The organism is Streptomyces sp. NPDC046866, from assembly GCF_040704625.1.
In the GTDB taxonomy this organism is placed as follows: Bacteria; Actinomycetota; Actinomycetes; order Streptomycetales; family Streptomycetaceae; genus Streptomyces.
In genome coordinates, this window is record NZ_JBEYXN010000002.1 from 450659 (window position 1) to 506055 (window position 55397).

Annotated in this window: 53 protein-coding genes, 1 tRNA gene and 1 riboswitch (1 of these 55 cut by a window edge); of the genes, 22 read left to right on the plus strand and 32 right to left on the minus strand. The window is 74.2% G+C overall.

Annotated elements, in window-relative coordinates:
* The first annotated feature begins 24 nt into the window (after positions 1–24).
* The 3 genes from AB0953_RS05400 to AB0953_RS05410 all read left to right on the plus strand — a co-directional run bounded on the left by AB0953_RS05400 (position 25) and on the right by AB0953_RS05410 (position 2505).
* Positions 25–327, plus strand: a complete 303-nt coding sequence (locus tag AB0953_RS05400; protein ID WP_366858057.1) for an SHOCT domain-containing protein — start codon at positions 25–27, stop codon at positions 325–327.
* A 301-nt stretch (positions 328–628) separates the two neighbouring features.
* Positions 629–1330 carry a tRNA-dependent cyclodipeptide synthase gene (locus tag AB0953_RS05405; RefSeq protein WP_366858058.1) on the plus strand — a complete coding sequence of 234 codons (702 nt, stop codon included), beginning with the start codon at positions 629–631 and terminating at the stop codon, positions 1328–1330.
* Positions 1327–2505, plus strand: a complete 1179-nt coding sequence (locus AB0953_RS05410; RefSeq protein ID WP_366858060.1) for a cytochrome P450 — start codon at positions 1327–1329, stop codon at positions 2503–2505. Before AB0953_RS05405 ends, AB0953_RS05410 begins: the two co-directional genes overlap by 4 nt.
* 64 nt (positions 2506–2569) lie before the next feature.
* On the opposite strand, the gene AB0953_RS05415 is transcribed toward AB0953_RS05410, so the two are convergent.
* The 6 genes from AB0953_RS05415 to AB0953_RS05440 all read right to left on the minus strand — a co-directional run bounded on the left by AB0953_RS05415 (position 2570) and on the right by AB0953_RS05440 (position 6809).
* The gene (locus AB0953_RS05415; RefSeq protein WP_366858061.1) at positions 2570–2830 is read right to left on the minus strand and encodes a carboxypeptidase regulatory-like domain-containing protein; all 261 of its coding nucleotides are present in this window, start codon (positions 2828–2830) and stop codon (positions 2570–2572) included.
* Entirely contained in the window at positions 2827–3759 is a 933-nt protein-coding gene (locus AB0953_RS05420; protein WP_366858062.1) for an endopeptidase, read from the minus strand. The genes AB0953_RS05415 and AB0953_RS05420 overlap by 4 nt, the downstream gene beginning before the upstream one ends.
* 80 nt (positions 3760–3839) lie before the next feature.
* Positions 3840–4439 (minus strand): hypothetical protein, encoded by a 600-nt coding sequence (locus tag AB0953_RS05425; protein WP_366858063.1) that lies wholly within the window; start codon positions 4437–4439, stop codon positions 3840–3842.
* 20 nt (positions 4440–4459) lie between these two features.
* On the minus strand, positions 4460–5011 hold the full coding sequence (locus AB0953_RS05430; protein ID WP_366858064.1) for a hypothetical protein: 552 nt from the start codon (positions 5009–5011) through the stop codon (positions 4460–4462).
* Positions 5012–5107: 96 nt separating this feature from the next.
* Positions 5108–5446, minus strand: coding sequence for an STAS domain-containing protein (locus tag AB0953_RS05435; RefSeq protein ID WP_366858065.1), 339 nt, complete (start codon positions 5444–5446; stop codon positions 5108–5110).
* A 172-nt stretch (positions 5447–5618) separates the two neighbouring features.
* Positions 5619–6809, minus strand: a complete 1191-nt coding sequence (locus AB0953_RS05440; RefSeq protein ID WP_366858066.1) for a zinc-dependent alcohol dehydrogenase — start codon at positions 6807–6809, stop codon at positions 5619–5621.
* Between the two features lie 235 nt (positions 6810–7044).
* Here AB0953_RS05440 and AB0953_RS05445 point away from each other — a divergent pair, with 235 nt between their 5' ends.
* The gene (locus AB0953_RS05445) at positions 7045–7344 is read left to right on the plus strand and encodes a hypothetical protein (protein WP_366858067.1); all 300 of its coding nucleotides are present in this window, start codon (positions 7045–7047) and stop codon (positions 7342–7344) included.
* A 166-nt stretch (positions 7345–7510) separates the two neighbouring features.
* Here AB0953_RS05445 and AB0953_RS05450 read toward each other — a convergent pair whose 3' ends face one another.
* Positions 7511–7876: a hypothetical protein gene (locus tag AB0953_RS05450; RefSeq protein WP_366858068.1), complete on the minus strand. Its 366-nt coding sequence runs from the start codon at positions 7874–7876 to the stop codon at positions 7511–7513.
* A gap of 179 nt (positions 7877–8055) precedes the next feature.
* On the opposite strand from AB0953_RS05450, the gene AB0953_RS05455 reads away from it, so the two are divergent.
* The 5 genes from AB0953_RS05455 (at position 8056) to AB0953_RS05475 (ending at position 11846) form a co-directional block, all read left to right on the plus strand.
* Positions 8056–8835: a VOC family protein gene (locus tag AB0953_RS05455; RefSeq protein WP_366858069.1), complete on the plus strand. Its 780-nt coding sequence runs from the start codon at positions 8056–8058 to the stop codon at positions 8833–8835.
* A 226-nt stretch (positions 8836–9061) separates the two neighbouring features.
* Positions 9062–10039 carry a helix-turn-helix domain-containing protein gene (locus AB0953_RS05460; protein WP_366858070.1) on the plus strand — a complete coding sequence of 326 codons (978 nt, stop codon included), beginning with the start codon at positions 9062–9064 and terminating at the stop codon, positions 10037–10039.
* A 47-nt stretch (positions 10040–10086) separates the two neighbouring features.
* On the plus strand, positions 10087–10326 hold the full coding sequence (locus AB0953_RS05465; protein ID WP_366858071.1) for a DUF6480 family protein: 240 nt from the start codon (positions 10087–10089) through the stop codon (positions 10324–10326).
* A 197-nt stretch (positions 10327–10523) separates the two neighbouring features.
* Positions 10524–11021 (plus strand): hypothetical protein, encoded by a 498-nt coding sequence (locus AB0953_RS05470; RefSeq protein ID WP_366858072.1) that lies wholly within the window; start codon positions 10524–10526, stop codon positions 11019–11021.
* 81 nt (positions 11022–11102) lie between these two features.
* Positions 11103–11846, plus strand: a complete 744-nt coding sequence (locus AB0953_RS05475) for a DUF6766 family protein (protein ID WP_366858073.1) — start codon at positions 11103–11105, stop codon at positions 11844–11846.
* 12 nt (positions 11847–11858) lie between these two features.
* Here AB0953_RS05475 and AB0953_RS05480 read toward each other — a convergent pair whose 3' ends face one another.
* Positions 11859–12809: a Rieske (2Fe-2S) protein gene (locus tag AB0953_RS05480; protein WP_366858074.1), complete on the minus strand. Its 951-nt coding sequence runs from the start codon at positions 12807–12809 to the stop codon at positions 11859–11861.
* Positions 12810–13342: 533 nt separating this feature from the next.
* Here AB0953_RS05480 and AB0953_RS05485 point away from each other — a divergent pair.
* Entirely contained in the window at positions 13343–13807 is a 465-nt protein-coding gene (locus tag AB0953_RS05485; RefSeq protein ID WP_366858075.1) for a hypothetical protein, read from the plus strand.
* A 7-nt stretch (positions 13808–13814) separates the two neighbouring features.
* Here AB0953_RS05485 and AB0953_RS05490 read toward each other — a convergent pair whose 3' ends face one another.
* The 7 genes from AB0953_RS05490 to AB0953_RS05520 all read right to left on the minus strand — a co-directional run bounded on the left by AB0953_RS05490 (position 13815) and on the right by AB0953_RS05520 (position 22548).
* Positions 13815–15098, minus strand: coding sequence for a phosphatase PAP2 family protein (locus AB0953_RS05490; RefSeq protein WP_366858076.1), 1284 nt, complete (start codon positions 15096–15098; stop codon positions 13815–13817).
* Positions 15099–15270: 172 nt separating this feature from the next.
* The gene (locus AB0953_RS05495) at positions 15271–16227 is read right to left on the minus strand and encodes a hypothetical protein (RefSeq protein ID WP_366858077.1); all 957 of its coding nucleotides are present in this window, start codon (positions 16225–16227) and stop codon (positions 15271–15273) included.
* Positions 16228–16241: 14 nt separating this feature from the next.
* Positions 16242–16649, minus strand: coding sequence for a PLD nuclease N-terminal domain-containing protein (locus AB0953_RS05500; protein WP_366858078.1), 408 nt, complete (start codon positions 16647–16649; stop codon positions 16242–16244).
* Positions 16650–16735: 86 nt separating this feature from the next.
* On the minus strand, positions 16736–18094 hold the full coding sequence (locus tag AB0953_RS05505) for a hypothetical protein (RefSeq protein WP_366858079.1): 1359 nt from the start codon (positions 18092–18094) through the stop codon (positions 16736–16738).
* A 50-nt stretch (positions 18095–18144) separates the two neighbouring features.
* Positions 18145–19554 carry a DUF2252 domain-containing protein gene (locus tag AB0953_RS05510; protein ID WP_366858080.1) on the minus strand — a complete coding sequence of 470 codons (1410 nt, stop codon included), beginning with the start codon at positions 19552–19554 and terminating at the stop codon, positions 18145–18147.
* 53 nt (positions 19555–19607) lie between these two features.
* Positions 19608–19805, minus strand: a complete 198-nt coding sequence (locus AB0953_RS05515) for a hypothetical protein (RefSeq protein ID WP_366858081.1) — start codon at positions 19803–19805, stop codon at positions 19608–19610.
* A gap of 127 nt (positions 19806–19932) precedes the next feature.
* Positions 19933–22548 (minus strand): LuxR C-terminal-related transcriptional regulator, encoded by a 2616-nt coding sequence (locus AB0953_RS05520; protein WP_366858082.1) that lies wholly within the window; start codon positions 22546–22548, stop codon positions 19933–19935.
* Positions 22549–22802: 254 nt separating this feature from the next.
* On the opposite strand from AB0953_RS05520, the gene AB0953_RS05525 reads away from it, so the two are divergent.
* The 3 genes from AB0953_RS05525 (at position 22803) to AB0953_RS05535 (ending at position 26005) form a co-directional block, all read left to right on the plus strand.
* On the plus strand, positions 22803–24674 hold the full coding sequence (locus AB0953_RS05525; RefSeq protein ID WP_366858184.1) for a diacylglycerol kinase family protein: 1872 nt from the start codon (positions 22803–22805) through the stop codon (positions 24672–24674).
* 170 nt (positions 24675–24844) lie between these two features.
* Positions 24845–25429 carry an ion channel gene (locus AB0953_RS05530; RefSeq protein ID WP_366858083.1) on the plus strand — a complete coding sequence of 195 codons (585 nt, stop codon included), beginning with the start codon at positions 24845–24847 and terminating at the stop codon, positions 25427–25429.
* Positions 25430–25600: 171 nt separating this feature from the next.
* The gene (locus AB0953_RS05535) at positions 25601–26005 is read left to right on the plus strand and encodes an SHOCT domain-containing protein (RefSeq protein ID WP_366858085.1); all 405 of its coding nucleotides are present in this window, start codon (positions 25601–25603) and stop codon (positions 26003–26005) included.
* A 79-nt stretch (positions 26006–26084) separates the two neighbouring features.
* Here AB0953_RS05535 and AB0953_RS05540 read toward each other — a convergent pair whose 3' ends face one another.
* On the minus strand, positions 26085–27716 hold the full coding sequence (locus tag AB0953_RS05540) for an MFS transporter (protein WP_366858086.1): 1632 nt from the start codon (positions 27714–27716) through the stop codon (positions 26085–26087).
* A gap of 147 nt (positions 27717–27863) precedes the next feature.
* A complete protein-coding gene (locus AB0953_RS05545; protein ID WP_366858087.1) occupies positions 27864–28271 on the minus strand; it encodes a RidA family protein in 408 nt (135 codons plus the stop codon).
* A gap of 98 nt (positions 28272–28369) precedes the next feature.
* On the opposite strand from AB0953_RS05545, the gene AB0953_RS05550 reads away from it, so the two are divergent.
* Positions 28370–28756: a helix-turn-helix domain-containing protein gene (locus AB0953_RS05550; protein ID WP_366858088.1), complete on the plus strand. Its 387-nt coding sequence runs from the start codon at positions 28370–28372 to the stop codon at positions 28754–28756.
* 75 nt (positions 28757–28831) lie between these two features.
* Here AB0953_RS05550 and AB0953_RS05555 read toward each other — a convergent pair whose 3' ends face one another.
* Positions 28832–29830 carry a carbohydrate kinase gene (locus tag AB0953_RS05555; RefSeq protein WP_366858089.1) on the minus strand — a complete coding sequence of 333 codons (999 nt, stop codon included), beginning with the start codon at positions 29828–29830 and terminating at the stop codon, positions 28832–28834.
* Between the two features lie 281 nt (positions 29831–30111).
* On the opposite strand from AB0953_RS05555, the gene AB0953_RS05560 reads away from it, so the two are divergent.
* The 5 genes from AB0953_RS05560 (at position 30112) to AB0953_RS05580 (ending at position 36653) form a co-directional block, all read left to right on the plus strand.
* Positions 30112–31137 carry a sugar ABC transporter substrate-binding protein gene (locus AB0953_RS05560; protein ID WP_366858090.1) on the plus strand — a complete coding sequence of 342 codons (1026 nt, stop codon included), beginning with the start codon at positions 30112–30114 and terminating at the stop codon, positions 31135–31137.
* 130 nt (positions 31138–31267) lie between these two features.
* On the plus strand, positions 31268–32263 hold the full coding sequence (locus AB0953_RS05565) for an ABC transporter permease (RefSeq protein WP_366858091.1): 996 nt from the start codon (positions 31268–31270) through the stop codon (positions 32261–32263).
* On the plus strand, positions 32263–33099 hold the full coding sequence (locus AB0953_RS05570; protein ID WP_366858092.1) for an ATP-binding cassette domain-containing protein: 837 nt from the start codon (positions 32263–32265) through the stop codon (positions 33097–33099). Before AB0953_RS05565 ends, AB0953_RS05570 begins: the two co-directional genes overlap by 1 nt.
* A 65-nt stretch (positions 33100–33164) precedes the next feature.
* On the plus strand, positions 33165–34223 hold the full coding sequence (locus tag AB0953_RS05575) for a LacI family DNA-binding transcriptional regulator (protein WP_366858093.1): 1059 nt from the start codon (positions 33165–33167) through the stop codon (positions 34221–34223).
* 189 nt (positions 34224–34412) lie between these two features.
* The gene (locus AB0953_RS05580) at positions 34413–36653 is read left to right on the plus strand and encodes a sulfatase-like hydrolase/transferase (protein WP_366858094.1); all 2241 of its coding nucleotides are present in this window, start codon (positions 34413–34415) and stop codon (positions 36651–36653) included.
* A gap of 89 nt (positions 36654–36742) precedes the next feature.
* Here the strand turns inward: AB0953_RS05580 and AB0953_RS05585 are convergent, their stop codons facing one another.
* Positions 36743–37642 (minus strand): formylglycine-generating enzyme family protein, encoded by a 900-nt coding sequence (locus tag AB0953_RS05585; protein ID WP_366858095.1) that lies wholly within the window; start codon positions 37640–37642, stop codon positions 36743–36745.
* Positions 37643–38183: 541 nt separating this feature from the next.
* Positions 38184–38257: transfer RNA gene (locus tag AB0953_RS05590), tRNA-Pro, on the minus strand.
* Positions 38258–38402: 145 nt separating this feature from the next.
* Here AB0953_RS05590 and AB0953_RS05595 point away from each other — a divergent pair.
* A complete protein-coding gene (locus tag AB0953_RS05595; RefSeq protein WP_366858096.1) occupies positions 38403–39104 on the plus strand; it encodes a transketolase in 702 nt (233 codons plus the stop codon).
* Positions 39105–39116: 12 nt separating this feature from the next.
* Positions 39117–40013, plus strand: a complete 897-nt coding sequence (locus tag AB0953_RS05600; RefSeq protein WP_366858097.1) for a transketolase — start codon at positions 39117–39119, stop codon at positions 40011–40013.
* 122 nt (positions 40014–40135) lie between these two features.
* Here the strand turns inward: AB0953_RS05600 and AB0953_RS05605 are convergent, their stop codons facing one another.
* From AB0953_RS05605 to AB0953_RS05640, 8 genes are all read right to left on the minus strand, one after another.
* The gene (locus AB0953_RS05605; protein WP_366858098.1) at positions 40136–40687 is read right to left on the minus strand and encodes a GAF domain-containing protein; all 552 of its coding nucleotides are present in this window, start codon (positions 40685–40687) and stop codon (positions 40136–40138) included.
* On the minus strand, positions 40684–41319 hold the full coding sequence (locus AB0953_RS05610) for an ATP/GTP-binding protein (RefSeq protein ID WP_366858099.1): 636 nt from the start codon (positions 41317–41319) through the stop codon (positions 40684–40686). Before AB0953_RS05610 ends, AB0953_RS05605 begins: the two co-directional genes overlap by 4 nt.
* Positions 41297–41713: a DUF742 domain-containing protein gene (locus AB0953_RS05615; protein WP_366858100.1), complete on the minus strand. Its 417-nt coding sequence runs from the start codon at positions 41711–41713 to the stop codon at positions 41297–41299. Before AB0953_RS05615 ends, AB0953_RS05610 begins: the two co-directional genes overlap by 23 nt.
* Positions 41713–42168 carry a roadblock/LC7 domain-containing protein gene (locus AB0953_RS05620; protein WP_366858185.1) on the minus strand — a complete coding sequence of 152 codons (456 nt, stop codon included), beginning with the start codon at positions 42166–42168 and terminating at the stop codon, positions 41713–41715. Before AB0953_RS05620 ends, AB0953_RS05615 begins: the two co-directional genes overlap by 1 nt.
* A 41-nt stretch (positions 42169–42209) precedes the next feature.
* Positions 42210–44357, minus strand: a complete 2148-nt coding sequence (locus tag AB0953_RS05625; protein WP_366858101.1) for an ATP-binding protein — start codon at positions 44355–44357, stop codon at positions 42210–42212.
* Between the two features lie 1297 nt (positions 44358–45654).
* Positions 45655–46857 (minus strand): MBL fold metallo-hydrolase, encoded by a 1203-nt coding sequence (locus AB0953_RS05630; protein WP_366858102.1) that lies wholly within the window; start codon positions 46855–46857, stop codon positions 45655–45657.
* Between the two features lie 187 nt (positions 46858–47044).
* Complete coding sequence (locus tag AB0953_RS05635; RefSeq protein WP_366858186.1) at positions 47045–47833, minus strand: SGNH/GDSL hydrolase family protein; 789 nt, start codon at positions 47831–47833, stop codon at positions 47045–47047.
* Between the two features lie 176 nt (positions 47834–48009).
* Positions 48010–49011, minus strand: coding sequence for a LysM peptidoglycan-binding domain-containing M23 family metallopeptidase (locus tag AB0953_RS05640; RefSeq protein ID WP_366858103.1), 1002 nt, complete (start codon positions 49009–49011; stop codon positions 48010–48012).
* Between the two features lie 4 nt (positions 49012–49015).
* Positions 49016–49201, minus strand: a riboswitch (cyclic di-AMP (ydaO/yuaA leader).
* Positions 49202–49512: 311 nt separating this feature from the next.
* Here AB0953_RS05640 and AB0953_RS05645 point away from each other — a divergent pair.
* Positions 49513–50331 (plus strand): tyrosine-protein phosphatase, encoded by an 819-nt coding sequence (locus AB0953_RS05645; protein ID WP_366858104.1) that lies wholly within the window; start codon positions 49513–49515, stop codon positions 50329–50331.
* An 86-nt stretch (positions 50332–50417) separates the two neighbouring features.
* On the opposite strand, the gene AB0953_RS05650 is transcribed toward AB0953_RS05645, so the two are convergent.
* The 4 genes in view from AB0953_RS05650 to shc are tightly spaced (at most 5 nt apart) and all read right to left on the minus strand, a layout consistent with a single transcriptional unit that may run on beyond the window.
* A complete protein-coding gene (locus tag AB0953_RS05650) occupies positions 50418–51830 on the minus strand; it encodes an aspartate aminotransferase family protein (RefSeq protein ID WP_366858105.1) in 1413 nt (470 codons plus the stop codon).
* Complete coding sequence (gene hpnH / locus AB0953_RS05655; protein WP_366858106.1) at positions 51827–52858, minus strand: adenosyl-hopene transferase HpnH; 1032 nt, start codon at positions 52856–52858, stop codon at positions 51827–51829. Before hpnH ends, AB0953_RS05650 begins: the two co-directional genes overlap by 4 nt.
* Before the next feature lie 5 nt (positions 52859–52863).
* Positions 52864–53550: a 1-hydroxy-2-methyl-2-butenyl 4-diphosphate reductase gene (locus tag AB0953_RS05660; protein WP_366858107.1), complete on the minus strand. Its 687-nt coding sequence runs from the start codon at positions 53548–53550 to the stop codon at positions 52864–52866.
* A protein-coding gene (gene shc / locus AB0953_RS05665) for a squalene--hopene cyclase (RefSeq protein WP_366858108.1) crosses the window boundary here: on the minus strand, positions 53550–55397 show its 3' portion. The gene runs 366 nt beyond the window's last position; only the last 1848 of its 2214 coding nucleotides appear in the window; the start codon falls outside the window, past its right edge — the gene reads right to left on this strand; the stop codon is at positions 53550–53552. Before shc ends, AB0953_RS05660 begins: the two co-directional genes overlap by 1 nt.

The window sequence follows — 55397 nt, forward strand, 5'->3', positions numbered from 1 at the left end:
CCGCTCCCACCAAGGCAGGCAACCATGCCCGGACTCCTTCGCGGCGTCGCACGCACCGCCGTCGTCGCCGGGACGGCCACCGCCGTCTCCAACCGTGTCTCCCGCCGCCAGGCGGGCCGCTGGGCCCGACAGGCCGAGGAGCAGCAGCCCTACTACGCCGAGGCCCCCGCGGCGCCGCAGGCCCCGCCGCCGGCCCCCGCCGCACCGGCCGCGGTCGGCATGGACGACAAGATCGGCCAGCTCAAGGAGCTCTCCGAGCTGAAGGAGCAGGGCATCCTCACCGAGGAGGAATTCGCCGCGCAGAAGGCCCGCATCCTCAACAGCTGAGACCGCACCAGCGGGGCCACCCGGCGGAAGCGGAACGTGTGTACACCAACGACCCGTGGTACGAACGGGCTTGCCCGGAGGGCGCGGTGACCGGTCGGGCGGCCGGTATGCGGAACGAACGGCCGGAACGAAACCCTCCGGCCGTGTGAACGCCATCCTGTCGGCACGTGAACAGCTTTCGACATGTGGACGACGTGTGGCGACAAGACGATCACACTGTGTAGGTTGTCGCCGACGCCGCCGCACCCTGGGCAGGGAGCCCACTCGGGGAATTGCGACGTCAAGGATGCGACCAACATCCATGACCACAACCACTTCTGCGTTCACGGTCGAGCCCTACACTCCGCACTGCCAGGTCATCGCCGACGAAGGCGCGCACGCCGTCATCGGCATCAGCCCCGGCAACTCCTATTTCTCCGCCCAGCGCGTGCAGGACCTGGCGCTGTGGGGACTCGACAACTTCGAGCAAGTCGACCTCATCTATACGGACTTGTACGTGGCCGAGATGTACGAGGCCCTCGGCTACTCGGAGGACGACGCCCGCCGCAAGGCCGTCAAGAACCTCCGCGGAGTCCGCGCCAAGGTGACCGCCGCCGTCGCCGAGACCGACCCGACCGGCGAACGGCTGCGCGGGCGGCCGATGTCGGCGCTGCGCGACATCCCCGCGTACCGCCGCATCCACACCGACCTCACCGCACGGCTCGACACCGATCCCGCCTTCCGCGAGACCTGCAACGCGCTGGTCGACATCTTCCTGTCGTCCAAGGTGCTGGACGGGGGAACGCCGACGGCGCGCCAGCGCCAGGTGTGCATCGACTACGTGTCCGCCGAGGCCCCGCTGTTCCTCGACACCCCCGCGATCATGGGCGTGCCGTCCTCGCTGAACTGCTACCACGCGGCCCTGCCCATGGCCGACCTGCTCTACGCGCGCGGCGCCGGCCTGCGGGCTTCGCGCAACCAAGGCCACGCCATCGTGACCCCCGCCGAAGGAGACCTCCGATGACCACCGCCGAGACGATCCTCGACTTCCCCTTCACCTGGGACGGCACCCGACTGCCCACCGAGGTCCAGGAGCTGCCGCCGATCACCAAGGTCCGCACCATCGCAGGCGCCGAGGCCTGGCTGGTCTCCTCGTACGAGCTGGTCAAGCAGGTGCTGGAGGACGACCGGTTCAGCCTCAAGAACACCTCCGACCCCGGTGTGCCGCGCCAGTACGCGCTGACGATCCCGCCCGAGGTCGTCAACAACATGGGCAACATCACCGGCGCGGGCCTGCGCAAGGCCGTCATGAAGGCCATCAACCCCAAGGCCCCCGGCCTGCAGGAGTTCATGCGCTCCCACGCCGCCGAGCTCGTCGAGAAGATGCTCAGGCACGGGGCGCCCGTGGACATCCGCTCCATGTTCACCGACCCGTTCAGCGAGGCGCTGCACTGCCACATGCTGGGCATCCCGCTGGAGGACGCCGCGCTGTTGTCGGAGTCCCTGCCGATCGCGTTCATGAACTCGGCCACCGAGATACCCGCCGCCCGCCTCAACTGGGACCGGGACATCGCGTACATGAAGGACCGGCTGGACGACACCTCCGGCGGTCTGATCGGCGACCTCGCGGCGCTGCGCGGCACCCCCGGGTACGAGCACGTCTCGGACGAGATGTTCGCCACCGTCGGCGTGACCCTCTTCGGGGCCGGCGTCATCTCCACGGCGGGCTTCCTCGCCATGGCCGTGGTCACACTGCTGACGCACCCCGCCGAGCTCGACCAGCTCGCCGCGCAGCCGGAGATCATGCCGAGGGCCGTGGACGAGCTGCTGCGCATCAACCTGTCCATCGGCGACGGGCTGCCCCGGCTGGCCATGGAGGACACCGTCCTCGGCGGCCAGGAGGTCCGGGCGGGCGAGCTGATCCTCGTCCTGCCGGAGGGCGCCAACTTCGACCCGTCGGTCTTCCCGAACCCGCACGTCCTGGACTTCCACCGGGAGAACTCCTCCGCGCACTTCTCCTTCGGCGGGGGTTCGCACTACTGCCCGGCCACGGCGCTGGGCAAGAAGCACGCCGAGATCGGCCTGACCGCCGTGCTGGAGGCGATGCCGAAGCTGCGCCTCGCCGTTCCCCTGGAGCAGCTGGTGTGGCGCACCGGGTTCATGAAGCGGCTGCCGGAGCGCCTGCCCGTCATGTGGTAGCCCGCCCGGCCGCCCTGGCGCCCTCCCCCGTGGGCACCAGGGCGGGCCCCCTCGGGGGCCCGCCTCAGCCGAGCCGGAGCACCACCGGTGCTCCGGCCCCGGCCCCGGCTTCCGCCGGGCCCCGGGCGGTCCTGCCGTCCGGGGCCCGGCACTGCACCGTGTAGACGCCCGCGGTGGACACCGCGAACGAGAACCGCCCGTCGGCGCCGGTCAGGGCGGCGACGTCCGGGTAGGGCCCGGGCCCGCCGGCCAGGGCGACGGCCGCGCCCGCCACCGGATCGCCGTGCGCGTCGAGCACCACGCCGCCGAGCGTCCAGGAGGTCATGCCTTCCAGCGCAGCAGGTTGTCGTGGACGGCCTTGGTGATGCGCGTCCCCGAGTTGGTCACCGCGCCGCCGTAGGCGTGGACGGCGATGCCGTACCGGCCGCCGTTGTGGATGCGGTAGACCGCGCTGCCGCTCTGTCCGCCGAAGGTGTCGATGTCGTAGAAGACCTTCAGCGGGTTCACCGAGCTGATGCCCCGGCCGTCGTACCACTGGGTTCCCGGCGGCTGGTCGCCCGGGTAGCCGGAGATGTTGGCGGAGGTCTTGAGCAGATCGGCGTCGGGCCAGACGCCGAACCCGAACCAGCCGGTGGTGGCGCCCAGTTCGGTGGGGATGATGATGGCGCCGTAGTCGAAGTTCTCGTCGCCGGTGTCGGTCCAGCCGGTGACGGAGCGGAAGTTGGTGCTGGTGACCGAGCCGAAGGGCAGGGCCGTGCCGTTGCGGCCGGGCATCACCTGGATGCTCTTGACCCAGCCGTCCCGCCCGGGCACCCCGCTGTTCTTGATGTGCACCACGTGTCCCGCGGTGGCCAGGGTGTGCGGGCCGATGAACCAGCCGGTGCCGATCCACTGCGAGTTGTCGGCCGCGGTGATCAGGAGCGAGGCGTGCGCCCGCCACGGGTAGACGGTGGTGTCGGTGATCTGGACGCGGTCGTCGGGGCCGTGCACCGTCTCCAGTGCGTCCGGCGGTCCGAAGGACGCCTGCCCGATGTCCGGCAGTACGGCGGTCGGCGCCACCCACGTCTCCGGCGGCGCGGCGTCGAATGCGGTCCGGGTGTGGCCCGGTACCTGCTCCAGGCCGTCGGAGGTGAACGGCGTCGGTTTGCCCTGTACGCCCTCGGAAGGGCCTTCCAGGATCGGCTGCTCAGGGACGACGGTCGTGTGCTCCCCGGGCTGGTTGGAGACAGGCGTGTGCGGATTTCCGTTCGGCATGGGAACTCCCTGGGTGCGGATACGCCCCCAGGGACCATGAAAGGCTCAAGTCCCGTTGATCGCCATGCGGGGCCCGGTGTTCAGGTGCTCAGCAGGCGGTTGAAGAAGGAACGGTAGCGCTGGAGCGCCAGGCGGAGGTCCTCGGTGGCCGCCTCGCCGCCGCTGTGCCACTGCTGCTCCAGGGACTCCTTGTGGGAGGAGAAGGTGCCGGCCAGGTGCTGCATGACGGCGGCGACCAGGGCGTCGGCCGCACGGACGGCCTCCTGGGGGTCGTCGACGAAGCCGCCCTGGATCCGGGTCCACTGATCGCGGAAGTCAGCCGCCTCGGACTCCGGCATCAGCGGTTCCTCCTCGGCGGGGGTGCTGGTCTCGGCCACGGACGCGTTGCCGCCCTGCGTACCCTCGTCGGCGGCTGCGCCCTCGTCCGCGGGCGCCTCCCCGCCGACGGTGGAGCCGGCGCCCGGCAGGCCGCTGTCCTCGGGAGTGGCCTCGCCCGGGTAGGCGGGGTGGTCCGCCGAGTCCCCGATGCCGGTACCGGTGCCGGTGCCGATACCGGTGTCGGTGTCAGTGCCAGTGTCCGTGCCGGTGCCGGTGCCGGCCGTCGCGTCGTCCGAGGTCCCCGGCTCCGCCAGGTCCTTGGTCGTCAGTTCACCGGGGTCGCTGTGGATTTCGTCTCGCATGGTCCTCACTCATTCGCCACTCACTCGTCGGTTCCCGATCGGGGAGGCGTCAACAGCTCGTCGAAGAGCGCCCGGTAGTGGACCATGGCGCCGCGCAGCTCCTCGGTCGTGGCCTCTCCGCCACCGGTACGGGCCTTCACCTCGTGCGCACTGCGGAAGTGGTCGAGCGTGCGGCTGTGCTCGACCGACAGGTCGTTCACCATCTGCTCGTACCCGTCCGTCGGATAGCCGCGGTCCCGCATCAGCCGGGTCACCAGGTCGTCGGCCTGGGCGACCGCGTTCTCGGGCTCGTCCACGAAGCGTTCCTGGACCCGGCTCCACTGGTCGGCGTACTCACGCCTGAGGTCGGCCGACAGCTGCTTGATGTCCAGCTCGTCGTGCCGCTGCTGGCGGCTTCGCAGCTCGCGGTCCGCCGCGAGCGACCCTCCCGTCTCCTGCACGGTGCGCCCGTACTCGGGTCCGAACTCCCGCTGGAGGCGGCGACGGCGTGCCATCATCCACAGGCCCACGCCGAGTGCGATCAGCACGACGACGCAGGGAATGATGATGGCCAGCAGGGTTCCCGTTGACATCGCGTCCTCCAGGGCTCGCGTCCGTACTCGTGCGGCGCCTGCCCCGGCGGGCCCCCGGCAAACCCGCGCGCCGGGAGCGCCCGGAGGGGGCGGGCCTCAGGTCCGGGTCCGGTCGGAGCCCTGCAGCGCGGCCTCCAGGTCGGGGTGTACGCGGAAGACCTGGTCGGCACCGGTGAGGCGGAACATCCGGGCCACCGGGCGGGGCAGCGCGGCCAGCTCCAGCCCCCCTCCCGCCGCGCGGGCCGCCATCCGGGCCCGCAGGAGCACGTTCAGGCCCGTCGAATCGCAGAACCGGAGCCGGCCGCAGTCGATGACCAGCCGGGCCGGTCCGGCGCCCGCCAGGGCGGCGGCCAGGGCCTGCCGCAGCGGATCGGCCGTGTCGTGGTCGAGTTCCCCCGAGAGCAGGAGGACGACGGCCCCGTCCGAAGGCCGCACTTCGACGGAGAACCGTTCGGTGCCGGACGGCCCTCGAGGCCGTCCGTGCCCCGCCGGATCCGCCGGTCCCGGTCCAGAAGCCGTTGCCATGGGCACCTCCCAAGCCTGTCGTGCACCTACCCCGGCGGCTGCGGACCATTCGCTCCGCCCGCTCAGCCGGGCTGGGCACGGTTCAGGGGACGAGCAGCGTCTTGATCATCCCGTCTTCCTTGGCCTGGAAGCGGGCGTACGCCTCGGGGGCCTCCTCCAGCGGCACGGTGTGGGTGGCGAAGCCCTCGACGCCGAGCGGGTCGGCGTCGGTGAGCAGGGGCAGGATGGCGTCCGTCCAGGCGCGGACGTTGGCCTGGCCCATGCGGACCTGGATCTGCTTGTCGAACATGGTCAGCAGCGGCATCGGGTCGACGGCACCGCCGTAGACGCCGGAGACGGACAGGGTGCCGCCGCGCCGGACCAGGTCGATGGCCGCGTGCAGGGCCCCCATGCGGTCGATGCCGAGGTGCTCCATGAGCGGGCGCGCGAGGGAGTCGGGCAGCATCGCGGTGGCCTTCTGGGCCAGGGAGGCGGCGGTCGATCCGTGGGCCTCCATGCCGACGGCGTCGATGACGCCGTCGCTGCCGCGCCCGTCGGTGAGGTCGGCCACGGCCGCGGTCAGGCCGCCGTCGCCGGAGACCTCGCGCAGGTCGAGCGTGTGCACCCCGAGCGAGCGGGCCCGCTCGAGGCGGGCGTCGACCAGGTCGACGCCGATGACGAGGCCGGCGCCGCGGTGCAGGGCGATGCGGGCGGCCATCTGGCCGATGGGGCCGAGGCCGAGGACCGTCAGCGAGCCGCCGGGCGGCAGGCCGGCGTACTCCACGGCCTGCCAGGCCGTCGGCAGGACGTCGGAGAGGTACACGAAGCGTTCGTCGGGCGGGCCGCTCGGCACCTTCACGGGCAGGGTGTCGCCGAACGGCACGCGCAGGTACTCGGCCTGCCCGCCGGGGACCTGTCCATAGAGCTTGGTGTAGCCGAACAGGGCGGCGCCCTTGCCGTGCTCCCGGACCTGTGTGGTCTCGCACTGGGAGTGCAGGCCGCGGCTGCACATGAAGCAGGTGCCGCAGGAGATGTTGAAGGGGACGACGACGCGGTCGCCCGGGGAGAGGGTGCGGACCTCGGGTCCGGTCTCCTCGACGATGCCCATGGCCTCGTGGCCGAGGACGTCCCCCGGGTCGATGTAGGCGCCGAGCACGGAGTACAGGTGCAGGTCCGATCCGCAGATGCCGGTGGTCGTCACCTTGACGACGATGTCGGTGGGGTCCTGGACGGCGGGATCGGGAACGTTCTCGACCCGGACGTCTTCGCGGCCCTGCCAGGTCAGTGCGCGCATGGTGGTCGTCCTCCTCGCGGCGCGGTGCGGCGCCTGCCGGCGCACCCGCGCCGACGGCGGGGCAAGGGTGGTCGTTGCCCCTTGCGCGTGCCCGCCCTCCGCGCCGCCATGCGCCAGGGGGGCGACAACCGGCCACGGCCGGCCCATGAGGGCGGCGCGGCCGGGTACACGCCCCGCGGAACCCGGGTAGGCGCCCGGGGTCGGCACGCAACGACGGACAGGAAGGAGCGAAGCCATGGACGAGATGGAGCAGGGCGGAGCCGGAGGGGTCCCGCTGGACGACGACAGCCCGCAGAGCCGGCGCAGGCAGCCGTCGGCCGGCCGCGGCCGCACGAAGCCGGACGCCGAAGGCGACAGGGCCGTACGGGGCGAGGAGGGCGAGGCAGCGGACGCCCTGTCACCGAGCCCGCGGGCCCAGCGGGACTCCCGGCAGAAGAGCGCGCCCACCGTCGCGCCGACGGAGGGCACCGCCGGGGAGAGCGGTCACGGGGCGCGCGGGGCGGACGGGCCGAAGCGGCGCGGCGACCGGGCCTAGGCAGGCCGTACGGGCCTGAGACCCCCTTCCGGGAACGGGGCGCCCCGTCCGGGCGGGGGGCCTCAGGCCTCCTCGCGGCCGCGGAGCGGCCGCGGAGCTCAAGTCTGCGGCCGCGCGGCCGCAGGTCCTGCGGCCGCGGAGCTCAAGGTCCTGCGGCCGGGCAGCTTCAGGCCTCGCGGCCGTGGAGCCGTACGTGGACGTCCTTCTCCTGGTCGCCCGCCGCGGTTCCCACGGCGTCGATCACGAAGGCCGAGTCCAGCTCGGCCAGCACGCGGTCCACCGCCCGGTAGCCGCCCTGGGCCTCGAGGGTCACGGGGTGCGCGAGCCGGGCGGGGGTCTGCCCGGCCCGCCCGCGCGGGTCGGCGACGTCGTAGACGGACGTCCAGACCGTGGCCGCGCCCGCTGCCGCACCGCCCGATCGCGGCAGGGCCGACTTCTCCGCCGTGAAGGCCTCCCCCAGGGCCGCGAACACCGTACGGGCGTCCTCTTCGGCACAGTCGCTGACCACCACCGTCACCTCTGTGTTGCTCATCGCGGGCTCCTCTCCCAGCCTGGCGGGCTCTCTGCCCCTCCTCCAGCATCCGCCTGCCCCCGCCGCGGCGCTCCGTACCGGCCGTCCTGCGTGGGATCGCGGCGGCGGGGTAGGCGCCCGCGGCACAGGGGGAAGCCGGAGGGCGGGAGCCCGCAGCTGGAGGAGGAAGGTGAGCGCGCGTGCTGGTGTCCGCGGATGTGGTGGGTGCGCCCTGCTGGCTGAGCCTGGCGGCCCGCGACCGCAAGGCGGCCGAACGCTTCTACGGGGCCGTGCTCGGCTGGTCGTACCGGCCGTCCGGGCTGGGCCGGGCGATCACCGTGGCCGAGCACGACGGCGTGCCCGTCGCCGGCATCGCCGAGGTCGCCGCCCAGTTGGCCGTCCCGGTGGCCTGGACGGCGTACTTCGCCGTGGCCGACGCCGACGCGGCGGTCGCCCGGGTGCGCGAGCGCGGCGGCACCGTCGGGGTCGGGCCGGTCCCGTACCCGCCCCAGGGCCGGGCCGCGCTCGCCTCCGACCGGGAGGGCGCGGTGTTCGGGCTCTGGGAGGGCCAGGTGACCGCGGGCTGGAAGGTGGGCGGGGCCGGCGCCCCCGTCTGGCTGGAACTGCACACGCGGGACGCATTCGACGCCGCGCTCTTCTACGGCGAGGTGCTGGAGTGGATCGACAACGAGGCCGGCTGCTGCGAGGTGTCGTACGAGGAGGACCGGGTGGTGCTGCGCCAGGACGGCGAGGCCGTCGCCCGGCTGGACAGCGGCCCCGTCGAGGCGGGTTCGCCCCAGCCCCAGCGCCGGCCCCGCTGGCTGGTCCACTTCCGCTGCGCGGCGCTGGACCGGGCGGTCGCCGCGGCGCTGGACCACGGCGGCACCGTGGTGGAGGACACCGGCTCCCTGGAGCGGCGCGAGGTGACCCTGCAGGATCCGGACGGCGCACTGTTCACGCTCGACCAGGCACCCTCCTGAGCGCGGCTGCCCGGCGCCTTCCCGCGGGCGTACGGGCCACACCTCGGCCGGGCGGCGAACGCGGGGGCGGGGCCGCCGCGGAGCGCACGGGCGGCCGGCCGGGGGTGGTTCCGACGGTGTTCCCCCGCCGGGCCGTGCGGGCGGCGTACAGTCGCACCAGGCCGGAGTGCCCACGGCGGCGACCGGAGCCGCCCTCCGGCGGGCGGGGGACAGAAACGGGGCACCGATGGGTTCCGCCCGGACCGAAGCGCCTCCCGCCACGGTGGCCCGGCGCTTCCACGCCGACCGTGACGCCGCTTCGGCCTGCGCGTACCTCTCCACCGCCTACGGGGCCCGCATCGAACCCGCCCCCGGCGCCGAATCCGTGACGGTACGGCACATCCGGCTCGACTGCGGCACCTACCAGCTGGACGAGCTCCGGCTGGAGGGCGAGCTCACCGTCGAACCCGGCCCGGACGTCCGCGTCCTGGTCGTCCAGGTGCACCGCGGAAGCCTCGCCCTCTCCCCCGGCTGCGTCCTCGCCCCCGGCCGGCCCCTCGTCACCGTGCCCGCCGAGCGGCACCGGCTGACCGCGCGCTCGGCGGTGCTCGAGGTGACGGTGCTGGCCGTCCCGCTGCTGCGCGAGGCGGCGCCGGTCCCCGCCGGGCTCCAGCCGGTGCGCGTCCGCTTCACCGGGCCCGGGCCGCTCGACCCGCAGGCCGCCCGGCTCTGGCGGGGGAGCCGCGAGTACGTGCGGGGCGTCCTCGCCTCCGCCGGGGCGGCCCGGATCCCCCCGCTGCTCGTGGGCGAGGCCGGCCGCCTGCTGGCGGCGACCGCCCTCGCGGTCTTCCCGAACAACCTCACCGGCGCGACGCTGCCGGCCGACGGGCTCGACGCCACGCCCGACACGCTGCGCCGTGCCGTCGTCTTCATGGAGGAGAACGCCCATGCGGACATCGGGCTCGGCCACATCGCCGCGGCCGCCCACGTCACCCCGCGCGCCCTCCAGTACGCCTTCCGCCGGCACGCCGGCACCACGCCGCTGGCCTATCTGCGCCGGGTCCGCCTGGAGCGGGCCCACACGGAGCTCCTCGCCGCCGATCCGGGCGGGGGCACCACGGTGACCGCCGTCGCCGCCCGCTGGGGTTTCGGGCACACGGGCCGGTTCGCCGCCGCCTACCGGCAGGTGTACGGGGTTCCACCGAGCGTCACCCTGCACGGCTGACCCGCCCGCGCAGGCATATCCTCCGCCGTCGAGGGGAGCCGCGGGATATGAACGGATACGTACCCAGCAACCCCGACCCCGACCCGAGCCGCACGACCGGCCTCACCCCCGGCGGCAGCGTGCCCCCGGGCGAGACGCCCCCGGGCGAGGCGAGCACCGGCACCGGTGCGGGCCCCTACCGCCCGCTGAAGCGGGGCTGGGCCGGCGGCCCCCTCGTGGCCATCGTGGGTCTCGCCATCATCGTCGCCCTGTTCTTCCTCGCCTACGCCATCATCGTGGCCATGTGAACCACACGGGACGACCGCGGCGACCGCGACGACCGCGGCGCCCGGAAGGACGCGCGCACTGGACCGAGCGGGGGTGTTCCGGTGCGCGTTCCGGTGTGTTGTGCGGCACGCGCGGCCGCCGCGGCGGCTCCCTGCGGCATACGTAGGGAGTGGCGCCCGCCTGCGCCGCCCTGCCGCCGCACCCCAGGAGGGGGCCGATGGACCCAGCCGACGTCCCGGGCACCGCGCGTCCCGCCCGCCGGGACGGCCCCGGCCGCTGCTGCCGCCCCCGCGCCCCGCGGCCGGGGCGGGGCCTGCCGTACGCCCTCCTCGCGCTCGCGGCCACCGTGCTGGCTTCCGGCTGCGGGGCCCCGGCCGCGCGGACGGCCGGAGCACAGGACTCCGCCCGCGCCTTCGCCGGGGCGGTGGCCGGGGGCGACTTCCGGGCGGCCTGCGCGCTGCTGGCGCCCCGCACCCGGCAGGAGCTGGAGCAGGACGAGCAGAAGCCCTGCGCGCTCGCCCTCGCCGGCCAGGACCTCCCCCGCGCCGCGGCCCGCACCGTGCACGCGACGGAGGTGTACGGGCGGCAGGCCATGGTCCGGCTGGGGGAGGACACCCTGTTCCTGTCCGAGTTCGGCGGCGGCTGGCGGGTCGTGGCGGCGGGGTGCCGGCCCGAGGCGGACGAGCCCTACCGATGCGCCGTGAAAGGCAACTGACATGCGCTTCCTCTTCGTGGCGTGCCTGGTCGTGATCGTGGGCGGGCTCGGGTACTTCATCGCGATCGGAGCAATGCACCGGTGAACGAAGGACAGGACCGCAACCGGGGCCGTGACGGGCAGGACGGGCAGGACGGGAAGCCGGGCCGCCGCGGGGGCTTCTGGCACGACAACAGCCTCACGCTGGCCTTCGGCGCCGCCTTCCTGGTCGTCCTGGCCGGCCAGGCGCTCTCCGGGCGGGCGGAGTTCAACGAACAGCTGGCCGTGGAGGGGCTCCAGCAGATCAGCCTGCTCCAGTACCTCACGTCCTCCGACTTCGCCGTCGACGTCACCGAGAACTGGCAGTCGGAGTTCCTCCAGTTCTTCCTCTACATCTTCGGCACCGTGTGGCTGGTCCAGCGCGGATCACCGGAGTCCAAGGAGGTCCACAAGACGGGAACGGAGAGCGAACGCGAGCAGCGGATGGGCGAGCACGCCGACCCCGACTCGCCGCGCTGGGCGCGGGCGACCGACTGGCGCCTGCACCTGTACTCGCGCTCCCTGGGCCTGGTGATGGGCGCCCTGTTCGTGCTGTCCTGGCTCGCCCAGTCCATCGCGGGCCGGTCCGCCTACGACGAGCTGCAGCTGCGGCAGCTGCAGGATCCGGTGTCCTGGGGGGCGTACCTCTGGACGGCCGACTTCTGGAACCGCTCGCTGCAGAACTGGCAGTCGGAGCTGCTGGCGGTGGCCGCCATGGTCATCCTGTCGGTGTACCTGCGCCAGCGCGGCTCCCCGGAGTCCAAGCCGGTCGGCGCCCCCCACACGGCGACCGGTGTGGAGGGCTGAACGGGGCCGCCGTCAGGCGGTGGTCGGGCGGTGCCCGTCGCGGCGCTCGTGGCCGTGGCGCAGCCGGGCCTCGAGGCGTCCGTCGACGACGCGGGTGTCGAAGGCGGGCTGGGGCGCCGTGGCGGGGCCTTCGACGTTCCAGCCGTCGGAGAGGCGGAAGAGGCTGCCGTGCCAGGGGCAGCGGACGCAGCCGTCGGTGATCTCGCCCTCGGAAAGCGGGCCGGCCATGTGGGCGCAGCGGTCGGCGAGCACGTGGGCGCTCTCCTCCCCGTGCCGTACGACGAGGACATCGACCCCGCCGTCGCCGCCGAGGCGGGCGCGGGCCGCGCGTCCGAGGGGGTAGTCGGCGACGGCGCCGAGGGGCTGCCAGCCGTCGGGGACGAGGTGGGCGACGTGCTCGGCGTGGTTCGAGCCGGCGGCCTGGCGGTAGGCGAGGTGGCCGCCGAGGGCGCCCGCCGCGCCGGCGGTGGCGAGTCCGGCCATGGCCAGTGCCTTGCCCCGCAGGGTGCGGCCGCGCATCCGGGCGACGAAGGAGGCGGCGTAGAGGGCGACGGCGGTGGTGTTGCCGAGGGCGTGGACCAGGCCGGTGCGGGCCTGTTCGGGCGGGAGCTCGGCCCAGTCCGCCCAGCCGGCCGCGGCGGCGGGCCCGGCGGCGGCGAGTCCGGTCCCGATGAGCACGTGGGCGGCGCGGCACCGGCCGGGGCCGAGGTCCAGCACGGCGGCCGAGAGCCAGGTCCCGAGGGGGATCTGGACGAGCAGGGGGTGGGCGGGGTGGCCCAGGGGGCGGCCGTGGAGCAGATCACGGGCGGAGCCGAGCGGGACGGCCCGTACGGCCCGGCGGAGCAGCCCGATCAGGGCGTCGGCCCGGGGGGAGCTCTCGAGGCGTTCCACGGCCGCGAGCAGCGGCCCCGGCCCGGCCGCGCTGACCGCGGAAGTCGTGCGGTGGGTGTCCATGGTGTCCATGGCCCGCGCCTACCCGGCGCCCCCGGCCGCATGCGATGCGGGCACCGCTCCGGCCTGCATCCGCCCCGTGCGCCCCGTGCGCCCCGGCCGCGCCGACACCCCCACGGCCCGGCGATCAGCAGGAACCCGAAGCGGAAACGGGGCCGGGCCGGTCGGACGGCATCCTCCCCGACCGCAGCCGCCACGCCCCCCACTTGAGCCCCCGCCGCACGGAACACCGGCCCGGTCCGGCGCCCGCCGGGCGACGGCCTCAGGCGCGCCGGGCCCCGGCCGCCGCGCCGGCGCGTTCTGCCCTGCCCCGCGCACGGGGCCCAGCCGTCCGGGCCCGCTCGCAGGCGCCGGCCCCGCCAGGCGGGGCGGAGCGCAGGGCTGCACGGTCTCCTGGGCGGCCGGCCTGGGGGCGGTGCGGTCGGCGGCGGGGGCGTGCTGCCGAACCGTGGGCCGCTCGCCCAGCCGTGTCGCGGCTGGGCCACACCCCGGGCCGAGGGCGGTCGGCCGGGTTTCCGGCGGTCGGTCAGGGGCAGGCGGGTGCCATGGACGGCACGACACCGGGCACCGCGTTCCGGCTGGTGGGCGTCGCGCTCCTGTCCGAGGAGTTCGGACGGCTGGACGTCCCGCTCGAGGCGCCCGCCGACGGGACGGTCCCCGACCCGTTCGACCTGCCGCACGGCGCCGTCGTCACGCTGGCCCTCACGTTCCGGTCGGCCGTGGACGTCGACGGCCTGGTGTACACCGAGACCCGGGTCCACCGGGGCCAGGTGCTCTCCACCACCCGGACCGCCCTGGGCGGCTTCCGGGCCGGCGGCCCGTACGAGATCCGGATGCCCCCCGAGCGGCTGCCGAACGGCCGCGCGGTGGGGAACACGTACGAGGTCACGGGGACGTTCAGCGATGCGGCGGGCCACGAGCTGGCCCGCGAGCGGCACCGCTTCCGCCTCTGTGCATCCGGCCGCGTACCGGCCCGCCCGGTGCAGGGCGCGGCGCCCGCCGCACCCTGACCCCGGCTCAGACCGGTTCGGGCTGCCGCTCGCGGCGCGGCTGCGGCAGCCGCACGGAGGCGTCCTGCCGCTCCCACGCCCTCGTGGTCCGGACGTAGCCGTAGATCACCGAGCCCATCGCCAGGACGACCAGCGGTCCGAAGACCCACGGGTGTCCGGCCATCTGCGTCGACAGGTAGCGGTACGAGGCCAGCAGCCCGGCGAAGACCGCCGTGCCGTGGGCGGCCAGCAGGATGCCCCTGCGGTCCCAGCCCTGGTCGTGGGCGCGCAGTGCCGCGTCGATCGTCAGCGTGAAGACCACACCGGCGACGATGTCCGCGCCGTAGTGGTAGCCGAAGCCCAGCGTGGCGCCCAGGGTGGCGATCAGCCAGAACGTGCCGAGCCAGCGCAGGGCCCGCGGGGCCTTGCGGGAATGCAGGAAGATCGCGGTGGCCCACGCCGTGTGCAGGCTGGGCATGCAGTTGCGCGGTGTGACCCCGTCGAAGGGCATCGGCTGCGGGATGCCGACCGGCGACGGGGTGTTCGGCCACAGGTCGGCCACCGCCCAGTGGCCCCCGTCGGCGCCGTAGGCGAAGACGGGCCCGACCACCGGGAAGATCATGTAGATGCCGGGGCCGAGCAGCCCGATGACGAGGAACGTGCGCACCAGGTGGTGGCGCGGGAACCGGCGCTCGGCCGCGACGTTGCGCAGCTGGTACAGCGCGACGACGACCGCGCCCACCGCGAGCTGGATGTAGACCCAGTCGAGGACGTGGGCGCCGACCGGGCCGGTGGCCTCGACGATCCGGCCCGCCACCCAGGACGGGTTGCCGAGGGCGTGGTCGGCGGTCGCCACGTACTGGTCGAGGACGGTCGGCCGGGTCTTCGAGGTGATCAGCAGCCAGGTGTAGCCGGTCTTGCGGCCGGCCACCAGCAGCAGGGCCAGTCCCACGCCCTTGAGCAGCAGGGCCCGCTCGCGCCCGGTGCGGCGGGTGACGGCGATGACGGCGCAGGCCAGGGTCACCCACAGCGCGCCGTTGCCGAACATCATCTGGGCGCCGACCGCCCACCGCACGAGCCAGAAGACCAGGTCGATGGCGACCGCGGCTCCGACCGCGAGGAGCCGCTGCCGCCGGCTGAGCACGACCAGCATCAGCGCCATGCTGGCGTACAGCACGGTCCCCGACTGGGGGGCGAAGACCACCTCGCGCGACTGGACGGTGATCGGCCCGGGTACGCCGTAGTGGCGCGCGGCGATCTCCAGGGCGACGAGGAACCCGAGGCCCACCACGCTCACGGCGGCCCACAGCACGACCCGCGGTCGGCGCCGTGCAGCGGACCCGTCTCCCCCGTTTGTTCGCGAAACCGCTCGCGCTATCGCAGATATCAATTTTCAGCCGATGTTCATATGTTCAACTTGGTCATGGTCGGTCCGAACATGCTAGACCGCTCCCCCGCGGCGCGGAGACCGGCCTGCGCCCCGGTCAGTCCGAGCGGCGGCGCCGGCGCCGGTAGTGCCACAGCCCGCCCGCCACGAGGGATCCCGCGATCACCACGAGAGCCGCCACCGGCCAGGTGCTCCCGGCCAGCCGCAGGTTCCACACGTAGACCAGGAGCACCAGCAGCGCCGGCAGCACCAGGAACCCCACGGCCCGCGCTGCGGCCGCCAGCATGCCCGGGTCCAGGCGCGAGGTGGTGCTGCGCTGCGCCGGCAGCGGGGTGTCGGTGAGGTAGTACGCCGCGGCGCGGCCGAGGACCTGGCGGGTCCCCCTGCGGTACGACACCGCCATGTAGGGCAGCCACACCAGGGGGGCCACCGTGCCCACCAGGAACGTCACCCCCAGGAGCGCCCAGCGGCCCACGAAGGCGAGCCGGTCGCGCACGGTCGGCGGGGCGTCCGTACGGCGGGGCGGCATCAGCCCGAGGAGCTTGGCCATCCGGAGCGTCAGCGCGGTCACCGCGGAGAACCGGCGGCGTCCCGGGCCGGCGCCGCCCGGCCCGGGCGGGCGCTCGCCGCGGTTGTCCGCCGCCAGGGCCTTCTCCGCCGTGTCCTCGTCCTCGTAGACCCCTTGCAGCACCAGGAGCTCGGCCGCCCGCCGCGGCACCGTCGGGTCGTGTCCGGCCAGCGCGGCCAGCTCCAGCATCGTGCGGGCCTGGCTCAGCAGTGCCGCGCAGAACGCGACCGGGACGAAGACGAGGAACGGGCCGCCGACGAACGCGCCCTCGCTGACCGTCCTGCGGATCCCGCGGGCTACCGCCTCGGCCCCGAGCGAGGCGGCGTCCGCGTCGGGCTGCTCCGCCCGCAGCCGGGCCACGCTGCGTGCGGCACGCGGTCCGGCGTGCCGCAGCGCGAAGCCGGCGAGCAGTTCGGGCAGCCGCTCCGGCCTGCGCAGAGCCGCGCGCAGGAGGGCCTCAGGCGCCCCGTCGGCACTGGCCACCATGCCCTCCGTCGGGGTCAGTGGGACGCGAGGACCTTCGTCTTGGCCTGCTCGTACTCGGCGGGGGTGAGGTCGCCGTGGTCGCGCAGTGCGGCGAGCTTGGACAGCTCCTCGCCCGCCGTCGTCGGCGCGGACGGGGCGCCCTCGGCCGCCTGCTGCACGTACGCCCGGAAGGCCTGCTCCTGCTCACGCACCTGCTGGGCTTCGCGCTCGCCCATGCTGCGACCGCGGGCGAGGAGGTAGACGAAGACGCCCAGGAAGGGCAGGAGGCAGACGAAGGCGGTCCAGCCGGCCTTTCCCCAGCCGCCCAGGCTGTCGTCCCGGAAGATGTCTCCGATGATCTTGAAGAGCAGCATGAACCACATGATCCACAGGAAGAAGTAGAGCATGGTCAGGAACGCGTTGAGCAGCGGGTAGTCGTCCATTTTCGCCTCCGTCGGACCGCCGCCCCGAGGTCGGGGCGGCGTCTGCTTGACCTACTCCACGCTCCCCCGCCCGTCCGCCGTCCGCATCACCCGCTCCGGGTGGGGTGGCCGGCCTCCCGGCCGGGGCCCGGGGCGTCGCCCGGGGCGGCCGCGAGGACGCCGAGCAGGGCGAGGACGAGGACGACGATCCCGAAGACGACGGCCACGACCCCGGGCGTCGGATGGTTCCACAGCAGCAGGGCCAGCGCCCCGGCCCCGATCACCAGGCCGGTCGTCCAGGGCCGGTGGCTGTCCAGCCAGCGCCCGGTGGAGCCGGTGCGCAGGCCGAGCCGCGCGAGGGAACGCCCTCCGGCGCCGGTGGTCCGGCCGGCCGCGGTGCGCACGACGCGGGCGCCGCGCCCCGGCCCGTACAGGTACGCGGCCAGCAGGACGACCACGGCGAGGACGATGAGCGTGCGGGCGCTCTCCCGCAGGAACCGCACGAGCGTGTCGTAGATGACGGCGGCGGCGTCCGGCGGCAGGGTCGCCGGCGGCACCGAGTCCAGGTAGATCCTCCGGGCGACGGCCAGGGCGACGAGCAGCAGGGCCATCATCACGCCCACTCCGATGGCGGTGGCCATCAGCCACACCCGGTGGGCGGGGGCGCACCAGATGGCGAGGGCCGCCAGGGCGAGGGCCACCACGGGCAGCCACACGCCGACGACGTCCAGCAGCCGCATGGCGTCCTGGGCCTTGTTGAGCTTGTCGACCTTGAGCAGCGGTATCTGCTTGTCCACGTCGGGGATGGCGGACGCCTTCTCGAACCCGGCGTCGACGAGGCGCTGCTTGAGCTGGGCGGTGAGGGTGCTGAGGTCGAGGACGATCGTGTCCCCGCTGGCCTGTACGGCGCTGGAGCCCTCCCCGGTCAGCACCTTGACCACGGCGGCCTGGGCCCGCCGGTTGGCCTCGATCCACACGGTGTCGAACTGGTCGCTCGTCACCACTTTGGCCACCACGGCGCGGACCGCCGAGGTGAGGGCGCTCTTCAGGGGGCCTTCCAGCGCCTGGGACTTCTCCACGATCAGCGGCGGGGCGTCCGCCTGCTGCAGGGCCCGGCCCAACGCCTCGGTGATCGCCTTGACGTCGACGTTCGAGACGATCCCGTTGGTCAGCCGGTCGGTGACCGCGTTCTGCACGGCGGGCTCTTCGGCGAGGGGGGCCACCGTCTGCACGTACCGGTCCGAGTCGCTGACGGTCTCGTCCAGCCAGGCCGCCACGACGGCGACCGGGGAGAGCAGGAGCGCGAGCAGGAGCAGGAGCGAGGCCCCCGAGTAGCGCAGGCGCCGGTGGCGCACCGCGGCGGCCTTGCTCAGCCGTCTGTACTCCGCGTACTCCTGCGGGCTCAGCTGGGGGTGGGCCCCTTCGGCGTTGTGGCCTTCAGGGGGGACCGGGGCGGTCGGATCCATGTTCTCGTCCCTTTTCTCGGTGCCCGCCGACGTGGCCCGCGGGCGGTCGGTCAGCCCTCGGCCGTCGGTACGCGGCCGGTCCGTGCGGCGTCGACGAGCGCGTCGTAGTCACGCAGGTTCTGTTCGGCGTACGCCTCGGCGAATGCGGTGAGCGCCCGGTCGAAGGTGTCGGCCATGCCGAGGTAGGAGGCGATGGCGATGGGGTCGCCGGAGCGGGCGTGGCCCCGGGCGAGGGAGAAGCCGCAGGCCCGGGCGAGCAGGCGCAGGCCCTCCGGGCGCATCGTCTCCACGGGGACGCCGCCCTTCCAGTCGAGCAGCTGGCGGACGTAGAAGTCCCGGCCCAGGCCGTCGAGGCCGGTGACCCGCATCCAGCCGAGGAAGATGTCGCTGGTGGCCTGCATCAGCCGCTGCCCCGACACGACGCGCTGGCCCTGGCTCTCATAGGCCGCCGGGGCGGTGTAGGGGGCGAGGACGGAGTCCTGGGCCTCCTTCGCCTGGAGCAGGAGCGGGTCGTCGTCGTCCCGGCCGGCCAGCAGGAAGATCCAGCAGCGGGTGCCGACGCTGCCGACGCCGACCACCTTGCGGGCGACGTCGACCAGGTGGAAGCGGGAGAGCAGTTGGCGGCGCTCGGGGGACAGGCTCTGCGCATAGGCCTCGACCAGGCCGCCCACGGCGGTGTCCAGGTCCGTGCGGGCGGAGCCGCCCAGCAGGTCGGACAGGGGCACGATCAGGGGCGGGGCCGGCGCGATGCGCAGCTTCCCGTCGACGCGGTGGGTGAGCTTGGCGAGGGCCTGGACGTGGTCCCTGGTACGGGCCTTGGCCAAGGTCCGGTCCATGCGGCGCAGGATGCGGTCGCCGCCCTGTGCGGCGATCAGGCGGAGGTCCTCGGAGTCGTCCTTCGCGTACCAGACGTCCAGGACGCGCATCTCGGCCAGGCGCCGCATCCGCCGCCGGTACGCCGAGGCTGCTTCGCCCACGACGGCGGCCCGCTCCTGCGGTGTGAGGCCGTTGTCGCGGCCGGCGACGGCCAGGCTGGCCGCGAGGCGTTTGACGTCCCATTCGAAGGGGCCGGGATACGTCTCGTCGAAGTCGTTGACGTCGAAGACCAGCGAGCGCTCGGGCGAGGCGAAGAGGCCGAAGTTCATGACGTGGGCGTCGCCGCACAGTTGCACGGTCAGCCCCGTGTGGGGGGCGCGTCCGAGGTCTGCGGCCATCACGGCGGCCGCACCGCGGAAGAAGCGGAAGGGCGACTTCAGCATGCGCCCGTGCCGGAGGGGGACAAGTTCCGGCACCCGGGTCGCGGCCTGCGCCAGCAGGACCTCGACGGGGTCGGGCCGGTCCTCGCCCGGGTCGAACCGCGCCTGGTCGGAGCGCCGTAGGACCGCGCGCGCCCGCTTGCCGCGCGCGGCGCGTTCGGCCGGGGTGAGGGCGTCGCCCGTGGGGACTTCGGACGTGGTCACGGCGCTGCGCCTCCTGCCTGCGTGGGTCGTGGGTCCTGGACGGCCCTGCCCGGTCAGTCGGGCAGGCGTCGCATCTCCTCGACGTGCAGCCCCAGGTCCCGGAACCGCCCGAGCAGGCCGTAGAGGTGTGCCTCGTCCGTCACGGTTCCGAAGAAGAGGGTCTGGCGGGCCGCCGGGAGCTCGTTGAGTTCCGGGAAAGCATGGGACACCGGCTCGGACACGTGGCCCGTGATCCGAAATTCGTAGCGCATGGGCAGCCGTCCTTCCCTCCCAGTCGCCGCAGCCCCGTCGGGTCCGCCTCGTCCATGGTGGTCCGCGGCCCACCGGCGCACCTCACCCGTCGCAGGTGAGGATGGGCCGGAGCGGGTGCCGGCGCTGCTACAGCATGTGCAGTGCGCGGGCGCGCTCCACCGCGTCGCGCCGGCGGGAGACGCACAGCTTGCGGTAGATGCCGCGCAGGTGCGTCTTGACGGTGTTCACGGACAGGTGCAGCTCGGCGGCGACCTCCTCGGTGGACATCATGCGCGCCACCTGCTGGAGGACCTCCCGCTCACGGGGGCTCAGCTCCTCGGCCACCGCCCGGCCGGCCGGGCCGTGCGGGGCGGCGAGCCATGCGTAGGAGGCGCTGCGCCCGTTGAGGCCGGCGGCCAGGTGCCGTACCCAGGGGCCCGCCTCCGTGAACGGCCGCCTGAGCCCCTCGGGGCGCGCGGTGTCGAGCGCCTGTACGAGCAGGGTGCGCGCCGTGTCCTCCCGGCCGTCGAGGAGCGCCCGGTGCGCGCGCAGCAGGCCCAGGCGGACCCGATCGGGCGCGGTCGCCTCGTCGGCCCCCTCTGCGGTCTCGATCAGTTCCAGGGCCCGTACGGGGTCCTCGGCGGCGGCACGGACCTGCGCGAGGGCCACGGTGTGCGAGGGGGGGCCGTCGTCCGCCGGGACGTGGTCCAGGGCGGCGGCTGCGGTGTCCACGTCGCCCCGGGCCAGAGCCGCGGCGGCGCAGGCGACGGCGAGGCGCGCGGACGGCCCGGGCGGGGACGCGGCCGCCTCCTCGATGTGGCCGTCGAGGTGGCTGCGGGCGGCGTCCCAGCGGCCCCGGGCGGTCTCCAGCTGCGCGCGGAGCACCGACCGCTCGATCAGGAGGTCGGGGTCGCGGTGGGTGTCGGCGAGCAGCTCGGCGCGGTCCAGTTGCACGCCGGCCGCGGCGAGCTCCTCCCGTTCGACGGCCACGGCGGCGAGCGCCAGGCCGGCGGCGCCGGAGCGGTGGGAGTCGGGGATGCCGTGCTGGTCGGCGAGGGCCAGGGAGGCTGCGCCGTGCTCCTCGGCGAGGGTCAGTTCTCCGGCCACGGCGTCGGCCAGGGCCAGCCGTCCCAGACAGCGGTGGCGCAGCAGGACCGTGGCGTCGCCGGAGCAGGCCCGCACCGCCTGTTCGAGACCGTCGCGGGCGGAGCGGAGGCGGCCGCCGCGCAGGCGGGCGCAGGCCTGCCCGTACAGGCGCAGCGGTTCCAGCTCGGGGTGGCGCATGCACTCCTCGGGCGGTATCCGCGCCATGAGTGCGGTGACCCTGTGCGCGGCCTCGTCGTCGGGGCCGGGGGCGGACAGCAGCCGCAGGAGGGCGGCGGTGAGCCGGTCGGCCGGTTCGGCGTCCGGGCCGGCGCCGTCCGGCCCCTGCTGCGGCCCCTGCTCGGCGCGGGCGAGCCGGGAGCGGCAGCCCGCGACGTCATGGCGGGCCAGGCAGCAGGCGGCGGCGACCAGCGCGGGCCGGGCGCCGGGGGTGTCGTCGGGCATGCGGGAGAAGGTGTCGGCGGAGGGGGCGCCACCGGAGCCGGCGAGGATGGGGGCGACCAGCAGGTGCCGCACGGTCTCGGCGGCGGCGAAGTCCCAGTCGCCGCCCGAGGCGGCCTCGTCCACCGCCTCGGCGCTGCGGCCCTGTTCGGCGTACCAGCGGGCGGCGCGGCGGTGGAGCCGGGGTTCCAGCTCGGGCCGGCGGCTGCGCAGGTGGGCGCGCAGCACCTCGGCGAACAGGGGGTGGAAGCGGTACCACCGGGTGCCGGGGAGCGGTTCCACGAACGCGTGGCAGCGGGTCAGGTCCTGCAGGATGCGGCCGGAGTCGGTCCGCCCGGTCAGGACCGCGGCGAGGTCGGGGTGGATGTGGTTCAGGATGCCGGTGCGCAGCAGCAGCTCGCGGGCCGGCTCCGGTTGGACGGCGAGGACCTCGCTCAGGAGGTAGTCGGACACCGCCTGCTCGGACGCGGTGAAGGAACGGGCGAAGGCGGCGGGGTCCTCGCAGCGCGCCATCGCGAGGGCGCACAGGCGCAGGCCGGCGGCCCAGCCCTCGGTGAGTTCCAGGAGGAGGTCCACCAGGTGGTCGTCGGAGGACGGCACCTCGCCGCGCAGCAGTTGGACCGCCTCGGGCCGGGTGAACGCGAGGTCGTGCTCCCGTATCTCGTGGATGCGGCCCTCGGCCCGGTAGCGGTGCAGCGGCAGCGGCGGGTCCTCCCGGCTGGTGAGGACGAGCCGGAGGGCCGGACCGGCGTGGTCCAGGACGAACCGCAGGCCGCCGTGCACGGCTGTGCCCCGGGCCTTTTCGAGGCCGTCGACGACCACCACGAGCGGGCCGGGCGCGCCTTCGAGTGCGGAGGCGACGCGGACCAGCAGGGAGTGGTCGACGTCGTCCGCGCAGACGGGCGTGGCGAGGGCGTCCTCGGCCAGCTCCCCGGAACGCCGGAGCCCTTCGATGACGTAGGCCCAGAACACGCCGGGGGTGTCGTCCTCGTCCACCGTCACCCAGACCACGGGTCCGGGCGCGGAGGCGGACCCGGCCCACGAGGCGGCCAGGGCGGTCTTCCCGACGCCGGGCGCCCCGGTGATCAGCGTCAGCGGTCCCGCGGTCCCCCGGGTGAGCCGGTTCAGCAGCCGCTGTCGGCGCACCAGGCCGGGGGCCTGGACGGGCACGGCGAGTTTGGCGGCGAGCAGGGGGTCGCCGTTCAGAGGCACGGTCATGAGGTCATACCCCCGGTGGGGGCGGCTCGACGCGGTCGGGGCCCTTCTCCGCCCTCGTGTTCGTGTCCGCTCCCGCCGCCGGAGCCGCTGCCGAGCGGCGACGGGGCCCCGAGCACTGCCTGTCCATGGTCACTCCCCGCCGTCTTGATCGCACACCGCGCACATCGCCCGGCCCGGGCGATGCGGGCCGGGCGGGTCCGGGCCGCGAATGGACGTCGTACGGGTGGGGCGGAGTGGAGGTGAGCCGCGTGAGCATGCACGCCAAGGCCCGTGTGGCGCTGCTGGCGGGCGTGGCGGCGCTCGTGGTCATGCTGGTCTTCGCCGGACTGCGCAGCATCGTCCTGGTGGCGGTGGCACTGGCCGGGGTGGCCGTCACCGCGGCGACGGCGTGGCTGTTCCTCGCGCACCGCGGGCCGGTCCGCTGGATCGCCCTGGCCCTCGCCCTGGGGGCGCCCGTCGCCGTGGTCGTCTCGTACGTGCGCGCAGAGCTGCTGTGGGTGGTGATGTGCGCGGTGGGCCTGTGGGCACTGGCCGTGGAGTCCGGCAGGTCCGCCCTGGCCGACGAGGGGCGGTCCCGCATGCCGGGACGGCCGGCGCCGGCTCCGCAGCACCCCTTCCTGATCATGAACCCGCGGTCCGGGGGAGGAAAGGTCGGGGCCTTCCGCCTGCGCGAGAAGGCCGAGGCGCTCGGCGCCGAGGTGGTGCTGCTCGACCCCGACCACCACGAGGACGTCGCGGAGCTCGCGCGCCGCGCCGTGGACCGCGGGGCCGATCTCCTCGGGGTCGCCGGGGGCGACGGCACGCAGGCCCTGGTCGCCGACGTCGCCGCCGAGCGCGGCGTCCCGTTCCTGGTCATCAGCGCCGGCACCCGCAACCACTTCGCGATGGACCTGGGGCTGGACCGGCGCGACCCGTCGACCTGTCTGGACGCCCTCACCGACGGCATCGAACTGCGGGTGGACCTCGGCCGCGTCGGGGGGCGCGCCTTCGTCAACAACGCCTCCTTCGGCACCTACGCCGAGGTGGTGCAGAGCCCGGCGTACCGCGACGACAAGATCCGTACGACCCTGGGCCTGCTGCCGGACCTGCTGGCGCGCCAGACCGGCCCCCGGCTCACGCTGCGTGCGGAAGGCACCACGGTCGAGGACCCGCAGGCGGTGCTGGTCAGCAACAACCCCTACGGAACCGGTGACGCGGCAGGCCTGGGCCGGCGCAGCCGGCTCGACCGGGGCGTCCTCGGCGTGCTCGGCGTGAAGGTGGACAACGCCGCCCAGGCCGCGGGCATCCTGCGCGGCCGCCACTCCTCGGGACTGACCGCGCTCACCGCCCGCGAGGTGCTGGTGGAATCGGACGCGCCGCTCGTGCGCGTCGGGATCGACGGCGAGTCGGTCATGGTGCCCGCGCCGGTCCGCTGCCGCGTGGAGCCAGGCGCGCTGCGCGTCGTCGTACCGAGGCACCGGCCGGGGAACCGGGCGGGCGTCCCGATGGACTGGGCCGGTGTGCGCAGGCTCGCCCTGACGATGGGCCGGGCGGCGGGCGGGCGACGGCCGGAGCAGCCCTCCGGGCCCGCGGGCGGTGCCCGGGCGGCGGCGCTCGAGGAGCCCCGTGCCGTCGGAGCCCGCCGGGGGCACTGGCACTGGCGGCGCTCACCGGACCGGGCGCCCGTCGACTACACGGGCGCCGTCTACGGTTCGATGCTGGCCGCCTCCGTCCTCATCGGGGCGGACACGTTCGGGCACTACCCGCGGGCGCAGCTGGCCGCGCTGCTGCTGTGCACGGGGCTGGTCTTCTGGGCCGCCCACGTCTACGCGCACCTGTTCGGCATCACCCTGGCCAACGGGCATCTGACGAGGCGGGAGTTGCGGGCGGTGTGCAAGGGCGAGCGGTCCATCGTCGAGGCCGCGGTGCCCCCGGCCGCCGCCATGGCGATCAGCCCCCTGCTCGGGCTGGACCTCAGGGGGGCGGTGTGGCTGTCGTTCGCCGTCGCCCTGTGCGGCCAGATCGGCTGGGCCGTCGCCGGAGCCGTGCGCGCGGGGGCGCCCCGGCGCCTGGTCGCCGTCTCCGCCGCGGTCAACCTGGTGCTCGGCGCGGTGATCCTGGCCGCCAAGTCGTCCCTGTCCCACTGAGGGACGGCGGGGCGGCGGGACAGCCGGGCGGACGGGCGGACGGGCGGCAACGGCGGACGGGCGCGCCCGTCCGTGTGCACACCGGCGCCCGCAGCACCGCATTCCGGTGATCCGGGGCCGTGTGGTCCATGCTGTCCTCCAGGACGGGTGAGGCTGGACAGGAGGCAGGGATGGACGCGACGGGCTCCTCCCCCGGCAGCACTCCGCCCGCCGGAACCGCGACGCCCGCGCGCGGCCGGCGCCGCCCGGGCCGGGCCGCGCTGGTCGTCACGGTGCGGTCCCTGGGCACGGTGACGGTCCTGGTCTGCGCGTACTTCCTGCTGCCCTTCACCCGCAAGAGCATCGACGTCACCACGTTGGCCCTCGGCCTGACCGCCGTCGCGGCCATCTTCGCCCTGCAGATCCGGTCGATCACCCGCTCCGCCCACCCGCGGCTGCGGGCGGCCGAGGCGCTCGCGACCACGATGCCGCTGTTCCTGCTGCTCTACTCGACGACGTATTTCCTCCTGGAGGAATCGGCGCCGGGGAGCTTCACCGAGCCCCTCACCCGCACCGACGCCCTGTACTTCACGCTCACCGTGTTCAGCACGGTCGGCTTCGGGGACATCGTGCCCCGCACCGAGCCCGCGCGGATCGTGACGATGACGCAGATGACGGGCAACATCCTGGCCGTCGGCGTGGCCACGCGGATCGTGTTCGGTGCGGTGGAGGCAGCCGTCCGGCGCCAGACCGCCGGCACCCGGGAACCGCAGTAGCGCTCCCGGCGCAGCGGCGCAGGCGCCTCCCGGCAGACCGGCGCCGGTCCTCCGAACCACCCGTCACGGGTGAGGGCGCCGGCGGCCCGCGCACCGATCCTGGAGGCGAACAGCCGGGGCCCACCCGGCCCGCACGTCGCCCGGCGCCGTGCTCGAAGAAGGAGGCGCACGATGGTGAGCCAGTTCCTCGCCTACGACTACCCCGTGTTGGGCGCGTTCTGGACGATCATGTGGATCTTCTTGTGGGTGATGTGGTTCATCCTGCTGTTCCGCATCGTCGTCGACATCTTCCGGGACGACGGGCTGGGCGGATGGGCGAAGGCCGGCTGGCTGATCTTCGTTCTGATCCTGCCCTTCCTCGGCGTGCTGGTCTACGTCATCGCGCGCGGCAAGGGCATGGGCACCCGCGAGATCAAGCACGTCCGCGAGCAGCGGGCGGACCTGGACGCCTACATCCGCGAGACGGCCGGCACACGCAGCCCCGCCGATGAGCTGGACAGGCTCTCCCGGCTCCGGGCCAGCGGGGACATCTCGCCCGAGGAGTACGAAAGGGCCAAGGCGAAGGTCTTGGGCTAGGCAGCCCCGCCGGGATCGGCCGCCGGTGGGGAGCCGGTGCGCGGCGTGCCGCGCACCGGCTCCGTGCGTACCGCCGGAATCACCGTTCGGGGGCGGGTGCCGCGCCCGGTGAACGGGGCTGGACCGTCGGGATCCGGTGGGTGAAGAACAGCGCGAGCAGGGCGGTGAGGGCGAGGATCCCGAGTGCGGCGCGCAGGCCCTTCAGCCGGGCCTGCGCATTGGCTTCGAGGGCGGCCTGGGACACCTGCGGGCTCGCCCCCGCCTTGTCGAGGGCCGTGGTGAGGTCGGCGTTGGAGAGGAAGGGGACCCCGCTGTCGAGTTCGGCGGAGGCCTGGGACTTGACGGAAGCCGGAACGGCCGGGTTCTGCTCGATGCTGGAGAGGAACGAGGACGTCAGCACCGCGAGCATGACCGATCCGGCCAGCGCCGTCCCGATCGAGGCACCGAGGTTGGTCACGGAGTTCTGTACGCCGCCCACCTCGGCGCTGCGTTCGTCCGGCACGGCGGACACGGTCACCGAACCGAGCTGGGACGCCAGCGCGCCCATGCCGAGCCCGATCAGCAGCAGCGGGACCGTCACGGCCCCGGCGCCCGAGTCGGCGTCGAGCGCGCCCAGCAGGACGAGCGCACCGGCCAGCAGCCCGAGGACCCCCAGGCGCACCACCCGGCGCGGCGACACGTCCGGCAGCAGCCGGGGGATCAGGAGCGCCGCGGCCATCAGCGTGACCGACAGGGGCAGGATGTGCACCCCGGTGTCGAGGGCCGACAGGCCGAGCGCGACCGACAGGTACAGCGGGACGAGGAAGAACACCCCCATCTGCACCAGGTACTGGAAGAAGAAGATCGTCAGACCGCCGGTCAGCTGCCGGTTGTCCAGCAGTCCCGGATCCACGAGGGGTTCCCGGCCGCGCCCGGCGACGCGGGCCTCCCAGGTGAGGAAGAGCCACATCAGGAGCAGGCCGGCCCCCATCAGCCAGACGACCGGCGACAGCCCGAACCATGCCGGACCGCCGGACTTCGGCAGGAACCAGCCCCACACCGAGGACCGCAGCACCCCGAAGACGAAGAGGCCGAGTCCGAAGACGGACAGCAGGGCGCCGACGACGTCGATGCCGGCCCGGGCGCCGACCGGGGCGTCGGCGACACGGCGGGCGAGCAGCAGGATGACGATGACGAGGACCACCTCGCCGGCGAAGACCCAGCGCCAGGAGAAGTAGGTCGTCGCCAGCCCCCCGATCAGCGGCCCCAGGGCGATCGCGACGGCGCCGGCCGCGGTGACGAGCCCGTACGCGGCCGGCCGCCGTTCGGGGACGAAGTTCTCGGCGACCAGCGCCACGATGGCGGGCAGGATGAGGGCCGCACCGATGCCCTCCAGGAACGACCAGCCGAGCAGCAGCACGGGCAGGTTCGGGGCGATCGAGGTGGTGAACGACCCGCAGCCGTACACCGCGCCACCGATCACGAAGGCCCGCTTGCGGCCGATCAGGGCCCCGACCTTCCCGCCGGGGATCATGAACATCGCCATGACGAGGGTGTATGCGGTGATGGCGCCCTGGATGCCCGCCACGGTCGAGTGCACGTCCGCCGCGACCGTCGCGATCGAGACGTTCATGACCGAGCTGTCCAGCGCCATCAGGAACTGCGCGGACGCGAGTGCCAGCAGGGTGGTGGAAGCGGACGTGGGACGCGGCGCAGAGCCTCCGGGTGCCATGCGCCCCAGCATCCCAGCCACCGCGCGGCTCCGGGCGCGACGCGCCCGGACCGCCTGACGGGCCGTCCGGCGCAGCCCGGCCGAACGGGCGTAAGCGGCCGGCGGCGGTCGGCGTCGGCACTTCCGCGGGCCGGGCGTGCGGACCGGTCAGTCGAGGACCGCGGCGGCCTCGATCTCGACCAGGTGCTCGGGGACGTGCAATGCCGCCACACCCACCAGTGTGGCCGGCGGCAGCGGCGCGGTGCCGAGCTTCGCCGCTGCCCGGGAGATGCCGTCCAGGAGCAGCGGCATCTTGTCGGGCGTCCAGTCGACGACGTACACGGTCACCTTCGCCACGTCGTCGAAGGTCCCGCCGGCGGCGGCCAGGGCGGTGCCGACGTTGAGACAGCACTGCTCGACCTGCGCTGCCAGGTCGCCCGCGCCGACCGTGCGCCCTTCGGCGTCCCAGGCGACCTGCCCGGCGACGAACACCATCCGGGAACCGGATGCGATCGCCATCTGCCGGTAGACGTCGATCGTGGGCAATCCGTCGGGGTCCACCAGGGTGACGGCCATGCCGACTACCTCCTCGTACTCTCTTGCGGTTACTCGGGAACCGTAAGAGAGTGAGCCCTGACCTGGAAGAACGCACTTTTCGGTGACTGAGGAACCTCATGGTGACCAAGCAGCTCAACGGCTCGGCCAAGGACGAGGCAGATGTGACGCGGGCGGACTCCCTGGCACGGGAGATCTTCTCGGACATCGCCAACAAGTGGGCGCTCCTGATCATCGAAGCGGTGGGCGACCGCACCCTGCGCTTCACCGAACTGCGCAACGAGGTCGAGGGGATCAGCCACAAGATGCTCACCCACAACCTGCGCCTGCTGGAGCGCAACGGTCTGGTGGAACGAACCGTGCACCCCGTCGTGCCGCCACGCGTCGAGTACACCCTCACGGAGCCGGGCCGGGCCCTGCGCGCGACGGTCGACGGCATGTGCGACTGGACCCACCGCTATCTCGCCGCCATCGAGACGGCCCGGCACCGCTTCGACTGCGCGTGACAGCCGCGTACCCCGGCACGCGCTCCGCGCCGGCGGGTACCGGCACGGCGCCGTCCCCTCCGCCCCCGGCCGCCCTCACCGGCCACCGCCGGCCGGTGAGAGCGGACCCCCGTCCAGCTCGTGTGCCCATGGCGGGTTGGGGCCCGCGGTGGAGCAGGTGAGAGCAGCGACGCGGGCGGCGTAGGCGCAGGCGCGGGTGACCTCGCCGATGGTCAGACCGTCCAGTCTTCCGCCCAACCGGCCGGCCAGGGACAGGTGGTGCAGCAGCCCCGCAGTGAACGAGTCGCCCGCGCCGATGGTGTCCACGACCTCGGCCGGCGGCGCGGGTACGCGCACCCGGACGCCGTCCAGGGAGGCCAGCGCGCCGTGGGCGCCCAGGGTGATCACGACCAGCCGCACTCCGGCCAGGTGCCAGATGTCGCAGGCCCGCTCGGGTGCCTCTCCCGGCATGAGCAGGTCCAGGTCGTCCGAACTGACGCGCAGGATGTCGGTCATCGTGCACCAGTGGGCGAGGCGGGACCGGTAGACGCGCGGGTCGACGAGCAGCGGGCGGACGTTGGGGTCGATGGAGATGGTCGCGCCGGCGCGCGCCCGTGCGAGCAGGTGCTCGATCCGCTCGCCGCCGGGCTCACGGACCAGGGCGAGGGAGCCGGTGTGCAGACAGGACGCGTCCGAGCTGTGGACGGCGTCGAGTTCGGCGTCGGTCCACTGCCAGTCGGCAGTGGCCTCGGCGTGGAAGGAGTAACGGGCCTGCCCCTGCTCGTCGAAGGTCGCGAGGGCCATCGTGCTGGGCTCGGGCGCGGCGACGACGCCGGTGAGGTCGACGCGGGAGGAGGTCAGGTGGGCGCGGAAGAGGTCGCCGAAGGGGTCGGTGGAGATCCGGCCGAGGAAGCGTGTGGTGGTACCGAGCCGGGCGAGCGCCACGGCTGTGTTGGCCGGTCCGCCGCCCGGCATGACGCGCAGGGCGAGCTCGCCGGGACGTGGTCGGCCGGTCTCGCCAAAGGTGTCGGCGGAGGTGTCGGCGAAGGCGTCGGCGACGCACTCGCCGAGGACGGCGATCGGGCGCTGGGCCATCGGTCCCCCTTTCGGGATCGGGTGGGCTGGATTGCGAGGACCGCGAGGCCGCAAGGGCCTCGGGTCGGGTCCACGGGGGTCGCGGGTCCATTCCGCAGATGAGTACGGGTTGTTGAGGGCGCGTTACCCAGTCGTTACGGCTCCGGGGGTTGTGACCCCGGACGCGCAGACTTCATCATCCTCGTCAAGCGAATGTCAACGCTGACATAAGTCAACGATGACACTGCCGGTCGCCGCCGCCCCAGCCAAGCCCCACCGGGCCGCACTTCTAGGAGCCCACGATGTCCCGCACGCCCCGTCCCGCCCTGTCCAAAGCCGCCGCCACCGTCCTCGTCGGTGCCCTGGCGCTCTCGCTGACCGCCTGCGGCGCGGGCTCGAAGGGATCCGCCGCTGCCGGTTCCTCCGCAGGCGCGGTCAAGGTCGGCCTGATCACCAAGACGGACACCAATCCGTTCTTCGTGAAGATGAAGGAAGGCGCGCAGAAGGCCGCGCAAGAGGGCGGCGTCGAACTGACCACGGCGGCAGGCAAATTCGACGGCGACAACGCCGGCCAGATCGCCGCGATCGAGAACATGGTCGCCTCGGGCGTCAAGGGCATCCTGATCACTCCCAGCGACTCCAAGGCGATCCTGCCGGCGATCAAGAAGGCCCGCGCCAAGGGTGTGCTGGTGATCGCACTGGACAGTCCGACCGACCCGCAGGACGGCACCGACGCCCTGTTCGCCACCGACAACAAGAAGGCCGGCGAGCTGATCGGGAGGTACGCCAAGGCCGCCATGGCCGGAAAGCCCGCGAAGATCGCCACCCTGGACCTCGCCCCCGGCGTGGCCGTCGGCCGGCTGCGCCACGACGGCTTCCTGCAGGGCTTCGGCGTCGCGGCCGGAGATCCGTCGGTCGCCTGCTCGCAGGACACCGGCGGCGACCAGGCCAAGGGCCAGACCGCGATGGAGAACTGCCTGCAGAAGGCGCCCGACATCAACCTCGTCTACACGATCAACGAGCCCGCCGCGCTCGGCGCGTACACGGCGCTGAAGGCCAAGGGCCGGGAGAAGGACGTGCTGATCGTCTCGGTGGACGGCGGCTGCACCGGCACCCAGGCGGTCAAGGACGGGAAGATCGCGGCGACCTCGCAGCAGTACCCGCTGCTGATGGCCGAGAAGGGCGTCAAGGCGGTCGTCGAATTCGCCAGGACCGGCACCAGGACCGCGGGTTACACCGACACCGGCGTCACCCTGATCACGGACAAGCCGCAGACGGGCGTGGACGCCGAGGACACCGGCTTCGGCCTGGCCCGCTGCTGGGGCTGATCCGCCCCGCTCCGAACCAGCGGCCCGGGCCGGCCTCCGCCCCGACCCGGACGCCCGGGCCGCCTCCCCAGCGCCGTCGCGACGCCGCCCGCTCGGCTCGTCGACCCGCTCCACCGGCAAGGACCTCCACATGACCACATCCACCGCCCCGTACGCGGACCTCACCGGGCCGACGCTCGCCCGCCGGCTCGTGGCCGCGCCGACCGCAGGCCCGCTGGCCGCTCTCGTCCTGGCGTGCGCCTTCTTCTCCCTGACGACGGACCAGTTCCTCTCCGGCGGGAACTTCTCACTGATCATCCAACAGGTGATGGTGGTCGGCACGCTGGCCGTCGGCCAGACGCTGATCATCCTGACCGCCGGCATCGACCTGTCCTGCGGGGCGGTGATGGCCTTCGGATCGATCCTGATCGCCAAGACGGCCGCGGAGGGCACGGTGCCGCCGCCGGTCGCGATCGCCCTCGGGCTGGCGGTGTGCGCCGGCTTCGGACTGGTCAACGGTCTGCTGGTGAAGCTGGTCCCGCTGCCCCCGTTCATCGTGACGCTCGGCATGCTGAACGTGGCGTTCGCGCTGACCCACATCTACTCCGACGAGCAGACCGTCTCCGACCTGCCGAGCTCGCTGACGTTCCTCGGCGGCACCTTCCCGCTCGGCGGGACCGACGTCACCTACGGCTCGCTCGTCGCCCTGGCGCTGTTCGCCGTCTTCGCCTACCTGCTGAGCTGCACCTCGTGGGGCCGGCACGTGTACGCACTGGGCAACAGCTCCGAGGCCGCCCGCCTCAACGGCGTCCGCGTCGGCCGGCTCACCATCGGCCTGTACGCGCTGGCCGGACTGGTCTACGGCATCGCCGCCCTGCTGCTGGTCTCCCGCACCGGCGTGGGCGACCCGCAGGCCGGGCAGACGGACAACCTCGACAGCATCACCGCCGTGGTGCTCGGCGGCACCAGCCTGTTCGGCGGCCGCGGCAGCGTACTCGGCTCCCTGATCGGCGCCCTCATCGTCGGCGTGTTCCGCAACGGCCTCCAGCTGATGGGCGTCGCCTCCATCTACCAGACGCTGATCACCGGCGTCCTGGTCGTCCTCGCCGTCACCATCGACCAGATCTCCCGGAAGAGGAGCCGCTGATGAGCATCCGCACTCCCACGCCCGTCCTGCAGGCCCGCGGTCTGGTCAAGCGCTACGGCCACGTCACCGCCATCGACGGCGCCGACTTCGACCTCCTGCCCGGAGAGGTCCTCGCCGTCATCGGCGACAACGGCGCCGGCAAGTCCAGCCTCGTCAAGGCCCTCACCGGCGCCGTCACCCCGGACGAGGGGGAGATCCGCCTGAACGGCGAGGTCATCCGCTTCAACGGCCCGCAGGACGCCCGGGGCCACGGCATCGAGACCGTCTACCAGGACCTCGCCGTCGCCGCCTCGATGGACATCGCCTCCAACATGTTCCTCGGCCGTGAGCTGCGCCGGCCCGGCCCGCTCGGCAGCGTGCTGCGCATGCTCGACAAGAAGCGGATGCGCCAGGAGGCCGCCGCGCACATGGCCGACCTCAAGATCGGCCTGCGCTCGCTCACCCAGCCGGTCGAGACGCTCTCCGGCGGCCAGCGCCAGGCCGTGGCCGTGGCCCGCGCCGTCGCCTGGGCCCGCAGCGTGGTGGTGATGGACGAGCCCACGGCCGCGCTGGGCGTGAAGGAGTCCGGACAGGTGCTCGACCTGATCCGTCGTGTCCGCGACAAGGGCCTTCCGGTGGTGTTGATCAGCCACAACATGCCCCACGTCTTCGAGATCGCCGACCGGATCCACGTGCACCGCATGGGCCGCCGCGCGGCCCTGATCAACCCCGGCGACTACTCGATGTCGGAGGTCGTCGCCATCATGACCGGCGCACTGACCGTCGACCAGGACGGCGGGGGTACCGTGGTCGCAGATGCCGACGCGGCCAAGGCCGCCGGGATCGGCACCAACTGACAGGACAGTCCTCCGCAGTGGCCCGGCACGCGAGGCCGGAGCCCCTGCCTGGCGAAGGTGGGTACATGGCCGCGCCCCGTCGTACGACGCTGCACGATGTGGCCCAGGAGGTCGGCGTCAGCGCCAAGACCGTCTCCCGGGTCCTCAACGGCGACGGCCCGACCTCGGCCCAGACGCGGGAGAAGGTCCTGGCGGCCGTCGAGAAGCTCGGCTTCCAGCCGAACCTGATGGCCCGCAACATCCGCACCGGCGGCCCGGACACCACGGTCGGGCTGATCATCCCCGACATGGGCAACCCGTTCTTCGGCACCGTCGCCGGAGGGATCGAGGACGCGATCCGCACCCGCGGCCTCACCCTCCTGATGGGCTCCAGCGCGGACGACCCCGACCGGGAAAGGGCGCTGACCACCACTTTCCTGGCCCGCCGGGTCAGCGCCCTGATGGTGGCGCCCACGGTCCGGGCCGACCACGCCCACCTGCGCACGGCCCGCAGCAGCGGGGTGCCGGTGGTCTTCCTCGACCGGCCCGGCGCCGGCCTGACCGCCGACTGCGTGGTCAGTTCCAACCGGGACGGGTGCCGGGAGGGCACGGCCCACCTGATCGCCGGCGGCCATCGGCGGATCGCGTTCGTCGGCGACCGCCCCGTGAGCCTGTTCACCCGCCGCGAGCGCCTCGCCGGCTACCGGGAGGCACTCGCGGCCGCCGGCCTGCCCTACGACCGCTCGCTGGTGGTCGACGGCCACACCCAGACCGAGGCCGCGGAAGCCACCGTCCGACTGCTGCGGCAGGCAGAACCGCCGACCGCGATCCTCGCCGCCAACAACCTCTCCGCCATGGGCACCGTGCTCGGCCTCTCCCGCGCCGGCCGACGCGACATCGCCCTCGTCTCCTTCGACGACCTGCCGTTCGCGGAGGTGCTGGAGCCCGGCATCACGGCCGTTGCCCAGGACCCTGCCGCCATCGGCGCCGCCGCGGCCGAACTCGCCCTCGCCCGCCTCGACGGCGACCGCACCCGGGCCCGGACCGTCACCGTCCCGACCCGCCTCGTCGTCCGCGGCTCCGGCGAACTCCCGCCCGCCGCGCCACGGACCGGGCGGGCGTTCGATGCGCACGACCCGTCCTGACGCCCTTCCGGCCGCACCGCCAGGCGTCGTGCAACGGCACGTCCGTGTCGTCGACGCCACCGCCGACTCGGATGCTGTCACACGTTCTTCATGCTCTGTGCATGGCCCTGGTGCGGCTCCTCCGCGCACCATCAACAGACGCCGGGCCCGACCCGGCCCGGTCGTACCCGCATCCGAGGAGCAGGACCCATGCCCAGCCGCCGTACCTTCCTGGCCGCTTCGACCGCGACGCTCGGTCTGACCGCCGCCACCGCCACCGCCACCGGGTCGGCCCAGGCGGTGCCCGCGGTGACGGCCCCGGACACGGCGGACGGCTCCGGCCCCCGGCTGCCGAACATCATCGTCGTCCTCGCCGACGACCTCGGCTACGGCGAACTCGGCGCCTACGGCCAGAAGCTGATCACCACCCCCCGCCTGGACCGGCTCGCCGCCGAGGGGCTCCGCTTCACCGATGCCTACTCCACCGCTGCGGTCTGCGCACCCTCCCGCTGCTCCCTGCTGACCGGGCTCCACACCGGCCACTCCACGGTCCGCGCCAACCCCTCCTCCGGGGGCCAGGGCTCGCTCACCGCCACCGACACCACCTTCGCCCAGGTGCTCCGAGCGCGCGGCTACCGGACCGCCGTGATCGGCAAGTGGGGCTTCGGACCGGAGGCCGCAGGCCAGGACAGCCATCCGGCCGCCCGCGGCTTCGAGGAGTTCTACGGCTACATCGACCACAGCCACGCCCACCAGTACTACCCCGAGTACCTCTGGCACAACGCGGTCAAGGAGCCCATCCCCGCCAACGCCGGCGGAGCCAAGGCCGTGTACGCCCCCGACCTCCTCGCACAGCACGCCCTGGAGTTCATCGACGCCCACGCCTCCGAGCCGTTCCTCCTCCTGCTCACCCCGAACGTCCCGCACGCGCCCAGCGACATCCCCGACACCGGCGCCTATGCGGGTCAGAGCTGGCCGGCTGCGGACAAGGGCCACGCGGCCCAGGTCGGTTACTTCGACTCGCTGGTGGGCAAGGTGATCGACCGGCTCCGCGACCTCGGCCTGGAGCAGGACACCGTCGTCCTCGTCACCAGCGACAACGGCCCGCACGAGGAGGGCGGGGTCAACCCCGACCTGTTCGACGCCAACGGCCCGCTGCGCGGCTACAAGCGCAACCTCTACGAAGGCGGCGTACGCGTCCCCTTCATCGCCTGGGGCCCCGGCCGGGTCCAGCGGGGCACCAGCAACCGCCCCACCCCGCTGACCGACGTCCTGCCCACCCTCGCCGAGCTCGGCGGAGCCCCCGCCCCCACCGACGTGGACGGGCTCTCCGCCGCTCCCCTGCTCTCCGGCAGCGCCGACTCGGCGCGCCACGGGCACCTGTACTGGTTCCGCGACGAATGGGGGGTCACCAGCCGGGCCAACGCCCAGGACAAGAAGCGCGCCACCTGGCTCGCCGAGGCCGTCCGCCGGGAGAACTGGAAGGCCGTGCGCTTCGCCCCCGAACGCGACCACGCCCTGCCCGACGACAAGTGGCAGGTAGAGCTGTACGACCTGGCATCCGATCTCGGCGAGGCCCACAACGTCATCGACAAGTACCCGGCCACGGCCCAGGAACTGGTGGCGCTGATGCGCTCCTCCTGGAAGGACACCTATCCGCGCACGCCGTTCGGCACCCGCCTGACGCTGCCCCCCCTTGCCGTCCCCGGCCAGGCGTTCACCGTGACCGCCACCCTGGACAACGGGTCCGCACGGCCCTGGACCACCGCGGGGCTCGCCCTGCGCACCCCCGCCGGATGGACCGTGGCCCCCGCCTCCGCGACCACGGCCGAGGAGCTCGCCGTCGGCGCCCGGCTGACCGCCTCCTGGCAGGTCACCCCTCCCGTGGACGCCGCACCGGCGACCGCGTGGGAGCTCACCGCGGAGGGCACCGCCCTCATCCCGGCCGGCCCGGTCCGCTACCCGGCGACGGGCACCGTCCCGACCCCTCCCCCCGCCCCCACGCGCGACTCCTACCTCTCCGACCTCACCTGGATCAGCGCCGCCAACGGCTGGGGACCGGTGGAACTCGACACCTCCAACGGCAAGAGCGCCGCCGGCGACGGCCCGCTGATCTCCTTCGGCGGTACGACGTACCCCAAGGGTCTGGGCGTCCACGCGCCCAGCGACATCGCCTACCACCTCGGCGGCGCCGCCGTACGGTTCACCTCCCTGGTCGGCATCGACGACTTCTCCGCCAAGCAGAGCACCCTCGGCGCCACCCGCGCCAAGGTCTACGGCGACGACCGCCTGCTCCTCACCACCCCCACCCTCACGGCGGCCACCGGCCCGGTCGCGGTCGACGTCGACGTACGGGGCGTCCGCGTCCTGCGTCTGGTGGTCGAGGACGCCAACAACCGCACGTCGTTCGACCACACCTCCTGGGCCCTGGCCCGGGTCACCGTGTCCTGACCTCCGGCGCCCGCCATGCCAGAGGCCGTTTCGGATCACTCCGAAACGGCCTCTTCGTCGGTGGCCGGCGGGTGTGCGGGCGGACCGTATCAGGCGAGGTCGGCGGCCACGCGGAAGCCGATGTTGCCGGTCGAGCTGTCGGGCGTGTTCGAGCTCCGCGCGGCGACGCGGTAGCGGTTGCAGTAGGAGTCGTGGCAGAGGTACGAGCCTCCGCGCATGGCGCGGGACGTCTCCTCGCCGGGGGTGAACCAGTCCGCGCACCACTCCCAGACGTTGCCGACCGTGTTGTAGAGGCCGAAGCCGTTGGGCCGAAAGGATTTCACGGGGGCCGTGGAGACGTAGCCGTCGGCACCGGTGTTGAGCACGGGGAACTCGCCCTGCCAAATGTTGCACATGTGGCGGCCGTCGGGCGTGAGCTCGTCGCCCCATGGGTAGCGGCGCTGCTCCAGGCCGCCGCGGGCCGCGTACTCCCACTCGGCCTCGGTGGGCAGGCGGGTGCCGGACCAGGCGCAGTACGCCTGGGCGTCGTGCCAGGACACGTGGACGACGGGGTGGTTCTGCCGGTCGGTGACATGCGAACCGGGCCCTTCGGGGTGGCGCCAGCTGGCCCCCTCCACCGCCCGCCACCAGGGGACGGCCGCCACGGGCGGGGAGACCGCGGCGACCTCGTCGGCGAGGAAGGCCCCGAAGGTGAAGGAGAAGCCGAAGCGTTCGGCCTCCGTCGTGTAGCCGGTGGACTTGGCGAAGGTGGCGAACTGGGCATTGGTCACGGCCGTGGCCGCGATCCGGAAGGGCTCCACGGCCACCTCGCGGATCGGCCCCTCGGCGTCCGCCGGGAAGCCCTCCGGGTCGTCGGTGCCCATGAGGAAGCTGCCGCCGGGCAGGGTGATCAGTTGCCGGGCCACCCGGGAGGCCGGGGGCGCCGGGGGCGGCGGCGCGAGGGTGAGCGTCGGGGCATGGGCGTGGCCGGGGGTGCAGCAATCGGACATGGCGGCTCCGTCGGGACGGTGGGCGGCCGGGCGTACCCCCCGCGGTAGGGGCGCCCGGCCGGCGACTCTGTGGTGTGGGTCGAGCCGCGCGGTCGGCGGCGAGCCGGGCGGCCAGGGCGGGGATCGCGTACGGAGACTGGTTGTTGCGCACGCCGTGGTTGTGGGCGGGGCGGCCGGAGAACACCCCGCGCCGGGGCGGCCGTACCCAGGGCGCTCGCCGTGCGCCCTTGGTCGACGGGGCGGCGCGCAGGAGGGATTCCTGCTGCCATGGCGACGAGAGTAGATGAAGCGGAACCGCCGTTCCATGTACGGCAGATGAAATGGCGGACGCCGTGGTGTCCCTGCTGCGACGGCGGGGCTGCAGGGACAACGGGCATCACCCGCCCGGCGCACGGTGCCCTCACCTGATCACCCACGGTGAGCACCTGGAGCTTCGGTCGCCTTGCGCCGATCCCCCAACCGGTCCCAACCGGTGCCCAAAAACGATCAAGAGGCCGTTCGGATTGCTCCCAAACGGCCTCTGACCTGCGACTCTTTCGAGTCGGGACGACAGGATTTGAACCTGCGACCCCTTGACCCCCAGTCAAGTGCGCTACCAAGCTGCGCCACGTCCCGATGCCCGCTGACCTGGGGTTTCCCCCTCGCCGAACGCGCACGAGAACAATACCGCACTTCCCGGGGTGGTCGCGCGCAGGTTTCCCCGGGGGTCGCCGCCGGCGGCTGTTGACCTCAAGCGCGCTTGAGGTTGCATGATCCTTTCATGACGCACGCAACCGCGGAATCCGAGTTCCGCTACGAGGACCTGAACCGCCTCATGGCGCTGATGACCGGCGACGAGAAGCACGGGCCCGCGGCGACCTCCACCCTGGACGCCCTGTGGGTGCTCTACGACCGGGTGCTGCGGGTCGGGCCGGGGACGGCCGGGGATCCCGGGCGGGACCGGTTCCTGCTCTCCAAGGGGCACGGCCCGATGGCGTACTACGCCGTGCTCGCCGCCAAGGGGTTCTTCCCCGTCGACTGGCTCGGCGGCTTCGGCTCGTACCACTCGCCGCTCGGACACCACCCGGACCGCCTCCTGATCCCGGGCGTGGAGATAGCCAGCGGTTCGCTCGGGCACGGCCTGCCGCTGGCCGTCGGCAGTGCGCTGGGCCTGCGGGCCCAGGGGCTGACGGACCCGGCGGTGTGGGTGCTGATCGGCGACGCCGAGCTCGACGAGGGCAGCAACCACGAGGCCATCGCGTACGCGGGCGCCGCCGGCCTGGACCGGCTGCACACCCTGGTGATCGACAACGCCTCGGCGACCCACGGCTGGCAGGGCGGGATCGCCTCCCGCTTCGAGGCCGCCGGCTGGTCCGCGACCACCGTGGACGGGCGCGACCACGCGGCCCTGCACGCCGCGTACACCGCACCGCATCCGGGCCGGCCGCACGCCGTGGTCGCCCGCGTCGAGAAGAAGGCATGAGGGGGTAGCGTCATGGACACCATGCGCGACAGGTTCATCTCGGTCACGTCCCGGGAGCTCGACCGGGACCCGCGGCTGGCCCTGGTCCTGGCCGAGATCTCCATGGACGGGTTCCGGCCCGCCCAGCGGCGCCACCCGGACCGCGTGGTCAACGTCGGCATCCGCGAGCAGTTGCTCGTCGGCGTCGGCGGCGGGCTCGCCCTCACCGGGATGCGGCCGGTCATGCACACCTTCGCCAGCTTCCTCGTGGAGCGGCCCTTCGAGCAGGTCAAACTGGACTTCGGGCACCAGGGCACGGGCGGGGTCCTGGTCAGCGCGGCCGCGAGCTACGACTGGCCGGCCGGCGGGTTCACCCACATGGCCCCGGGCGACGTGGCCCTGCTGGACACCCTCGACGGCTGGACCGTCCACGTGCCGGGGCACCCGGACGAGGCCGAGGCCCTCCTGCGCCATGCGTACGCCGCCGGGGACGAGAAGGTGTACGTCCGGCTGTCTCTCCAGTCGAACGCGACGCCGCAGCCGGTGGCCGGGCTGGGGATGCGGACCGTGCGGGAGGGGAGCCGGGGCGTGGTCGTCGCCGTCGGCCCGCTGCTCGACAACGTCCTCGCCGCGACCGAGGGCCTGGACGTGACGGTGCTGTACGCGAGCACCGTGCGGCCCTTCGACGACGCGGCGCTGCACCGGGCCGTGGGCGGCGCGGCCGCCGACGTGGTGCTGGTCGAGCCCTACCTGGCCGGGACCTCCGCGCAGGCCGCCGCACACGCCCTGGTGGAGGTGCCGCACCGCGTCCTCGGGCTCGGCGTGGGCCGGGCCGAGCTGCGCCGCTACGGCACCGTCGACGAGCACACCGAGGCGCACGGCCTGGACCCCCGCGGGCTGCGGGAGCGGATCGGCGCCTTCCTGCGGTGACCGGGCCGTCGTGCGGTGACCGCGCCTTCCTGCGGCGGCCCCGCCGGGGAAGGGCCGGCCCGGGAGGGCGCGGTCGCCGCGTCCTCCCGGGTGTGCCGCGGCCCCGGTGCCGCCCCCGGCGCTCAGCCGGCCCGCAGGGTCTCCTCGCGCGCCTGGATGAGGTCCACGAGCTCCGCCGCCAGGGACTTCACGGACGCCAGCCCCTGCAGGCCCCACCGGCGCGGCTCCAGGTCCACCACGCACACCGTGCCCAGCACCATCCCCCGTGCGTCGGTCAGCGGGGCCCCCGCGTACGAGCGCACCCCGCACTCGTCGACGACCGCGTTGCAGGCGAACCGGGCGAAGTCCCGCACGTCCTCCAGGACCAGCGCCCTGCGCCGCACCACCACGTGCGGGCAGTATCCGTGGTCGCGGGGCAGCACCCGTGCCGGGTAGCCGCCCACCGGGGCGTCCGGGGTGTGGTGCAGACCGGCGAAGAACTGCCGCTCCTCGCCGACGAAGTTGACCCCCGCGTACGGCGCGTCCAGCGCGCCCGCGACCCGCCGGGCGAAGGCGTCGAGCTCCGGGTCCGCCCGCTCCCCCAGGCCCAGTTCGCGCAGCCGGACGGCGCGTGCGGGCGCCTCCCGGTCCACCGGCGTGAGCAGCAGGTGTCCGGTCGACTCGTAGTACGTCATGGCCGTTCCCCCCAATCCGAGGACTTCGCTGAGTTGTCTGCCGCCGGGGCGGATGCCGCCGTGAACAGCAGGTGTTGGACGAGGGCCGCGAGGACCCCGTTGCCGGAGCCGGCCAGCCGCGCGTCGCACCGTACGACGGGCACCTCCGGTCCGAGCCCCACCGCGTCGCGGACCTCCTCGGCGGTGTAGCGGTGGCCGTCGTCGAACTCGTTGACGGCGACGATGAATCCGATCCCGCGCCGCTCGAAGAAGTCGACGGCCGGGAAGCAGTCGGCGAGCCGGCGGGTGTCGGCGAGGACCACCGCGCCGAGCGCGCCCAGGCACAGCTCCTCCCACAGGAACCAGAAGCGCTGCTGGCCGGGCGTGCCGAACAGGTAGAGGACGTGCCGTTCGTCCAGGGTGATCCGGCCGAAGTCGAGCGCGACGGTCGTGGTCGCCTTGCGCTCGACGCCGTCCAGCGGGTCGCTGCCCTCGCCGAACCCGCTGAGCAGCTCCTCCGTGCACAGCGGCTCGATCTCGCTCACCGCGCCCACGAAGGTCGTCTTGCCCGCCCCGAACCCGCCCGCGACCAGGATCTTGAGCGTCGCGGGCAGGGGGGCGGTGCGGGTGTCACAGTCGTCTGCGTAGGCCATCGAGCACCGCCCGGAGCAGGGAGAGGTCGTCGGCGGCGAAGGAGGAGCCGCCGGGGAACCGCGGCGCCTGCGCCGTGACGGCCCCCGATTCCATCAGGTCGGACAGCAGCACCTTCACCACCACGGCCGGGAGCCGCAGGTGCCCGGCCACCTCGGCGACGGTGACGGCCGCGGTGCCCGCGCACAGCCGCAGGGCCAGGGTGTGCTCGGCGCCGAGGGCGGTGCGCGGCCGCACCCCCGTCGCGGTCACCCGGGACAGCAGGTCCAGGGCGACGGCGGGGCGGGTGCGTCCGCCGCTGGCCGTGTACGGGCGCATCACCCGGCCCGCCGAGTCGTCGAGCCAGGGCACGGCGTCGCGGGGGTTACCGCGGCCGGGCGCGGTGCGGGCCCGCATCACTCCGGGGCCCGGTCCGCGGCCGGGTCCGGGTCGGCGGCGAGGGGGCGCCGCGGCGGGGCCGCCAGGTAGGGGCGGACGCTCTTGACCAGCATGGCCATCTCGTAGCCGAGCACGCCCGCATCGGCCTCCCGGTCCGCGAGGACCGCCAGGCAGGTGCCGGATCCGGCGGCGGAGACGAAGACGAGGGCGGTGTCGAGCTCGACCACCACCTGCCGGACCTCGGCGCCGTCCCCGAAGCGGGATCCGGCGCTGCGGCCGAGGGAGTACAGGCCGGAGGCGAGCGCGGCCAGGTGGTCGGCGCTGTCGGCGTCGAGGCCGTGGCGGCAGGTGACCAGGCCGTCGGCGGTGAGGAGCACCGCGCTGCGGGTGTACGGGACCCGCTGGACCAGGCCGCTGAGCAGCCAGTCGAGATCCGAGAGCCGGCTGGTCGTCGTGGCCGTTTCGCCGCCCATGGTGGTGCGCTCCTTGCCGGGGTGGGGGGTGGGGGTCGGGGTCATGGTCGTGCCTCGTCCTGCGACTGGGCGAGGCCGAAGCCCCGCCGGAAGGCGGCCATCAGGCCCGGGTCGTGGACGGGTGCGTCGGGTGCGTCGGCCCGCCGGGGGGCGGGGGCGTCGCGCAGCTCGGGCGCGAGGTGGGACTGGGCCCGCCGCCGGGGCAGGGGCGGCCGGCCGGGGTCCGTCCGCGCCGCCGGTACGGTCACGGCCGGCCGGTCCGGGGTGTGCCGCGGTGCCGGAACCCGGCCGAGGTCCGGGGCGGTGCCGAGGTCCGGGGCGGTGCGGGGGTCCGGGGCGGTGCGGGGGTCGGGGGCCGTGCGGGGGGCCGGGGCTGCGCCGGGGCCCGGGGTGCGGGCCGCTCGGGACACGCCGTCCGCACCAGTCCGCGGCTCGCCGTCCCGGCCGGGGACCGGCTCGGCGGCCGGGGCCGGGGCCGGGGCGCTCTCCCCGGCGGGGTCCGCCGCCACGGCCCGCCCGGGGCTGCGTACGGCACCGGGACCCGTGTCCCCCGGCGCGCCGGAGGCGGGGGCGGGGGCGCCACCCGTACCACGGAAGTACAGCGACCAGGCGTCGGCCGCCCTGTCCCGGGCAGCTCCCCCGTCGCGGGGGCCATCGGCCGGACGGGCCTCCCGCAGGGGCGCGAAGGGCGGCTCGGCGGGATCGGGCAGGCAGGTGCGCCCAGCATCCCGGAGGGGCGCCGGATCGGCGTCCCACCCCCCGGCGGCGCCTGCCGCGGAGACCGGGGGCGCCGGGGGCGGCACGTGCTGCGCAGAGGCCACCGCGGGTGCCGCGGGGGTCGCGGGTGCCGCGGGTGCCGCGGGCCCAGGTGCGGACGGGGCGGGCCGCGGCACGCTCACCCGGACCGGCTCCAACGGCGGCGTGCCCGAGCCCTGGCCGGTCCCCCACGAGGTGGCGCGCGAGCCGTTCACCGCGTCGGCGCCGCCGGGGGCCTGCGCGCCCAGCAGGTCCTGCGGCAGGACCAGCACCGCGAGCACGCCGCCGTAGATGTTGGACTTCAGCTCGACGGCGATCCCGTGCCGCCGGGCCAGCGCGGAGACCACGAACAGGCCGATCCGCCCGTCCGCCAGCAGGTGCCGGACGCTGACCTGGTCGGGGTCGACGAGGAGGGCGTTCATCCGGTGCTGCTCGGCCGCCGGCATGCCCAGGCCCCGGTCCTCCACCTCGACCGCGATGCCCGCGGTGACCCGCTCGGCGCGCACCACCACGTCGGTGTCGGGGGCGGAAAACACCGTGGCGTTCTCGATGAGTTCGGCCAGCAGGTGCACGACGTCGGCGACGGCGTGGCCGCGGACCGTGCCCCCGGCGGGTGGGACGACCTTGACCCGCGTGTACTGCTCGACCTCCGCGACGGCCGAGCGCAGCACCTCGCTCAGGTCGATGGGCCGGGTCCACTGGCGGCGCGAGGCGGCGCCGCCGAGGACCGCGAGGTTCTCGGCGTGGCGGCGGATCCGGGTGGCCAGGTGGTCGACGTGGAAGAGCTCCTTGAGCAGGTCGGGGTCCTCGACGGTGTCCTCCAGCTCGTCGAGCAGCGAGATCTCCCGGTGCACGAGGGACTGCAGGCGGCGCGCGAGGTTGACGAAGACCTCGACCTTGCGGTCGCTGTCGGAGGGGGCCGCGGGGCCGGCCAGCCGGACGAGGGTGGTGTGCGCGAGCTCGCGGGCGCCGCGCAGTTCCTGGGAGAGCAGCCAGAACTCGTCAACGCGTTCGGGGTCGGTGCCGGGCGGCGGCGCGGTCGGGCCGCCGCGCACGGGCCGGGGCGGGGGCTCGCCCCGCTCCAGCCGGTCGGCGGCGGCGCGCAGCTCCTGGCGGCCGCGCACGCTGGAGCGGCGCAGGGCCTCGCAGCGGTCCCGTACGGCCTTGGCTGAGCGCTGGGCCCCGAGCAGGGCGGCGGCGAGGGCGCCGACGGCGAGCAGGGCGCAGCCGAGGAGGACGGGCCAGAGCCGGGCGTCACGGTGGCCGGAGCCGCCGCCGAGCTGCAGGGTGAAGATCACCGCGGCGGCTCCGCTGAGACCGGCGGCGAGGGTGGGCAGCACGGCGGCGCGCACCAGCTGGGGCCGTATCTGCCGCCCGGGACCGGTGGCGGCGTGTCTCGACGGGGCGTGGCGGGCAGCGCGGAGTCCGGACATCGGCGTCCTCTACGTGGGGCCCGGGCCACCAGGGGTTCCGGGGCCCGGTGTTGATCACCGGATACCCACGCTAGACCGCAGGATCCCGCTGCTGACAGCCAGTTGGGGAACTTCACCGGGGTGCTTCCCGCTCCCGCGGGAGCGCTCGTACGGCCGCCCGAATCCGCCGGGAGCGCGTGTTCGGGGCCGCGGCCCTGCGGGGCGAGCAGGACCCTCCGGCGAGCGGCGGCTCGCACTCCCCGCCCCGGCCGCGCGGTCCGCCCCAGGCGTGGGCCGTATGGCGGGGGCTCCGCCCCCACACCCCCGCGCCTCAAACGCCGGCGAGGCTGAATTGGCCGCCCCACACCGCCCAGTACGAGCGACACCGGCGGGGCTGGCAACGCCGGGCCACAGCGCCCAGTACGGGCCCAAGCCGACGAGCCCGGCACGGCGCCCGGCCCACTGGCAAGTGCGGCACCGTTTCGGGGTACCACCCCGCGTCTCGAACCCCGGCGGGGCTGGTAAATGCCGGGTCACAGCGCACCGTACGGGCCTGGCTCAGGGAGCGGCCCGCTGACGGGCGCGGCGGTGCGCCGCGCCTCGCTGCCGGCAGGGCCGGAGTTGCCGGGCCGCAGCGCCCGTGCGAACCGGCTCGGTGCACGGCCCGCCGCCAAGCGCGGCACCGTTTCGGGGTTACCACCTCGCGCCTCGCACGCCGGCGGCGCTCGGAATGCCGGGTCACAGCGCACCGTACGGGCCCGGCCGCCGGGCCTCGAATGCCGGCGGGGCCGGAGTTGCCGGGCCGCAGCGCCCGTACGGACCTGCTCGGTGCACGGGACGTGTGGCGGCGGTGTCATCGCGTCCCCGGGCCTCGGGCGCGGCCGGAGTTGCCGGGTCGCAACCACGCGGTGCGGGGTGCGGGGTGGTCGGGTCCGGGCGGAGCCCGGGGAACGGGCGAAGGGCGGGTAAGGGAAAAGCCCCGCAGGGCCGACCCGCCGCAGGGCCAGCCCGCCGCCGAACCGAACGGGCGCCGGACCCCGAACGGGCGCCGGACCCCGGACGGGAGCGGGACCGAACGAGCCGGACCCCCGGACGGGCGCCAGACCGGGCATGCGCCGGACCGGACGGGGACCGGACCGGCCGGGGACCGGACCGAACGGAAGCCGGACCCCGGACGGCCGGCGGACCGGACGGGCGGCGGGCCCGGGCGGCCGGCGGAGCGGGCGGGTCGGCGGGCGGCGGAGCGGGCGGGTCGGCGGCGTCCGCCGGTAGGGCGTGGCGGGCACGGGGTCGGGTCGGCTGCCGGCCGGGGGCGCGGTTACGAGCCGACGGTCTCCGGTTCCTCCCGGGCGGCGGGCGGTTGCGGCTCGGCGGCCGCCGACGGCACCGGCGGAGGCGCTGCCGCAGCCGCGGCGGAGGCGGCGAAGGGCCGCCACCACGGCTCGGCCGGGGCGTCGGCGGCGCCGGGCTCGAAGGGCTGGCCCGGGATGGGCAGCGCGACGGCGGCCCCCAGGTCCTGCGCCGCGGCCAGGGTCCCCTCCCCCGGCTCCTCCCACGGGTGCGGGGCCAGGTTGAAGGTGCCCCAGTGGATCGGCAGCATCGTGCCGTGCGGGATCCCGCCCTGGAGGTCGAGGTGGGCGCGCATGCCCTCCTCGGGGGTCATGTGGATGTCGGGCCAGTACTCCGAGTACGCGCCGATCTGGATCATCGTGGCGTCGAAGGGGCCGTGGGCGGCGCCGATCTCCCGGAAGCCGGGGAAGTAGCCGGTGTCGCCGCTGTGGAAGATCCGGTGCTCGTCGCCGGCGACGACCCACGAGGCCCACAGGGTGTGCTGCTGGTTGCGCAGGCCGCGGCCGCAGAAGTGTCGTGCGGGGGTGGCGGTCAGGGAGAGCCCGGCGATCTCGGTGGTCTCGTTCCAGTCGAGCTCGCGCAGCCGGTCGGCGGACACGCCCCAGTGCTCCAGGTGCGCGCCGACGCCGAGGGGGACGGCGAAGACGGTGTCCGTGCCGGCGAGCTGCTTGACGGTGGGCAGGTCGAGGTGGTCGTAGTGGTCGTGCGAGATCACGACCGCGTCGACCGGCCCGAGCGAGGCCAGCGGCACGGGTACGGGGTGCAGCCGCCGGGGCCCGGCGAAGGGGAAGGGGGAGCAGCGCTCGCCCCACACGGGGTCGAACAGCACCCGGCGCCCGTCGATCTCGGCGAGGACGCTGGAGTGCCCCATCCAGGTCAGGCGCAGCCCGCTCACCGGCGGCTTCGCGAGCTCGGCGAGCGTCGTGGGGTAGACGGGGACGGACGCGGCGGGGCTGCGCCGGATCCGCTGCTCCTTGCGGAAGTAGGTCTTCGCGAACTCCAGCATGGAGCCGGAAGGCCTGGTCCGGGCCCCCACCGGGTTCTGGAACACGCCGTCGGCGAAGTTCGGCGAGCGCCGGATGCGTTCCAGCCGTGCGCCGGACGGATCCGCCCCGAAGGCTTCGGGGCGCAGGGCGCGCAGCCGGGGACGCAGGGGAAGGGAGCCGGTCAAGGCGCCTCCTGGGAGGTGGGGTGGACGGGAGCAGGCCGGGATCTCGCCCGGCCCGCCACCATCCCAACGCCTCGCGGCCCCGAAGGATTCCGCATCGTACGGTCCGCTCCACTGCCCACGGCTCCACGACGGCCCGTACAAGGCCTGCGGAGGCAGGAGCCGGCCGCCGCGTGAGGGGGCCGGAGGGCTACAGCGGGAGCAGGTCGGGCCGCTTCGCCTCGACGTGGTCCCCGGAGGACTCCCCGCGCAGCCGGCGCCCGATCCACGGCACCAGGTGCTCGCGGGCCCACTGGATGTTGCCGCGGGTCACGTCCACCGAGCCGCGGGGCTGCTGCGGCGGCCACGGCTGGTCGGGGTCGGCCGGCACCCGGAGCCCGAGCACCTGGGCGGCGCGCAGGGCGACCCGGGTGTGGCCCTCGGGCGACAGGTGGAGCCGGTCGTCGTCCCAAGCCCGCCGGTCCTGGACGGACTTCAGCGACCAGAGGTCGAGGACCGGGCAGTCGTACCGGTCGGCGATGGCGCGCACGTGCGCGCTGTACGTCGCCACCTTGCCCCGCAGGTGCTTGAGGACGGGCACGCCGCGGGTGTCGAAGCCAGTGGTGATCATGACCTGGCCGACGGAGCCGGCGAGGTCGGCGACGGCCGCCTCGAACCGCTCCGCCACGGCGTCCGGGTCGCTGCCGGGCCGGATGATGTCGTTGCCGCCTGCGCAGAAGGTCACCAGGTCCGGCGCGAGCTCCTTGGCCCGCGGGACCTGTTCGGCCACGATCTGGTCGAGGAGGCGCCCCCGCACGGCGAGGTTCGCGTACCGGAACTCGCCTTCCGGGCGCTGGTCGGCCAGGAGTACGGCCAGGCGGTCCGCCCAGCCGACGAAGTTCCCCCCGGGTCCCGGGTCCCCCACGCCCTCGGTGAAGCTGTCCCCGATCGCCGCGTACGAGCCGATGGTCCTGTCGTACTTCTTCGTCGTCTCTGTCATCGTCGTCGCTGCCACGGGACCATATCCTCCACCCCGGATCGTGACCTACGCCACCGTAGGAAGGGGTTGACGGACCGTGATCTATACCACCGGGCAGGTGCGGAATAACAGCGCGTGAGGCCGGGGCCCCCCTCGGGTCCCGGCCCCACGCGGGTCTCACGCCTCCACAGCGGCGGTCAGATGCTGACGCCCTTCGAGCGGAGGTAGGCCAGCGGGTCGATGTCCGAGCCGTACGCGGGGCCCGTGCGGACCTCGAAGTGCAGGTGCGGTCCGGTGGAGTTGCCGGTGGAGCCGGAGAGGCCGATCTGCTGGCCCGCGGTGACGCTCTGGCCGACGGAGACGGACAGCTGGGAGAGGTGGCCGTACTGGGAGTACTTGCCGTCGGCGTGCCGGATGACGACCTCGTTGCCGTACGCGCCGCCCCAGCCGGCGGAGACGACGGTGCCCGCACCGACCGCCTTGACGGTGGTGCCGGAGCTCGCGATGAAGTCGACGCCGGTGTGGTAGCCGCTGGACCACATGGCGCCGGGGGTCTTGTACGGGGTGGAGATACCGCCGCCGACGGGGGCGACGAAGGCGGCGGCGGGGGCGGCGGCCTGCGGGGCCTTCCCGGCGGGCGCGGCCGCCGGGGCGTCCCGGTCGGCGGCGGGCGCCGGGGCCTTCTCCTTCGGCGCGGCCGCTTGCGCGGCGGCGGGCTTCCGGGCCGGGGCCGCGGCCGGGGCGTCGGCCGCGGCGGCGTCGGTCGCAGCGGCGTCGGTCGCAGCGGCGTCGGTCGCAGCGGCGTCGGCCTTCGCACCGAGGGTCAGCTTCAAGCCGGGGTGGATCAGCGACGGGTCGGTGCCGACGGCCTCGCGGTTGTCGGCGTACAGCCGCTCCCAGCCGCCGGGCAGGTGGCGGTCGGCGGCGATGGTGGAGAGGCAGTCGCCCGGCACGACCGTGTAGACGGACGGGGCGGCCCGGTCGGCGCCCTGCGCGGCAGCGGCCGGCTGGGCGGTCCGCAGCGACACCGGCAACGGGACCTGCGGGGCGGTGGCGGGCGCAGCGGCCGGCGCGGCCGCGTGGGCGCCGGCGGCGCCGATCAGCGGCAGGGCGAGGGCGGCGCCACCGGTGCCGGCGAAGGCGAGACGCCGGGCTGTCGAGGGGGACTTGGGACGGCGGTGCTTGCCCTGTGCCGGCATGGCGCATTCCTCTCCGTCGCCTGCGAGGTGAGCTGTCGGGTTCGGACTGGAGATGTCCGGCCGGACACGGACGCGAGCGGCGCGTGTACGGCTTCACCCCGAGCTGCTCCGTATGGAGGAGATCCAAAAGAGAGCAGCGGCCTACCTGGTTCCCCCGCTCCTGCCGCGCATGAATGGTCGGGTCGGTTTTCCGGACGGCGGCAGGATCAGGCGGTCCATCCGGATCGATCGCGAAGGTAATCGAGTTCGGCCTCGCGGAACAAGCCGTGAATTCCTGACGGATTCACAGAAAGGGGCGGCCGGCAGAATTCCCGGTCACCCTCCGTCCATTCCCCGGAGCCAACGGCCTTTACGGCCGGGCCATTCGGAATCGGCGATCAGGCACTCACGGTCACCGTATGATCTGGCTCACGCCCGTTGCGCCCGATCTGGCCACCGCGAACGGCAAGTTGGGCCCAAGCAGTGCAATTCGGACACCACGACCCTGTCGGAGGAGCTCCCGTGACCCAGCAGATACCCCCGCCCCCGTCGGCGCACCGGATACCGGAGCCCGAACTGTCCGGAGTGCGCAACTTCCGCGACGTGGGAGGGCTGCCGACCACCGACGGACGACGGGTCAGGCCGGGACGACTCTTCCGAAGCGGACATCTCGCACATGCCACCGAAACCGATGCAGAATTCCTCGCCTCCCTCGGGCTCCACACCGTCTTCGACTTCCGCAACGAGGTGGACCAGGCCCTGGAGGGCCCCGACGTCGAGCTGCCGGGCGTGCGCAACGTCAACATCCCGCTGTCCGACCCGGCCGCCGGCAAGGACTTCTGGACGATCGTCCGCGACGGCGACGTCGAACAGCTCCGCGGGATCCTCGGCGACGGGAAGGCCGCCGCCCGGATGACGAAGGCGTACCGCGCGATGGTGCTGGAGCGCACCGCCGAGCACAGCCGGGTCCTGCACGCCCTCGCCGACGACAGCGTCCCGGCGCTCATGCACTGCGCGGCCGGGAAGGACCGGGCGGGCCTGTCGATCGCCGTCACCCTGCTCGCCCTCGGGGTGGAGCGCGAGGCCATCACCGCGGACTACCTGGAGTCGAACGCCCCCCACCGCCGCTACCGGGTGCGCCGCAGCAGCGGTGCGCCCGAGGCCCGCTCCCCGGAGGTGATGGAGCTGCTCGCGCCGCTCTTCGACGCCCGCACCGCCTACCTCGACGCGGCCTTCGACGCCATCGACGAGCGCTGGGGCGGGGCCGAGCGCTACCTGGCCGAGGGCCTGCGCCTCGCCCCCGCAACCCGCGCCCGCCTGCGCGAGCAGCTCCTCCACTAGCGCCGCCCCGCCGAGGCCGTCGCCCACACCGTGGAGGTGAGCCGCCGGGCCGCGGCGACCCGACCGCCCGACCCGGCCGCGGGCCGTCAGCCGCCGCCGACGGCCTGCTTCACCAGGGTCCTGCCGAAGTCCCACATGAGTCCCCCGCCGCCGTGGGCCTCGTCCATGACCGCGCGGAACGCCACGACGAACCGGTCGATGTCGGACTCGTCCACGACCAGCGGCGGAATCAGTTTGATCACCTCCAGGTGGTCCCCCGAGACCTGGGTCAGGATCCGGTGCTTCTGCAGCAGGGGCACCACGACCATCTGCGCGAACAGGCCCTTGCGGGCCGCCTGGAGCATCGTCCACCGGCTGCGCAGCCGCAGCGAGGCGGGCCGGCCGAACTCGATGCCGACCATCAGGCCGCGCCCGCGCACCTCGTGCAGCAGCTCGTACTCGTCCACGAGCGCCGCGAGGCGCCCGCGCAGCAGGTCGCCCATGGTTCGGGCGCGGGCGACGATCCCCTCGTCCTCCATGACGGAGAGCACCGCGAGCCCGGCCGCCATGGCCTGCGCGTTGGAGCCGAAGCTGGCGGAGTGCACCAGCACCCGGTCCATGGACGAGTAGACCTTCCGGAAGATCCACTCCCGGCCCAGGGTCGCGCCGACGGGGACGTAGCCCCCCGACAGGGCCTTGGCCACGCACACCAGGTCCGGCTCCACGCCCGGCTCGTGCTGGTACGCATAGAAATCGCCGGTCCGCCCCAGGCCGGTCTGGACCTCGTCGGCGATCAGCAGCGCCTTGTGCCGGCGCAGGCACTCCTGCGCCGCCGCGAGGAACCCGGGCGGGGCCGCGTGCACGCCCTTGCCCTGGATCGGCTCGACGACGAACGCGGCGACGTCCCCGCGCCGCAGCTCGCGCTCCAGCGCGCCCAGGTCGCCGAGCGGGATCCGGGTGTCGGGCAGGAGCGGGGCGAAGCCGTCGCGGAACCCGCTCTCCCCGTTGACCGAGAGGGACCCGGTGGTCAGCCCGTGGAAGGCGTGGTCGCAGTAGAGGATCCTGGGCCGCCCGGTGGCGTACCGGGCGAACTTCAGGGCGGTCTCCACGGCCTCGGTGCCGCTGTTGCCGAAGAAGACCCGCTCCAGGTGGGGGCTGTGCGCGAGCAGCCTCTCGGCCAGCAGCCCGGGCAGCGGCGGGCAGTCGAAGCGGGTCAGGTCGGCGAGATCGGCGTCGAGGACGTCGTGCAGGGCGCGGCGGACGACGGGATGGTGGCGACCCAGGCCCATCACCCCGAACCCGGCCAGCATGTCCAGGTAGTCGTTGCCGTCGGCGTCCCAGAAGTGGGCGCCCTCGGCCCGCTCGTAGACCTTGTCGAAGCCGATGGTGTGCAGCATCCGGGGCAGCTGGGGGTTGAGGTGGCGGGCGTGGAGCTCGTAGCGCTCCGCCCCGCGCTCGGCCAGCAGGGACTTCAGGTCGAACTCCGGGCGGCCCTGCGGCGGGCTGGCGGGGGCGCTCACGACGAGGCGTCCCTGCTGCCGCCGATGGTCTCCCGCGCCGCGCGCAGGGACTCCTTCAGCGATCCCATGGTGGCGAGGACGGCGGTGGGCTCGTAGCCGCAGTGCGCCATGCAGTTCGCGCAGCGCGGGTCCTTCCCGCGGCCGTAGGCGTTCCAGTCGGTCTCCTCGATGAGCTCGCGGTACGTGGGCACGTATCCGTCGCTCATCAGATAGCAGGGGCGCTGCCAGCCGAAGAGCGAGTAATTCGGAATGGCCCAGGCGGTGCACGGGAAATCGGCCTTGCCCTCGAGGAAATCCAGGAAGAGCGGGGAGTGGTTGAGCCTCCAGCGGCGCCGGTTCCCGCCCGCGAAGGCCTTCCGGAAGAGGTCCCTGGTCTGTTCGACGCCGAGGAAGTGCTCCTGGTCGGGTGCCTTTTCGTAGGCGTAGGCGGGCGAGATCATCATTTCGTCGACCTTGAGGTCGTCGTTGAGGTAGTTGAGCACCTCGATGACGGTCTGCGGGGTGTCGGTATTGAAGAAGGTGGAGTTGGTGGTCACCCGGAACCCGCGCCGCTTGGCCTCCTTGATGGCCGCGACCGCCTCGTCGAAGACGCCTTCCTTGGCGACCGACTCGTCGTGCCGCTCGCGCAGTCCGTCGATGTGCACGGCGAACGCGAAGTAGGGCGAGGGGGTGAACTTCTCGATCTTCTTGCGGAGCAGCAGGGCGTTGGTGCAGAGGAAGACGTACTTGCGCCGGGCCACCAACTGCCGGACGATCTCGTCGATCTGCGGGTGCATCAGCGGCTCGCCGCCCGCGATGGACACCATGGGCGCGCCGGATTCCAGGACGGCGCCGACCGCCTGGGCCACCGGCATGCGCTGCTTGAGCACGCCGGCCGGGTGCTGGATCTTCCCGCAGCCCTCGCAGGCCAGGTTGCAGGCGTAGAGCGGCTCGAGCTCGACGATCAGCGGGAACTTCTCCCGCTTGCGGAGCTTTTGTTCGAGCAGATAGGTCCCGACCCTGATGGACTGTCGCAGCGGCATGGCCATCTGGCTCACCTCCTGGGGAGCAGCAAAGAACGGTGCCAGTCATGAAAAGCGGGCATCACGGCACGCAGTACGCGGAAGGCCGATATTCCACCGCGGACCGTGCCGATACGGACGAGCTCGTGCTCCGGAGCGTCGACGACCACCCGGACGGCCGCAACCGGGCGGTGCGGCCCGGGCGGCCCGGCCCGGGTGGCGGCCCACAGGGTGGCCGCGGACTCCATGTCGACCGCGATGGCGCCGCCGGCCCGCAGCTGCGCGCGCTCCTGGCCGCGGACGACGTGGTCGGATCCGGTCAGGGCGCCGGTGTGCACGGTGCGGCCCGGGGCGGCCCGGGCCAGCGCCTCGGCGAGCAGGGCCGTCCCCGCGCAGGCGACGGTGCCGCGCGGGTCGCGGGTCTCCTCGGCGACGACGAGGTCGCCGGGGTGCATGCCCGGGACCAGCCCGGCGCAGAACCCGGTGGCCAGGACGGCGGCCCCGCGCAGGGCCGGCTCGGCCAGCGCCCGGCCCACGGCCCGCTCGGCTGCGCGCGGGCCCATGCCCGTGCGCAGCAGGACGTGCCGCTCGGGGGCGCCGCGCCCGCCGCTGCGCAGGGCCGCCCGCTCGATGCGCAGCGCGCAGGCGACCAGCAGCGGTACGGGCCCGGGGCCGGACCGCGGATCGGGCCGGGGCCGGTCGGCCCGGGCGGCGGCCATCAGGACGCCCCGGGCGCGAAGGGTTCCCCGTACAGGTAGCGGCCCAGGGCGGTGAGCGGGAACACCTGCCGGTACAGGTGGTAGTTGATGGAGAAGTCCCACGGGAAGCCGGTGCCGGTGAAGTACGGCTCGTCCCAGGAGCCGTCCGGGGCCTGCGTCGCCACCAGGTAGGCGATGCCGCGCCGGACGGCCCTGCCGTCCCGCTCCCCCGCCGAGAGCAGGGCCATCAGCGCCCAGGCGGTCTGGGAGGCGGTGGAGGCGCCCTTGCCCGCCCAGGCGGGGTCCCGGTAGGAGCGCTGGTCCTCGCCCCAGCCCCCGTCCTCGTTCTGTACGGACTCCAGCCAGCGCACGGCCCGGCGGACCGCCGGATGCGCCGGGGGGATGCCGGCGGCGGCGAGCGCCGGGAGCACCGACCCGGTCCCGTAGACGTAGTTGGTGCCCCAGCGGCCGAACCAGCTGCCGTCGGGCTCCTGGTGGGCGAGCAGCCAGGCGATGCCGCGGCGGGTCCTGGGGTCGGCGGCCCGGCCCTCGACGGCGAGCATCTCCACCACGTGGGCGGTGACGTCGGCCGACGGCGGGTCGATGACCTCGCCGAAGTCGCAGAACGGCAGCCGGTTCGGCAGGGGGCTGGTGTTGTCGGCGTCGAAGGCGGCCCAGCCGCCGTCCCGCGACTGCATGCCGAGCGTCCAGGACACGGCGCGGGCGACGGCTCCCTCCAGCCGGGCGGGGTCCGGGTGGCGGATGCGGCGCAGGGCGAGGACCACCTCGGCGGTGTCGTCGATGTCGGGGTAGGTGTCGTTGTGGAACTCGAACGCCCAGCCGCCCGGGGCGAGTCCGGGCCTGCGCACGGCCCAGTCGCCGGTGCGGGTGATCTCCTCGCCGAGCATCCAGTCGGCGGCCCTGACCAGGGCCGGGTGGTCGGGCGGCAGACCCGCGTCCACGAGGGCGATCGCGGCGAGGCAGGTGTCCCAGACCGGCGACTGGCAGGCCTCGACCATGCGGACGGGGCCGCCGGGCGTGCCGTCGGGCCCGGGCGGTTCCTCGCGCCAGACGGCGAAGCGGTCGAGGGATTCCAGTCCGGCCCGCATGACCGGGTGGCCGAGGTCGTAGCCGAGCAGGTGCAGGGCGATGACCGAGTAGACCGCGGGCGGCTGGATCCCGCCCCAGCAGCCGTCGTTCTCCTGCCGCTCGATGATCCAGCGGGCGGCGGTCGCCATCGCCGCCCTGCGCAGCCGGCGCGGGGCGATGCGCCGGTAGAGGTGCAGGGCCTTGTCCATCCGCTGGAAGAGGCCGTCCCAGGTGCCCGGTGGCGCCGGCCGGGCGGCGGGGCGGGGCCGGCGGGCGTCGGTGTGCAGCTCGTCCAGGGCGAAGGGGGCCGGGCGGACGGGGCGGTGCGCGGAGACGACGGTGAGGGGGACGATGGTCTGGCGGGCCCAGCAGCCGAAGTCGTAGATGTTCAGCGGCACCCAGGGCGGCAGGAAGACCAGCTCGGGCGGGAGTTCGGGCAGGTGGTCCCAGCTCCACCAGCCGAAGAGGGCCAGCCAGATCCGGGTGAAGACGCGGGCGGCGGCGATGCCGCCGTGCGCCCGGATCCAGGCGGAGGCGCGGGCCATGTGCGGGGCCTCGGGGGCGTCGCCGGCCAGGCGCAGGGCGACGTACGCCTCGACGGTGGCGGAGAGTTCGGGCGGGCCGCCGTGGAAGGTGGCCCAGGTGCCGTCCTCGCGCTGCTCGCCGCGGATGTGCCGGGCGGCGGCGCGGGTGGTGGCCTCGTCGCGGATGCCGAGGAACTGGCGCAGCAGGAGGTCCTCGGCATCCATGGTGACATTGGTCTCCAGGTCGCCCTTCCA

Bases quoted from the DNA above. Each gene is read 5' to 3' on its own strand.
- AB0953_RS05440 (WP_366858066.1), bottom strand. From the start codon at position 6,809: ATGCGCGCACTGACCTGGCAGGGCCGCGAAGACGTCCGGGTCGAGAAC.
- hpnH (WP_366858106.1), bottom strand. From the start codon at position 52,858: ATGGCCATGCCGCTGCGACAGTCCATCAGGGTCGGGACCTATCTGCTC.
- AB0953_RS05660 (WP_366858107.1), bottom strand. From the start codon at position 53,550: ATGGCCGCCGCCCGGGCCGACCGGCCCCGGCCCGATCCGCGGTCCGGC.
- AB0953_RS05415 (WP_366858061.1), bottom strand. From the start codon at position 2,830: ATGACCTCCTGGACGCTCGGCGGCGTGGTGCTCGACGCGCACGGCGAT.
- AB0953_RS05530 (WP_366858083.1), top strand. From the start codon at position 24,845: ATGGACGCGACGGGCTCCTCCCCCGGCAGCACTCCGCCCGCCGGAACC.
- AB0953_RS05445 (WP_366858067.1), top strand. From the start codon at position 7,045: ATGGACGAGATGGAGCAGGGCGGAGCCGGAGGGGTCCCGCTGGACGAC.
- AB0953_RS05450 (WP_366858068.1), bottom strand. From the start codon at position 7,876: ATGAGCAACACAGAGGTGACGGTGGTGGTCAGCGACTGTGCCGAAGAG.
- AB0953_RS05550 (WP_366858088.1), top strand. From the start codon at position 28,370: ATGGTGACCAAGCAGCTCAACGGCTCGGCCAAGGACGAGGCAGATGTG.
- AB0953_RS05505 (WP_366858079.1), bottom strand. From the start codon at position 18,094: ATGGATCCGACCGCCCCGGTCCCCCCTGAAGGCCACAACGCCGAAGGG.
- AB0953_RS05520 (WP_366858082.1), bottom strand. From the start codon at position 22,548: ATGACCGTGCCTCTGAACGGCGACCCCCTGCTCGCCGCCAAACTCGCC.
- AB0953_RS05605 (WP_366858098.1), bottom strand. From the start codon at position 40,687: ATGACGTACTACGAGTCGACCGGACACCTGCTGCTCACGCCGGTGGAC.
- AB0953_RS05420 (WP_366858062.1), bottom strand. From the start codon at position 3,759: ATGCCGAACGGAAATCCGCACACGCCTGTCTCCAACCAGCCCGGGGAG.
- AB0953_RS05515 (WP_366858081.1), bottom strand. From the start codon at position 19,805: ATGCGCTACGAATTTCGGATCACGGGCCACGTGTCCGAGCCGGTGTCC.
- AB0953_RS05635 (WP_366858186.1), bottom strand. From the start codon at position 47,833: ATGACAGAGACGACGAAGAAGTACGACAGGACCATCGGCTCGTACGCG.
- AB0953_RS05400 (WP_366858057.1), top strand. From the start codon at position 25: ATGCCCGGACTCCTTCGCGGCGTCGCACGCACCGCCGTCGTCGCCGGG.
- AB0953_RS05460 (WP_366858070.1), top strand. From the start codon at position 9,062: ATGGGTTCCGCCCGGACCGAAGCGCCTCCCGCCACGGTGGCCCGGCGC.
- AB0953_RS05565 (WP_366858091.1), top strand. From the start codon at position 31,268: ATGACCACATCCACCGCCCCGTACGCGGACCTCACCGGGCCGACGCTC.
- AB0953_RS05575 (WP_366858093.1), top strand. From the start codon at position 33,165: ATGGCCGCGCCCCGTCGTACGACGCTGCACGATGTGGCCCAGGAGGTC.
- AB0953_RS05555 (WP_366858089.1), bottom strand. From the start codon at position 29,830: ATGGCCCAGCGCCCGATCGCCGTCCTCGGCGAGTGCGTCGCCGACGCC.
- AB0953_RS05485 (WP_366858075.1), top strand. From the start codon at position 13,343: ATGGACGGCACGACACCGGGCACCGCGTTCCGGCTGGTGGGCGTCGCG.
- AB0953_RS05570 (WP_366858092.1), top strand. From the start codon at position 32,263: ATGAGCATCCGCACTCCCACGCCCGTCCTGCAGGCCCGCGGTCTGGTC.
- AB0953_RS05470 (WP_366858072.1), top strand. From the start codon at position 10,524: ATGGACCCAGCCGACGTCCCGGGCACCGCGCGTCCCGCCCGCCGGGAC.
- AB0953_RS05465 (WP_366858071.1), top strand. From the start codon at position 10,087: ATGAACGGATACGTACCCAGCAACCCCGACCCCGACCCGAGCCGCACG.
- AB0953_RS05405 (WP_366858058.1), top strand. From the start codon at position 629: ATGACCACAACCACTTCTGCGTTCACGGTCGAGCCCTACACTCCGCAC.
- AB0953_RS05610 (WP_366858099.1), bottom strand. From the start codon at position 41,319: ATGGCCTACGCAGACGACTGTGACACCCGCACCGCCCCCCTGCCCGCG.
- AB0953_RS05535 (WP_366858085.1), top strand. From the start codon at position 25,601: ATGGTGAGCCAGTTCCTCGCCTACGACTACCCCGTGTTGGGCGCGTTC.
- AB0953_RS05425 (WP_366858063.1), bottom strand. From the start codon at position 4,439: ATGCGAGACGAAATCCACAGCGACCCCGGTGAACTGACGACCAAGGAC.
- AB0953_RS05430 (WP_366858064.1), bottom strand. From the start codon at position 5,011: ATGTCAACGGGAACCCTGCTGGCCATCATCATTCCCTGCGTCGTCGTG.
- AB0953_RS05500 (WP_366858078.1), bottom strand. From the start codon at position 16,649: ATGGACGACTACCCGCTGCTCAACGCGTTCCTGACCATGCTCTACTTC.
- AB0953_RS05625 (WP_366858101.1), bottom strand. From the start codon at position 44,357: ATGTCCGGACTCCGCGCTGCCCGCCACGCCCCGTCGAGACACGCCGCC.
- AB0953_RS05545 (WP_366858087.1), bottom strand. From the start codon at position 28,271: ATGGCCGTCACCCTGGTGGACCCCGACGGATTGCCCACGATCGACGTC.
- AB0953_RS05615 (WP_366858100.1), bottom strand. From the start codon at position 41,713: ATGCGGGCCCGCACCGCGCCCGGCCGCGGTAACCCCCGCGACGCCGTG.
- AB0953_RS05600 (WP_366858097.1), top strand. From the start codon at position 39,117: ATGGACACCATGCGCGACAGGTTCATCTCGGTCACGTCCCGGGAGCTC.
- AB0953_RS05540 (WP_366858086.1), bottom strand. From the start codon at position 27,716: ATGGCACCCGGAGGCTCTGCGCCGCGTCCCACGTCCGCTTCCACCACC.
- AB0953_RS05495 (WP_366858077.1), bottom strand. From the start codon at position 16,227: ATGGTGGCCAGTGCCGACGGGGCGCCTGAGGCCCTCCTGCGCGCGGCT.
- AB0953_RS05585 (WP_366858095.1), bottom strand. From the start codon at position 37,642: ATGTCCGATTGCTGCACCCCCGGCCACGCCCATGCCCCGACGCTCACC.
- AB0953_RS05640 (WP_366858103.1), bottom strand. From the start codon at position 49,011: ATGCCGGCACAGGGCAAGCACCGCCGTCCCAAGTCCCCCTCGACAGCC.
- AB0953_RS05560 (WP_366858090.1), top strand. From the start codon at position 30,112: ATGTCCCGCACGCCCCGTCCCGCCCTGTCCAAAGCCGCCGCCACCGTC.
- AB0953_RS05410 (WP_366858060.1), top strand. From the start codon at position 1,327: ATGACCACCGCCGAGACGATCCTCGACTTCCCCTTCACCTGGGACGGC.
- AB0953_RS05620 (WP_366858185.1), bottom strand. From the start codon at position 42,168: ATGGGCGGCGAAACGGCCACGACGACCAGCCGGCTCTCGGATCTCGAC.
- AB0953_RS05595 (WP_366858096.1), top strand. From the start codon at position 38,403: ATGACGCACGCAACCGCGGAATCCGAGTTCCGCTACGAGGACCTGAAC.
- AB0953_RS05480 (WP_366858074.1), bottom strand. From the start codon at position 12,809: ATGGACACCATGGACACCCACCGCACGACTTCCGCGGTCAGCGCGGCC.
- AB0953_RS05525 (WP_366858184.1), top strand. From the start codon at position 22,803: ATGCACGCCAAGGCCCGTGTGGCGCTGCTGGCGGGCGTGGCGGCGCTC.
- AB0953_RS05580 (WP_366858094.1), top strand. From the start codon at position 34,413: ATGCCCAGCCGCCGTACCTTCCTGGCCGCTTCGACCGCGACGCTCGGT.